Origin of the sequence: Desertihabitans brevis (assembly GCF_003327535.1) — a bacterium.
GTDB lineage: Bacteria > Actinomycetota > Actinomycetes > Propionibacteriales > Propionibacteriaceae > Desertihabitans > Desertihabitans brevis.
Genome location: NZ_QOUI01000008.1, coordinates 115,061 through 172,731 on the forward strand (window position 1 = coordinate 115,061; position 57,671 = coordinate 172,731).

A 57,671-nucleotide genomic window follows, 5' to 3' on the forward strand; every position below is an offset into this window, starting at 1 on the left:
CGCCGCGGCGCAGCGCGTCGTCGGCCAGCAGCGCGCCGAGCTCGTCCCCGCGCAGCATCCGCCACCCGCCGGGCGCCTCACCGCCGGCGTCGGGGACGGCCACCGCGCACCGGTCGGCGTCGGGGTCGTTGGCCACCACCAGCTCCGCGCCCTCCTGGTGCGCCGCGGCCAGCGCCAGGTCGATCGCGCCGGGCTCCTCGGGGTTGGGGAAGGCGACGGTGGGGAAGTCGGGGTCGGGCTCCACCTGCTGGGCCACCGGCCGGCCGGGGGTGAAGCCGATGGCGCCGACCACCGCGTCCACCACCGCCGCGCCGACGCCGTGCAGCGGGGTGTAGACCCACGACACCTCCCGGGGCGCACCGGCCGGGACGAGGGTGGCCGCCCGGGCCACGTAGGCCGCGAGCAGGGAGTCGTCGGCGGTGCGGTACCCCGCCGAGCGGACGACGTCGGCCAGCGGGGCGGCCGCCGCGGTGCGGATGTGGGCGGCGATCTCGGCGTCGGTCGGTGGCACGATCTGGGAACCGTCGCCGAGGTAGACCTTGTAGCCGTTGTCCTGCGGCGGGTTGTGCGAGGCGGTGACCACCACCCCGGCCACGCAGCCGAGGTGACGCAGACCGAAGGCGATCACCGGCGTCGGGGTCGGGACGTCCACCAGCACGGCGTCGAAACCGGCCCCGGCCAGCACCTCGACGGTGTCGCGGGCGAAGACGTCGGAGTTGTAGCGGGCGTCGTGGCCGACCAGCACCGTCCCCCCGGGCGCGCCCGGCTGCTCTCCCAGCCAGGCCGCGAGCCCTGCGGCGGCCTGGGTGACCACCACCCGGTTCATCCGCGCCGGTCCGGGCCCGAGCGGGCCGCGCAGCCCGGCCGTCCCGAACTGCAGCGGACCGGCGAAGGCGGCGGCGAGCTCGGCGGCCGCGGCCTCCTCGCCCTCCCCGGCCCGGGCCAGCAGCAGGTCGAGGGCGGCGACGGTGGCCGGGTCGGGGTCCTCGGCCCGCCAGCGCGCGGCGGCCTCGGCCAGCTCCTCGGGCAGGGCGCTCACAGCACCGCCACCAGACCGGTGAGCAGCTCGGCCAGCCGCGGGGCCGCGTCCCGGCCGGCCTCGATGACCTCGGAGTGGTCCAGCGTCGCGTCGGTGGTCCCGGCGGCGGCGTTGGTGACCAGCGAGATGCCCAGCACCTCCAGCCCGGCCTCGCGGGCCGCGAGCGTCTCCAGGGTGGTCGACATGCCGACCAGGTCGCCGCCGAGCACGCGGGCCATCTGCACCTCCGCCGGCGTCTCGTACTGCGGGCCGCCGAACTGCACGTAGACGCCCTCGTCGAGCTCGGGGGCGACGCCGCGGGCCAGCTCGCGGAGCCGGCGCGCGTACGCCTCGGTCATGTCGATGAAGGTGGCCCCCCGCAGCGGGGTGGTGCCGGTGAGGTTGATGTGGTCGCGGATCAGCACCGGCGTCCCCGGCGGCCAGGCCGGGTTCAGCCCGCCGCAGCCGTTGGTCAGCACCAGCGTGGACGCCCCGGCGGCCGCGGCGGTCCGCACCCCGTGCACCACCGCGTCGACGTCGCGCCGCTCGTAGAAGTGGTGCCGGCCGGTGAAGACGGCGGCCACCTTGGCGTTCGGCGTGCGGACCACCCGCAGCTGCCCCCCGTGGCCGGCGACGGTGGGGGCGGTGAACCCGGGCAGGTCGGCCAGCGGCACCGTGGACAGCTCCTCACCCAGCCGGTCGGCGGCCGCCGACCAGCCCGAGCCCAGCACCAGGGCCAGGTCGACCGACTCCAGCGAGGCGGCGGTGAGCAGGGCGCGGGCGGCGTCGGCGGCGAGCGCCTTCGGGTCGTCGGTCACCCGCGCAGTCTCTCACCGTGCACCCCCGGGCGTCGTCGGTGTAGGCTGCCGCTCGTGTTCGCACGATGGTTCGGCTATCTGACGTCGGCTCCGGAGGGGCCTGCGGCCGGGTAGACGCGCCACCACGAACCTTCCAGAGCCGACGGGGCAGGGACGACGTCCCTGCCCTTCGCCGTTCCCGGCGGGCTCTGGACGAGGGCCCGCCCCCGATCCCAGGAGCCCTCCCGTGACCACCACGACCGCCCCCGGCGCCACCGCCGGGCCGCCGACCGCCGACGTCCGCGTCGTCGGGACCGAACCACTGCCGAGCCCGGCCACGCTGTTCGAGGAGGCGCCGGGCGACCCCGTCGCCGACTCCGTCCGACGCTCCCGCGACGCGGTCCGGGCGGTCCTCGACGGTGTCGACGACCGCCTGCTCGTCGTCGTCGGACCCTGCTCGATCCACGACCCCGACGCCGGGCTGGAGTACGCCGGGCGGCTGGCCGCCGAGGCCCGCCGGCTGGAGCCGGACCTGCTGGTGGTGATGCGCACCTACTTCGAGAAGCCGCGCACCACCGTGGGCTGGAAGGGCCTGGTCAACGACCCGCACCTCGACGGCAGCCACGACATCGGCACCGGGCTGCGGACCGCCCGCCGGTTCCTGCTCGACGTCAACGCGCTCGGGCTGGCCTGCGCGACGGAGTTCCTCGAGCCGATCACCCCGCAGTACCTGGCCGACCTGGTGACCTGGGGGGCCATCGGGGCGCGCACCGCCGAGAGCCAGATCCACCGCCAGCTGGTGTCCGGGCTGTCGATGCCGGTGGGCATCAAGAACGGCACCGACGGCGGGCTGCAGGTGGCGGTGGACGGCTGCCGCGCGGCCGCGGCGGCCCAGACCTTCCTCGGCATCGACGCCGAGGGGCGGGCGGCGCTGGTCCGCACCACCGGCAACACCGACACGCACCTGGTGCTGCGCGGCGGGGCGAGCGGGCCCAACCACTCCCGCGAGCACGTGCAGGCCGCCTCGGACGGGATGGCCGCCGCCGGGCTGAACCCGCGGGTGCTGGTGGACGCCAGCCACGCCAACAGCGGCAAGGACCACCGCCGGCAGCCGGGAGTGGCCGCCGACGTGGCCGAGCAGGTGGCCGCCGGGGGACCGGTGGCCGGGGTGATGCTGGAGAGCTTCCTGGTGGAGGGACGCCAGCCGCTGGACGTCGCCGTCGGCCCGTCCGCCCTGGTCCGGGGGCAGAGCGTGACCGACGCCTGCCTGGGCTGGGAGCAGACGGTGGAGGTGCTCGACGCGCTGGCCGCGGCGGTCGGGCGGGCCCGCCGGACGGACGGCCGGGGATGGTCGGCGTGACAGGATGGGCGGCGTGACTCGTGTGGTGATCATCGGCGGCGGACCGGCTGGGTACGAGGCGGCCCTGGTGGGCAGCCAGCTCGGCGGGGAGGTGACCCTGATCGAGGACGCGGGCGTCGGGGGCGCGGCCGTCCTCACCGACTGCGTCCCGTCCAAGACGCTGATCGCCACCGCCGAGGTGATGACGATCATCCAGGGCTCGGAGGAGCTCGGCCTCCGGGTGGGCGGCGCCGACGGCGACCCGGCCACCATCGACTCCCTCGTCTCGGTCGACCTCGCGGCGGTGAACTCCCGGGTGCTGGGGCTGGCGGCCAAGCAGTCCAGCGACATCACCGAGCGCCTCGCGCGCGAGCACGTGGACGTCGTCCGCGGCCGGGGACGCCTGGACGGCACCCGCCGGGTGGTCGCCGAGACCTCCGACGGCGAGCGCAGCTTCGAGGCCGACGCCATCCTCGTCGCCACCGGGACGCACCCGCGCCGGCTGCCCGACGCCCAGCCCGACGGCGAGCGGATCCTCACCTGGCAGCAGCTCTACCACCTGGAGGAGCTGCCCGAGCGGCTGGTCGTGGTCGGCTCGGGGGTCACCGGGGCCGAGTTCGCCAGCGCCTACCACGCCCTCGGCGTCGACGTCGTGCTGGTCAGCTCCCGCGACCAGGTGCTGCCCGGCGAGGACCCCGACGCGGCCCGCGTCCTGCAGGAGGTGCTGGAGCGCCGCGGGATGACGATCATGGCCCGCTCCCGGGCGGCCGCCGCCCGGCGGGTCGGCGACGGGGTCGAGGTGGAGCTCACCGACGGCCGCGTCATCGAGGCCTCGCACGTGCTGATGGCGGTCGGCTCCATCCCCAACACCACCGACATGGGGCTGGAGGAGGCCGGGGTGGCGCTGACCGACTCCGGCCACATCACCGTCGACAAGGTGTCCCGCACCTCCGCGCGCGGCGTCTACGCCGCCGGGGACTGCACCGGGGTGCTGCCGCTGGCCTCGGTGGCGGCCATGCAGGGCCGGATCGCGATGTGGCACACCCTCGGTGACGCCGTCGCCCCGCTCGACCTCAACACCGTCGCCGCCAACGTCTTCACCGCCCCCGAGATCGCCACGGTCGGGGTCTCCCAGCAGGACGTCGACGGCGGCGTCCTCGACGCGAAGGCGGTCACCCTGCCGCTGCGCGGGAACGCCCGGGCCAAGATGCAGGGCATCGAGGACGGCTTCGTCAAGATCTTCTGCCTGCCCCGCACCGGCATCATCGTCGGCGGGGTGGTGGTGGCGCCGTCGGCCAGCGAGCTGATCCACCCGCTCTCGCTCGCCGTCGCCGAACGGATCACCGTGGACGAGTTCGCCGGCGACTTCACCGTCTACCCCTCGCTGTCGGGGTCGCTGGCCGAGGCCGCGCGCCGGCTGCACCGCGGAGCGATCACCCCCGTCGTCGACTGAGACACCCGCGCGCGGGGACGCGTCAGGTGCCGGCGGCGCCCAGCAGCCGGGTGGTCTCGGTCGCCGCGCGCCGGACGCCGCCGCGCTCGTCCACCCAGCCACCGGCCAGCCCGACCACCGGGACCTTCGCGATCGCGCGGGCCAGGAACGGGCCCCGCGGGCGCTCGTCGAACAGGCTCTGCAGCTCCCACAGCGTCCGGGCCAGCCGCCACACCGTGCCGGCGGCCCGACGCGCCCCGCGGCCCAGGCGCCGGGCCAGGCCCGCGTCCTCGTCCACGGCGTCGGGACCGAGGCGCTGCTCGGACTCGGCGGTGTCCGGCACCTCGGTCCGGTCGGCGGTGAGGTCGCGGTCGAAGAGCACCCGCCCGAGCAGCGGCACCCACTCCGCTGGGTCGGTCCGGCCGTGCTCGCGGGCGGTGGCGCAGACCGCCAGACCGGACGCGGCGGCCCCGAGCGCGGCCTGCAGCGGCACCCGGTCGGCGAGCGCCCCGGCCACCCGGGGTGCCGCGGCCGCCAGCCCGGCGCTGACGCCGATCCGGATCACCCACCACCGCACCCGTCGCTCGACCGGCAGCTCGGACCACCGCGGTGAGGCCGGGGTGACGTCGCCGAGGGTGCGGTCGCGCAGGGCGTCCAGCACCCGGGCCGGGAACCCGGCGGTCGGCGGCGGGTCCTCGTCGAGACCGAGCCACCGCGACGGGTCGCTGACCACCCGGTCGACCATTCCGCAGTAGACCGCAAGGGCCTGCGCCAGACGCTCGTCGGACACCAGCCGGTCGTCGGGCCCGGGCCGGTCGTCGGGTACCGGGGAGTCGTCGCGCATCACGGACCTTCCTCCTGGGACCAGCCGTCCGGCCGCAGGCGTACCCGATTCTGGTGCAGCCCACCTTCGGCCGTGCCGACCGGGTCGGGACCGGGCACGGCGGCGGTCGGAGGGAGGCTGGCAGGATGGACGGGTGGTACGGGCGACGACGAGACGGCGGGTCCGGCGGCTGAGCCTGGACGGCACGGACCGCTCCGGCCCGGACACCCTGGCCGGCGAGCAGCCGCTGGAGATCGCGCTGTCGGGGGAGCCGTGGGTGGTGACCATGCGCACCCCGGGCCACGACTTCGACCTCGTGCTCGGGCTGCTGCACGCCGAGGGGATCGTCGTGGACGCCGCCGAGGTGGCGACGATGAGCTACCGCGGCGGCGTGGACCCCGACGGCAGCCGCAGCTTCAACCACCTGGACGCCCGGCTGGCACCCGGCGTGCGGCGTCCGGCATCGACCGAGCGGGCGGTGTACACGTCGAGCTCCTGCGGGGCCTGCGGGACGGCGTCGATGGAGGCCGTCACGAAGCTGTCCCGTTTCGACGTCGCCGCCGACCCCGTGCGCGTGCCGCTGGCGGAGGTGCTCGGCTGGACCGACCGGCTGCGGGAGGCCCAGCAGATGTTCGACCGCACCGGTGGGGTGCACGCGGCCGGGCTGTTCCGGATCGGGCCGGACAGGTCGTCGGAGCTGCTCTGCGTGCGCGAGGACGTCGGCCGGCACAACGCGGTGGACAAGATCATCGGCTGGGCGCTGCGGGAGGGGATGCTGCCGCTCAGCGGGTGCGCGCTGCAGCTGTCGGGCCGGGTGTCCTTCGAGCTGGTGCAGAAGGCGCACCTCGCCGGGATCCCGCTGGTGGCCGCCGTCTCCGCGCCGTCCTCGCTGGCGGTCGAGCACGCCGCAGAGTCGGGGGTGACGGTGGTCGGCTTCTCGCGCGGGCGCTCCTGCAACGTCTACAGCCGCCCCGAGCGGATCACCACCGGCTGAGCGCGCCGCCGGTCACCGGCGACGGCGGCTGCTCCGTCCCGGGCTGCGACCGCCGGGAGGATCAGTCGAAGAGGTCGCCGAACATCTCGCCGATGCCGTCGCCGATGCCCTCGAAGCCCTCGCCGACGCCCTCGAACATCTCACCCATGCCCTCGCCCATGCCGGCCATCCCGGCGCCGATGCCGCCGAAGATGTTGCCGGCGCCGCCGAAGAGCAGCGAGCCGATCAGCACACCCGACAGCAGGTCGCTGCCGCGCCAGGAGCTGTAGTAGCCCTGCGCCCACGGCGCGTAGGCCGGGCCGCCCTCCCAGTAGGGCACCCGCTGGGCGCCGCGCTGGACGGTGCGGATGTAGGGGTCGGCGCCGGCGAGCACACGCTCCGCGTCGGCCGGGCAGGCGGGCACCTCACGGGCGGTGCCACCGGCGGGGGCCCACTCCACGTTCTGCGAGGACGGGCCGTGGGCGGGGTTGAAAAAGCACGGCGGACGCTTCTGCGGCAGCGGCTCACCGGCCAGCCGGGCCTTCACGCAGGCGATCGCGTAGCGCCCGTCCTCGAGGATCTCGGTGACGTGGCGGATCTCGTCGGGCCGGGTCACCGCGTCCAGGGACGTCTTGGAGTCGTCGTAGGCGTCGAGGGCGCGGGCGTAGTCCTGCTGCATCGGCTCGTCCAGCGCGTGCCCGGCGACGTCGGAGTCGAGTCGCTGCAGCTCCTCGCCGAACTTGGTCACATCCTCCTCGGCGGCGCGCTTGGAGACCGAGAGCTGGTTCTCCAGCTCGGCCTGCTCGGCGCGCTCGCGCTGACGTGCCGAGTGGCGGGCGGCGAACAGCCCTCCGCCGATCAGCACGCCGAAGACGAGCATCAGGACCAGGTATTCCATGCGCTCCATCCTCCCCGACGACCCAAGCAGCAGGTCACGGACCGGGCGATTCTCAGCAGATCATCAGTCACGGCCGTTGACTCGGCCACCACGGAGGGTCAGTCGGCGTCCCGGATCTCGCAGATCACCGAGCCGTTGGTCACCGTGGCCCCCAGCTCGGCGCTCAACCCGTGCACCACGCCGGGCCGGTGGGCCAGCAGCGGCTGCTCCATCTTCATCGCCTCCAGCACCACCACGGTGTCACCCTCGGCCACGGTGTCGCCGTCGGCCACCGCCACCTTGACGATGGTGCCCTGCATCGGCGCGGTGAGCGCCTCGGTCGGGGCGGCCTGCGTGGACGAGGCGGTGCGGGCCCGACGCGCGGGCTTGGGCTGCCGGGCAGGGGCGGTCGCCGCGCCCAGGCTCGCCGGCACCTTGACCTCGACCCGCTTGCCGTTGACCTCGACGACCACGGTGGTGGTCTCCGGCGCCTCCGGCTGCTCGCCCGCCGTGCCCGACCAGGGCTCGATGGTGTTGGCGAACTCGGTCTCGATCCAGCGGGTGTGGACGGCGAAGACGCCCTCGGCGGCGGTGAAGGCCGGGTCCTCGAGCACGGCGCGGTGGAACGGCAGCACGCTCGGCATGCCCTCCAGCCGCATCTCGGCCAGCGCGCGCCGCGACCGGGCCAGCGCCTGCTCCCGGTCGCTCCCGGTGACGACCACCTTGGCCACCAGCGAGTCGAAGCTGCCCGGCACGGTCATCCCGGTGCGGTAGCCCTCGTCCACCCGGACGCCCGGACCCGACGGCGGCAACCACTCGGTCAGCGTCCCCGGCGCCGGCATGAACCCGCGGCCGGCGTCCTCGGCGTTGAGCCGGAACTCGATGGAGTGCCCGCGGGCCACCGGGTCGTCGTAGCCCAGCGCCTCACCGTCGGCGATCCGGAACTGCTCGCGCACCAGGTCCAGCCCGGTGACCTCCTCCGAGACCGGGTGCTCGACCTGCAGCCGGGTGTTGACCTCGAGGAAGGAGATGGTGCCGTCGGTGCCGACGAGGAACTCGCAGGTACCCGCACCCACGTAGCCCGCCTCGCGCAGGATCGCCTTGGACGAGGTGTACAGCCGCTCGACCTGCTCCTCGCTGAGGAACGGCGCCGGGGCCTCCTCGACCAGCTTCTGGTGCCGCCGCTGCAGGGAGCAGTCCCGGGTGGAGACGACGACCACGTTGCCGTGGGCGTCGGCCAGGCACTGGGTCTCGACGTGGCGCGGCTGGTCCAGGTAGCGCTCGACGAAGCACTCGCCGCGGCCGAAGGCGGTGACGGCCTCCCGGACCGCGGAGTCGAACAGGTCGGCGACCTCGGAGCGCTTACGGGCCACCTTCAGCCCGCGTCCGCCACCGCCGTAGGCCGCCTTGATGGCGATCGGCAGCCCGTGGGTGTCGACGAAGGCGAGCACCTCGTCGGCGTCGGCGACCGGGTCGGGGGTGCCGGGCACCAGCGGCGCACCCACCTTCTCGGCGATGTGGCGGGCCTTGACCTTGTCGCCGAGGGCGTCGATCGCCGCCGGCGGAGGACCGATCCAGACCAGCCCGGCCTCGATCACGGCCGAGGCGAACGCGGCGTTCTCGGCGAGGAAGCCGTAGCCCGGGTGGACGGCGTCGGCGCCGGAGCGCTCGGCGACCGAGAGCAGCTTGGCGATGTCGAGGTAGGACTCGGCCGGCGTGCTGCCGTCGAGGGCGTAGGCCTCGTCGGCCAGCTGCACGAACAGGGCGTCGGCGTCGGCGTCGGCGTAGACGGCCACGCTGCGCAGCCCGGCGTCCGCAGCCGCCCGGATGATCCGCACCGCGATCTCGCCGCGGTTCGCGACGAGCACCTTGCTGATCGGCACCTGGGACTCCTCACCTCGGTTCACCCGCACCGGCTCCGCGCGGGGCGACCGGCAGTCTAAGGGGTGCGGCTCCCCGGTTGACCAGCAGCAGTAGTTGAGGCTTCAACTAGTGGCGTACGCTGGGCGCATGACCACCAGCCCGATGCCGGTCCTCTACCTCAGCCACGGTGCGCCGCCGCTGGCCGACGACACCCGCTGGACCGCCGAGCTCGCCGCCTGGTCGCGCGAGCTGCCCCGGCCGCGGCAGGTGCTGATCGTCTCCGCGCACTGGGAGCAGGCGCCGCTGACGATGTCCTCCACCCGCGGGGCCGAGCTCACCTACGACTTCTGGGGCTTCCCGCGGCGCTACTACGAGGTGCGCTACGACGCGCCCACCGCCCCCGGGCTGGCCGCGGAGGTGTCGGCGCTGCTGGGTGGCGTCGACGTCCACGTCGACCAGGAGCGCGGGCTCGACCACGGCGCCTACGTCCCGCTCAAGGAGATGTTCCCCGACGCCGACATCCCGGTGCAGCAGCTGTCGATGCCCACCCTCGACCCGGCCGCGCTGTTCGAGCTCGGCCGGGCTCTGGCCCCGCTGCGCGACCAGGGCACGCTGGTCGTCGGGTCCGGGTTCACCACCCACAACCTGTCCTGGTTCGACCCCCGCCAGCCCGCCTCTGCGCCGCCGCCGTCGGTGTCGGCGGAGTTCGACGACTGGGCCCGCGAGGCCGTCGAGGGCGGCGACGTCGACACGCTGCTCGACTTCGCCCACCGGGCGCCCGCCCCCGGGCTGGCCCACCCGACCACCGAGCACCTGGCCCCGCTGTTCGTCGCGATGGGCGCGGCCAGCAGCACCGGGACGCCGGCGGGCCGGACCGCGGTCGACGGGTTCTGGTACGGCATGTCCAAGCGCTCCTGGACGTTCTGAGCCTCCCGCCCGACCTCCGCCCAATCGACGGGGGAGGTCGGCTAGCGTGAACTGCGCCACGTCGCGGTCCGGCGCCATCCCTGCCGGGGGCCGCGGCCGGCACCAGGTCCGGCCCACCGGCCGGGCGCGATCGACGACGATCGGAGCGACGTGGACGAGCTCGACTGGATGACCGAGGACCACCGTGAGCTGCGCCGGGTGGTGGCCGACTTCGCGGCCCGGGAGGTCGGCCCGCACGCCGCCCGCTGGGACGCCGAGCACCGCATCCCCGCCGCGGTGCTCACCGCGCTGGGCGACCTCGGCGTGTTCGCCCTGGGCGGTCCGGAGGAGTTCGGCGGGATCGGCGACTTCACCAGCCTGTGCATCGCGATCGAGGAGCTGGGGCGCCACGACCAGTCGCTCGGCATCACCGTCGAGGCGGCGGTGGGGCTCGGCATCAACCCGGTCGCCACCTTCGGCACCCGCGACCAGCAGGAGCGCTGGCTACCCGACCTGATGGCCGGACGCGCCCTGGCCGCGTTCGGCCTGACCGAGCCCGAGGCGGGCTCCGACGCCGCCGCCACCCGCACCCGGGCCGACCTCGTCGACGGCCGGTGGGTGCTCAACGGGAGCAAGCAGTTCATCACCAACTCCGGGCACGAGCTGACCCGGCTGGTCACCGTGACCGCCCGGACCGGCGTCCGCGACGACGGGCGTCCTGAGGTGTCGACCATCCTGGTGCCCGCCGGCACCCCGGGGCTGACCGTCGAGCCCGCCTACGCCAAGCTGGGCTGGCACGCCAGCGACACCCATCCGGTCACCCTGGTCGACGTGTCGGTGCCGGCGGAGAACCTGCTGGGGGAGCGGGGCCGCGGGTTCGCCCAGTTCCTCGCCGTCCTCGACGACGGCAGGGTGGCGATCGCGGCGCTCGCGCTGGGCTGCCTGCGGGCCTGCCGCGACCTCGCCGCCGGTTACGCCCGCGAGCGCACCAGCTTCGGCGCACCGATCGGCAGCCGGCAGGGGATCGCCTTCCAGGTCGCCGACCTCGACGCGTGGTGCCGGGCCGCGCACCTGCTGGTCTACTCCGCCGCCGCGATGAAGGACGCCGCCGCCCACGGCGAGCGCGTCCCGGCCGACGCCTACGCCCGGGCCGCTGCGGTTGCCAAGCTGCAGGTGACCGAGTGGGCGGTTGCCGCCACCCGGGTCGCCACCCAGGTGTTCGGCGGCTACGGCTTCATGGAGGAGTACCCGGTGGCCCGCCTCTACCGCGACGCCAAGGTGCTGGAGATCGGGGAGGGGACCTCGGAGGTGCAACGCATGGTGCTGGCCCGGGGCCTGGGGCTGCTGCAGCGATGACAAGCAGCGACCGACCCGTTCCAGGAGATGAGTCAGCGCGGGAGCGGGTGCGGGCGGCGGACGAGGCCGCCCGGGTGCCGACCGAGCAGGCGGCGGTGAAGCTGGCCGCCCAGCACAAGCTGTCGGCACGGGAGCGGGTCGACCTGCTGCTCGACGAGGACAGCTTCGTCGAGGACGGCCGGCTGGCGCACGCGTTGGAGCCCGGCTACCCCGCCGACGGGGTGGTCACCGGCCGCGGGCTGGTGGACGGGCGTCCGGTGCTGGTGGTGGCCAACGACCCCTCGGTGAAGGCCGGCTCCTGGGGTGCGCGCACGGCGGAGAAGATGGTGCGGGTCACCGAGGTGGCGCTGCGCGACGAGCTGCCGGTGTTCTGGCTGATCGACTCCGCCGGCGCCCGGATCACCGAGCAGGTCGACATCTTCCCCGGACGCCGCGGCGCGGGCCGGATCTTCCGCAACCAGGTCGCGCTGTCCGGGCGCGTCCCCCAGGTGTGCTGCCTCTTCGGGCCCTCGGCCGCCGGCGGGGCCTACATCCCGTCCTTCTGCGACGTCGTCATCATGGTCGAGCAGAACGCCTCGATGTACCTCGGATCGCCCCGGATGGCCGAGATGGTGGTGGGGGAGCGGGTCAGCCTGGCCGAGATGGGCGGGGCGCGGATGCACGCCGAGGTGTCGGGCTGCGGCGACCAGCTGGCCGTCGACGACGCCGACGCGATCGCCCAGGCCCGGGAGTGGTTCTCCTACTTCCCCCGCTGCTGGCGGGAGGACCCGCCGGTGCAGGAGCCGGCGCCGCCGGCCCGCCGGCTCACCGACGACACGGTGCCGGTGGAGGAGTCGCGGGGCTACGACATCCGCACCGTCGTCGACGGCGTCCTCGACGCCGACTCCTTCCTCGAGGTGAAACGGCTGTTCGCCCCCGAGCTGGTGGTCGGGCTCGGACTGCTCGACGGGCACCCGGTCGGGGTGGTGGCCAACCAGCCGGCGGTCAAGGGCGGGGTGCTGTTCGTCGACTCTGCCGACAAGGCGGCCCGCTTCATCTGGCTGTGCGACGCCTTCAACATCCCGCTGCTGTTCCTCGCCGACGTGCCGGGTTTCATGATCGGCTCGGCGGTGGAGCGGCAGGGGATCATCCGGCACGGCGCCAAGATGGTCACCGCGGTGGCCGAGGCGACGGTGCCGAAGATCTCGGTGGTCGTCCGCAAGGCCTACGGGGCCGGCCTGTACGCGATGTGCGGCCCCGGCTTCGACCCCGACGCATGCCTGGCGCTGCCCACCGCCCGGATCGCGGTGATGGGGCCCGAGGCGGCGGTCAACGCCGTCTACGCCAACCGGATCAACGCGCTGACCGACGAGACCGAGCGGACGGCGCTGGTCGCCGACCTGCGTGCGGCCTACGAGGCCGACATCGACGTGCTGCGGCTGGCGGCCGACCTCGTCATCGACGCCGTGGTCGAACCGGCCGACCTGCGCACCGAGCTGGTCGCCCGGTTCGCCGCGGCCGCCACCCGCGGGCGCCGCTTCACCGAGCGCCGGCACGGGGTGCCGCCGGTCTGACCGGGATCCTGCTCCAGGGTGGGGATGCGGACGGTCGCGTGCCCGCGTGCTGCCTGGGCGCACGTCGGGTGGACGGGTGACGGTGGAGCGAGATCCTGGTGGCTTGTCGCGGGGCGCTCGCCTTCGACAGGCTCAGGCGCTGGGGTGGGACTGGCTCAGGGGGCTGGGTCGGGGCGCCAGGAGTGGGGTCCGGCGGCGTCGGTAGCGTCGGGGCATGACCGAGATCGAGCTGGTCGAGGGCGACCTCACGCGGTTCCGCGCCGACGCGCTGGTCAACGCCGCCAACCACTCCCTGCTGGGTGGCGGTGGCGTGGACGGCGCCATCCACCGGGCCGGCGGGCCGAGCATCCTGGCCGAGTGCCGGCGGCTGCGGGGAACGACGCTGCCCGACGGGCTGCCCACCGGGCAGGCGGTCGCCACCACCGCCGGTGATCTGCCGGCGCGCTGGGTCATCCACACCGTCGGGCCGGTGTGGGCGAGGACGATCGACCACAGCGACCAGCTGGCCTCCTGCTACCGCGAGTCGTTGCGGGTGGCCGACGAGCTCGGCGCGCGGACCGTCGCGTTCCCCGCGATCAGCGCCGGCATCTACGGCTGGCCGATGGACGACGCCGCCCGGATCGCGGTCGGCACCGTCGCCGCGGCGAGCACCGACGTCACCACGGTCACCTTCGTGCTCCGCGGGGCGCCGGCGCTGGCGGCCTTCGAGGCGGCCCTCAGTGCTGTCTCTGGTTCGAGATGAACCGTCACTGCCTTGAACCCGGACGTCCACCCCGGCTGACCGGGGGTCGACGACGGCTGGTGCCTCAGGTGTCGAAGGCGGCGCGGAAGCGGCGTGCCGACGCCTCGAGATGTTGACGCATGGCGAACGCTGCTGCATCCGGGGCGCGCGAGGCGATGGCCTCGATCACGGCTTCATGCTCGTCGATCGCCTCGCTGGTGATCGACGTCTGGTGCGCCAACCGGAACAGGTGCACGTGTGTGTGCAGACGGGTGAGCGACTCTCGTACGAACTGGTTGCCGCCTCCACGAGCCACCGCCTCGTGGAACTGGGCGTCCAGCTGGGAGAAGCGAGCGTAGGCGTGCTCGCCGGTCGAGCGGTGCGCTTCGGTTGACATCTCCGCGCTGAGCGCCCGCAACTCGCCAAGCTCTTCCACTGACATGCGCTCGGCGGCCCGTCGAGCCGCGGCTGGCTCGAGCAGCAGGCGGAGCTCCACGAGGTCCTCGAACTGCTCGCGGGTCAGCATGGGGGCGACCCGATAGCCCGCGAGGTGGTGACGCACGACGATGCCATCGGCTTGAAGTCGGTGCAGCGCCTCTCGGACAGGCGTCTGGGAGACGTTGTACTCACGGGCCACCGCGTCGATGGTGATGCGGTCACCTGCCTGCACCCGCGAGAACAGAACGCTGGAGAGGATCTCGTTGTAGACCTCGTCGGCGATCGGTAGACCGCGACGGCGCTCCTCGCCTCGGCCCCTGTCACGTGACGTCATGGACCCTCCTCCTGGCAAAGATGCGATCGTATTGGAGCGTCCATCGTCTCAGCAACTCCGGTCCAGGCTTGACGCTACCGCCTCCAACTATCAAACTGCGATCAGATCGTATCGTATAGGAGACGTCGTGATGGAACGCCCACTGACCGCCTGGCTCGATCTGGTTTCCAGGCGGAACTCCTGATGTTGGCGGTGCTGCGGTCCCCGGCCGAGATCGTCTTCGGGCCTGGCCAGCGCAGGTCGTTGGGCCGGGTCGTCGCTTCGCTGGGGGGCCGTGCTCTGGTGCTGGCCGATCCCTTCGTCGCCGCGTCCGACCACGGTGCGGAGATGCAGGACTGCCTACGCGCCGCTGGCGTGCAGGTCGAGCTCTACTCCGAGGTGGTACCTGAGCTGCCTCTCGCTTCGGTTGACGAGGCCGTCTCGCGCGCGGACGTGGCCCGTGCGGACGTCGTCGTGGCCATCGGCGGAGGGAGTTGCATCGACCTGGCCAAGGTGGTGGCTGCTGTGCTGGCCCACGGCGTCAGTGCTTCCGAGCTGTATGGCGAATTCGTCGTGCCGGGTCCGACATTGCCGGTTGTCGCCGTACCGACGACGGCAGGTACCGGGTCGGAGGTGACCCCGGTCGCTGTGCTGACGGATCCGTCTCTGACGTCGAAGGTGGGGATCTCCAGCCCCCACCTCATCCCGACGACGGCGCTGTGCGACCCCGAGCTGACGCTCAGCTGTCCTCCCGGGCTCACTGCCGCAGTCGGTGCGGACGCCCTCACGCACGCCGTCGAGGCCCTGACCGCAGTACGTCGTTCCGGTGTGCCGGGCATCTCGCTCGACCGTGTCTTCATCGGGTCCGGCGCTCTCACCGACCTGCTGGCGCGGGAGGCTGTCGGCCACCTCGTCGCCGGTCTGCCCCAGGCCGTCGCCCACGGAGATGACCTGGAGGCGCGGTCCCAGGTGATGTACGGGTCCCTGCTCGCCGGGCTCGCCTTCGGCACGGCAGGGACCTCTGCCGCGCATGCGCTGCAGTACCCGGTCGGAGCCCTCACCCAGACCCCGCACGGGGTCGGCGTTGGCCTGCTGCTGCCCTACGTCATGCAGCTGAACCTGCCCGCACGGCCGGCGGAGATGGCCTTGGTCGCTGCGGCTCTGGCCGGGCCAGGGGAGCGGCCGTCGGCCGATCGGGCGCCCGCGATGGTGCAGACGTTCCTCCGGGATATCGGGTTGCCGACGCGTCTGCCGGACATCGGCTTCCCGGAGAACCGCATCGCCTGGGCCGCCGCACGTGGCGTGGAGGCGAAGCGGCTCAGTCAGAACAACCCGGTCGCGCTGACCGCCGAGACGGCCGAGCACGTGCTCCGTGCCGCCTGGGCCGGCGAGCTGTCCGAGGCTGCCCCGGCAGCGATGGTGGGAGAGGTGTCATGACGACGCTGGCGCGGCAGACGATGGCGGTCCGCAATCCAGCGACTGGAGCGCTGGTGGGCGAGGTGCCGGATCTGGGCAGAGAGGGCGCCTTGGAGGCGTTGGAGCGGGCGGACGGAGCCGCTCCTGCCTGGGCGGCCGCGTCGGCGCGGGCGCGCAGCGATGTCCTGATGGGTGCTTTCGAGCTGATGCGCCAGCGCCGCGCCGAGTTGGCCGGCTTGATCGTCAGCGAGAACGGCAAGTCGGAGGCGGACGCGCTGGCAGAGGTGAGCTACGCCGCCGAGTACTTCCGCTGGTACGCCGAGGAAGGTGTGCGTGTTCGGGGGCAGGTCTTCGCCAGCCCCACCGGCTCCAACCAGGCGCTCGTCAGCCACGAGCCCGTCGGTACCTGCCTGCTCGTCACTCCCTGGAACTTCCCGGCGGCGATGGCCACGAGGAAGATCGGTCCCGCACTCGCGGCCGGCTGCACCGCGCTGCTGAAACCCGCCCCGGACACACCGTTGACCGCGCTGGCGGTGGCCGACCTGCTGCAGGAGGCCGGGCTGCCGGACGGAGTGCTGGCCGTCCTGCCCACCACGCGAGCCGCCGAGGTGGTTGCGGCCCTGCTTGAGGACGAGCGGGTGCGCATGCTGTCCTTCACCGGCTCGACGGCGGTCGGCCGCCAGCTGCTCGCCCAGTGCGCGGACCGGGTGGTTCGCACCGCCATGGAGCTCGGTGGCAACGCTCCCTTCCTGGTGTTCGACGACGCCGATCCCGACGCGGCGCTCGAAGGCCTCCTGCTGGCCAAGCTGCGCAACACCGGTCAGGCCTGCACCGCCGCGAACCGTTGCTACCTCCAACGCGGCGTCCCTGCCGAGTGGGTGGACCGCGTGGTCGCCCAGATGGCCTCGTTGCGTGTGGGGGACCCGTCCCGTCCCGGCGTCGATCTGGGGCCGCTCATCAACGACGCCGCGGTGGCCAAGGTGCAGGCGCTGGTCGACGACGCCAAGGCCGTGGGCGCCCGGGTCGTGCTGGGCGGCGCCGCCCTCGAGGGCCCGGGCAGCTTCTACCCACCGACCGTGCTGCTCGACGTGCCGCCGCAGGCGAGGATCATGCACGAGGAGGTGTTCGGCCCGGTGCTGCCCATCGCACGGTTCGACGACGAGGACGAGGCCGTCGCGCTGGCGAATGCGACCGAGCACGGTCTGGTGTCCTACGTCTTCACCGAGGACCTGGCCCGCGGCCTGCGGGTGTCGCGCCGGCTCCAGGCCGGAATGGTCGGTCTCAACCGTGGACTGGTCTCCGACCCGGCCGCGCCCTTCGGTGGTGTCAAGCAGAGCGGGCTCGGACGTGAGGGCTCGCACGAGGGCATCCACGAGTACCTGGAGACCAAGTACGTCGCCGCCCGGTGGTGAGTACCGGACGTGCCACCCTGCCCGACACGATGAGAGGAAGACATGGACTCCCGTGCGCTCAGCGGAGTACGAGTGCTGGACCTCACCCAGGTGATGGCCGGCCCCTTCTGCACGATGCTGCTTGGCGACCTCGGTGCCGACGTCATCAAGGTGGAGCCGCCCGGCGGTGGTGACCAGACCCGGCACTCGTGGGGGCGTTCGGGGAAGGGCGACGACGGACCGGCCTTCTTCGCGCTGAACAGGAACAAGCGCTCGGTGGTGCTCGACCTACGCTCGGAGGACGATCACGCACGGTTCTGCGAGCTGGCCGGTGGTGCCGACGTGCTGGTCGAGAACTTCCGGCCAGGGGTGACGCGGCGTCTGGGCATCGACTACGAGTCGCTGAGCCCGTCCAACCCTGGGCTCATCTACGCCAGCATCTCCGGTTTCGGCCAGACCGGCCCGTACTCGCAACGACCTGGCTACGACCTCATCGCCCAGGGGATGGCGGGCGTGATGGGGGTGACCGGACATCCTTCGTCTCCGCCGGCCAAGGCGGGTGTGCCGGTGGCCGACCTCGGATCCGGGTTGTTCTGCGCGTACGGCATCCTCGCCGCCTACGCGCACAAGCAGCGGACGGGCGAGGGTCAGCGGCTCGAGACGTCCCTGTTCGAGGCCGCCCTGGGACTGACGGTGTGGGAGGCCACGGAGTTCTGGGCCAGCGGAGAGGTCCCGCAGCGCACCGGTTCGGCCCACCGAATGTCGGCCCCGTACCAGGCTTTCCGCACCGCGGACGGCTGGATGACCATCGGTGCCAACAATCAGCGCCTCTGGGGATTCCTCTGCCGCAGCCTGGGTCGCGACGACCTGCTGACCGACCCCCGCTTCGTCGACAACCCCGCCCGCATGGAGCACAGGGCCGAGCTGGCCGTTGAGATCGAGGGTGTGCTGTCCGGCGGGTCCACCGAGGACTGGGTGGAACGACTGCTGGCTGACGGTGTCCCCTGCGGTCCGATCCTGAGCTATGACGAGGTCCTCGCCGACCAGCACACAGCGTTCCGCGAGATGGTGCAGAGCATCCCGCACCCGGTCGAGGGCACGGTGCAGACGCTGGGTTTCCCGGTGAAGCTGAGCGGCACGCCTGCGGCGACCCGCCGACACCCGCCCCTCCTCGGTGAGCACCAGCCTGAGACCTGGGAGGAGCGTCGGTGACGGGCGAGGTGCTGGTCAGGCGGGATCAGGACGTGGTGACAGTGACGCTGTCGCACCCGGGCAAGCGCAACGCGATCACCTATGCCATGTATGAGGCGATGGAGCGCACCTGGGATGCGCTCGAGGCGGACGGGTCGGTGCGCGCCGTGGTGCTCCGGGGCGCCGACGGCGCCTTCGCCGGCGGCACCGACATCCGCCACCTCGCCGATATCGGCGACGGCGAGCGGGGGGTGGTGTACGAGGCCATGATCGCCCGGGGTCAGCGAGGTCTGCTGCGGCTGCGGGTCCCCGTGGTGGCGGTGGTCGACGGCGCGTGCGTCGGCGGGGGCCTGGTGCTCGCCGCGCTCAGCGACCTGGTCCTGTGCACACCCGGCTCACGGTTCGGTTCTCCCATCGCGCAGACCTTGGGGAACACGCTCTCGGCGACCTCGTTGGCTCGGCTGCACGCCCTCCTGGGCCGTCGACTGACGAGCGAGATCCTGATGACCGGACGTCTGCTGTCGGCGGAGGAGGCGCTCGCCGCGGGATTCGTGAACGCCGTGCTGCCGACCGAGCAGCTTGAGCAGCGGCTGCAGGAGCTGTTGGCCGCCGTCCGTCGCTGCGCTCCGCTGAGCTTGTGGTCGTTCAAGGAGCTCGAGCGCCGGGTGGATGAGGTGCACGCCGCCGTCGAGACCGCCGATGTCTACCGGCGGGTGTACGGCAGCCGTGACTTCAGCGAGGGGGTCGAGTCGTTCCTCGCCAAGCGACCTGCGCGGTTCCAGGGGCGGTGACGCCCGGCTGGTTCAGGACAGGATGCTGGCCGAGAGCTCGACGGTCCGCAGCCCGTCCTCGACGGTCGGGTGCTCCACCTGTTCGCCGCGGGCCAGGGCGAGGAAGGTCGTCGTCTCACCGGCGAACCCCATGTCGGCCGCCTCATCCTCAGCCAGCAGCTCGACCCGTTCCGTCGCTCCGGGCGCTGCCGTCGTCAGGCTGTCGGACCGCCACATGCCGCGACCGGACAGTACCGCCGTGCCCGCGTCACCGATGAGTGCGAGCGAGTTGTGCTCGACCGCGCTCATCCAGCTGGCTTGCCAGGAGCCGATCGTGCCGTCGGCGAAGCGGGCGGTGGCGAGGACCGTGTCGTCGAAGTCGCGCAGCTCCGGCCGCGAGCCGACGACGCGACCCTCGATCTCGACCACCTCCCCGACCAGCCAGCGCAGCAGGTCGAGGTCGTGGGAGAGCGACTCCACGGTCATCCCGACCGCCTGGCTCGGGTCGGTCCGCCAGTTCCCCTGAGACAGGGGCAGGTAGCCCAAGCGCTGCCGCTGGACCATCAGGAGACGACCGAGCTCGCCAGCGGCCACCAGGGTTCGTATCCGCTGGTACGGCGGGTGCCACCGACGCACGAACCCCACCATGAAGGGCGAGCCGGCCGCCCGCACCAGCTCGGCCAGTCGTCGGGCGGAGGGGACGTCGGCGGCCAGCGGCTTCTCGCAGAGGACCGGGATCCCTGCTGCGGTGAGGACGGCGACAGCGTGCTCCCGTACCCGGGGCGGGGTCAGCAGGTAGGCGGCATCGATCGCCGAGCAGGCCTGCTCCACGGTGGCGCATGCGGTGGCGCCACAAGCCCGAGCCAGCGCACGGGCGGCGTCAGCACGCACATCCACGACAGCGCTGATCTGGACTCCTGGTTGCTGCACGAGCTCCCGCAGGTGGGCATGGGCGATGTGGCCAGCGCCGATGATGCCGACCCGAAGCGTCCGACTTCCCATGACAGATCCGATCGTAAAAGTTGCGGGTTCAAGAAACGAACTCGCTCAACTTAGCCCATTGACAGCCTCTGACCGGTTTGCCACGCTACAGATACGATCGGATCTGCGAACGGTGAGATCCGGGATGGAAGCAAAGGGGCTCCTCATGTCATTGCCGATGAACCGACGACTCTTCCTCCATGCGGCCGGGGTGTCCCTGGCCGGCGCTACCCTCGCAGCGGCCGGATGCACCCCTCGTCCGACCAGCGGCGGCGCGGGCGGCGGTGCTGAGGGCGGAACCACCGTCCGAGCGGCCTGGTGGGGTGGTGACGTCCGCCACGCGAAGTTCAACGCGATCTACGACCTCTACAGCCAGCGCCACGAGGGCGTGAGCATCGCCCGCGAGTTCGCGGACTACGGCTCCTACTTCGAGCGGCTCCCGACCCAGTTCGCAGGGGGCAACGCGCCTGACCTTCTGCACGTCACCGAGCGTCAGGTCTCCGACTACGCCAGTCGTGGACAGCTCGCCGACCTCCGCAGCTTCGCCGACGGCGGCCCGCTCGACCTGTCGCTGTTCTCCGAGGCGTCCTTGGCAGCCGGGGAGTACCAGGGCACCCTCGTGATGCTGCTCGTCGGGGCCACGATCCCGGCCACGATGTACAACGCGGCGCTCTTCGCCCAGGCCGGAGTGGCCGAGCCCGGCCTCGACTGGACGTGGGACGCGTTTGCCAGTGCCTGTCTCGAGCTCGCCGCGAACCTGCCCGAGGGCTCCCTCGGCAGCACCTACCAGGCCATCTCGGCTCCGACGTTCGAGACCACGCTGGTCCAAGACGGCAAGAGCCTGTTCGCGCCGGACGCGTCGGCCCAGCTCAACTTCGACGCGGCCGACGGCGAGCGGTGGTTCCGCCTGTGGAAGGAGCTGCTCGACGCCGGTGGCTGCCAGACCGCCGAGCAGACCGCGGAGGACTCCTCCGCGCCGTTCGAGGACACCGCATTCGCACAGGGCAACACCGCCATGCACGTTCAGAACTCCAACCAGCTGGTCACCTTCCAGACGGCCGTAGGTGAAGCCGGGGAGCTCGCGCTCGCGCCGTTCCCCCAGGTCGGCGGGGCGCCTGCCTCGCTGGTGATCGGGAGCTACGTCTCGATCAACGCCAACGCCACGGACGAGGTTGCCGAAGAGGCGGCGTCGATCGTCGACTTCTTCGTCAACGATCCCGACGCCAACCGGATCTTCGGTCTGGAGCTGGGCGTGCCGGGCAACTCCAACTGGGTCGAGGCGGTGGAGGCGGAGCTGGAGCCCGTGGACCGGAAGGTGCTCGAGTTCGCGCAGGCCGTGGAGGCGCAGTCCGTCTTCGCCACCCCGCGTCCCTCGGGCTCCTCTCGGGCGGACTCGCTGATGAGCGAGCTCGGCCTGGCGGTCGGCTTCGGCGAGCTCGACCCGGCAGCCGCCGGCGCCCGGCTGGTCGACGAGCTCGCCGCGTCCATCGGTGCGAGCTGAGTCCGGACGGCGAGGCAGATGACCCAGACAACGCTCAGCCGGCGTACGGTCGCCGAGCCGCCGCTGGACCCGCCGGTCCGCCGTACCCGGTCGGCGTGGGCCAAGCAGGAGGAACGGGCGGCCTGGGTGATGCTGACCCCTTGGCTGCTGGGCCTCGTGGCTATCACCGCAGTGCCCATGGTGGCCTCTCTGGTCCTGTCGTTCACCGACTACCGGCTGCTCAGCAGCCCGAGCTGGGTGGGACTCGAGAACTACGTCAGGCTGCTGGACGACCCGCGGTTCACGAAGGCCATCGGGGTGACGTTCCGGTACGTCTTCGTCTCGGTGCCGCTGCAGCTGGCCTTCGCCCTGGCGCTAGCCCTGCTCCTGAACCGGGGTGTCCGCGGGCTCCGCTTCTACCGCTCCGCCTTCTACCTGCCCTCACTGCTGGGCGCCAGCGTCACCATCGCCATCCTGTGGCGACAGGTCTTCGGCAGCGAGGGGATCTTCAACGCCCTGCTGGGCTTGTTCGGGGTGAACGGCCCGAGCTGGATCGGCAACCCTGACCACGCGCTGGGCACGCTCGTGGTGCTCAACGTGTGGACCTTCGGTTCACCGATGGTGATCTTCCTGGCCGGCCTACGCCAGATCCCACGGGAGTACTACGAGGCGGCGGCGGTGGACGGGGCGGGACGGCTGAGCCAGTTCTTCCGAGTGACCCTGCCGTTGCTCACACCGGTCGTGTTCTTCAACGTGATCCTGCAGTTCATCCACGCTTTCCAGGCCTTCACCCCCTCCTACATCGTCAGCGGGGGCTCCGGTGGACCGGTGGACTCGACCCTCTTCTACACGCTCTACCTCTACCAGCGGGGGTTCACGCAGTTCGAGATGGGCTACGCCTCGGCCATGGCCTGGATCCTGCTGCTGATCATCGGGGTCTTCACAGCCGCCAACTTCGTGGCCTCGCGCTACTGGGTCTTCTACGGGGATGAGAAGTAGATGACGACAACGATTCGTGCGCCGCGCCTGCAGAGCGACCCCGATGCAGCGGGACCCGGCATGGCAGGTGATCATCGGGCCAGCCGGTTCCGCCGCCTGATGACCCACCTGGCTCTCCTCACGCTGAGCGTGGTGATGCTCTACCCAGTGATCTGGATGCTGTCCAGCTCGTTCAAGCCCCAGGAGGAGATCTTTCGCAACCAGGGCCTCATCCCCTGGGAGGTGACCCTCGACAACTACGTCGAGGGCTGGAACGCCCTCCAGTACGGCTTCGAGCTGTACTTCTTCAACTCACTGGTGGTGGCCGTCGCCGCGGTGGTGGGCAACATCTTCTCCTGCTCCCTCGCTGCCTACGCGCTGGCGCGGCTCAGGTTCCGTGCGCGGCGGGTCGTGCTGGCCATCGTGCTGATCACCATCATGCTGCCCTACCACGTGGTGGTGGTGCCGCAGTACATCATGTTCTCCTCCTTCGGCTGGGTGAACACGTTCTGGCCGCTGATCCTGCCGAAGTTCCTGGCCACCGACGCCTTCTTCATCTTCCTCATGGTGCAGTTCATCCGTGCCCTGCCACGCGAGCTGGACGAGGCGGCGACGATCGACGGGGCGGGGCCGTACCGGACCTACTGGAAGGTCATCCTGCCGTTGACCATGCCGGCGATGGCGACGACGGCGATCTTCACCTTCATCTGGACGTGGAACGACTTCTTCACCCCGCTCATCTACCTCAACGATCCCACCACCCACACGGTGCCGCTCGCACTGCGTTCCTTCCTCGACGCCACGGGCGAGTCCTCCTACGGATCGCTGTTCGCGATGTCGCTGCTGGGTCTGGGGCCCATCATCGGGTTCTTCATCGTCGCGCAGCGCTATCTCATCGAGGGGATCGCGACGACAGGGGTCAAGGGGTGAGGGCGGTCGGTTGTACGGTTCACGACCTGAGTTTCGAGATCCCCGTTGAGCACTTCCGCTGGAACCAGGAGCGCTCCCTCACCCAATGCCTCGACGCCGGTGACCCCTTCACCACCACGACCTTCACGATGTCGGCACACGGCTTCACCCACGCAGACGCTCCCGCCCATGTGGTGGCGAAGAGCCCCACCGTCGAGGCCCTGGACGCCTCGGCCTGGATCGGCTGGGCGACTGTGCTCGACGTCTCCGCAGTTCCGGCCGGTGCGCCGGTGGAGCCGGAGGACCTGGCGCAGGCGGCTGCAGGCGTGACGCTGCGGGACATCCTGCTCATCCGCACCGACTGGGAGCTGAGACGGGACGTCGGCACTGAGGCGTACTGGCTCGACTCACCCCACCTCAGCTCCGCCGCGGCGCGGTGGCTGGTCGATCGAGGACCGAGACTGGTCGGCTTCGACTTTCCCCAGGACCGGGCCATCGGTGACGCGATGCGCGGACACACAGTCCGGCCCACCGACTTCGTGACCCACGACCTCCTGCTCCGCCGCGGGGTCCTGCTGCTCGAGTACCTCCGCGGACTCTCCGCGCTGCCTCGAGAGGTCTTCCTGGTGGCGGCTCCGCTCAAGCTCGCCGCTGGCGACGGTGCACCATGCCGCGCCGTCGCTCTGTGCCCTGATCCCGACGACCCCGACGACCATCCAGACGAGAGGCATCGAACGTGATCTCCATCCATGAGGGCCGAACCTCGGCCGACCTGAACGGCACCTGGGCCTACGCCCTGGAGGCGGACACGCCGGGCGAGGAGCTCGGCTGGACCGACCCTGCGTTCGACGCGGCCACGTGGCGTCCGGTGGAGCTGCCGACGAACTGGTACCTCACCGAGATCGGCGACTTCTTCGGCAGCGTGTGGTTCCGCCGGTCCTTCACCGTGGACGACAGATTCGTGGGTCAACGGATCTTCCTGCGTTTCGGGGCGGTGGACTACTACGCCGACGTCTGGCTCAACGGCACCTACCTGGGTTCGCACGAGGGCATGTTCAACCCTTTCGAGTTCGACGTCACCGACCTCGTCGACCGTGACGGTGAGAACGTCCTCGTGGTCAAGGACGGAGCACCGCGTGACCCCACCGAGTACGTCCAGGCGACATTCCCGGAGAACCCGCTGTCGCCGGACCACCAGCGCCACCAGGCGCTGGCGATCTCCCAGGTCAAGGGGCACATGATCGACGCCATGCACCGTCCGGGGGCGATGACCAAGTACCGCCAGGACGGCAACAGCGGTGGCATCTGGGGGTCGGTCGACCTCATCGCACGTCCGGCGGTGCACGTCGCCCATGTCCGGATCTCGACCAGGATCGGGATCAAGAAGGACTGGCTGGGTGACGGCTTGGACAAGCCCGACGGCACGGGGCTGGTCGACGTCGACGTCCGGTTGGTGAACACCACCGGCGCGGTGGTCACGACCGATCTCGTCCTCGGCGTGGCGCCGGCCAACTTCGACGGGGACCCTGTGCCCGATCGCGTGCGCCGGGTGACGCTCACCCCCGGCGTCACCGTGCACAAGATGGTGGTGACCGTGCCGGAGGCCCGCTTCTGGTGGACCTGGGACCACGGCCACCCGTCGATGTACACCGCACGCGCCGCAGTTGGTGAGGACGTCGTCGAGCAGCGCTTCGCGATCAAAGAGATCCGCCACGACGACACGACCGGCCAGTGGTACCTCAACCACAAGCGGATCTTCCTCCGCGGGATGCGCTACATCTCGAGTCAGTGGCTCAGCGAGGCGAATCCCCAGATGTGGGAGGAGGACCTCACCAAGATGCTCGACATGCAGATCAACGCCATCCGGATCGGCAGCCACGTCGAGCCCGACGGCTTCTACACCATGTGCGACGAGCTCGGGCTGCTGGTCTGGCAGGTGTTCCCGCTGCACTACTGCGTCAGCGACAGCGACGACTTCATCGAGCGGGCGAGCGACATGATCCGCGACATGGGGGAGATGCTGACCAACCACGCCTCGATGGGGATGTGGTCAGTGTTCAAGGAGCCCGAGATCTACCTGCTGCCCGACAAGCCGAACAACTACCACCGGCTCTGTCCCGTCCTGAAGGAGACGCTCGCCACCGTCGACCCGGTCCGCTGGATCCACCTCGGCGACTACCGCGAGGGGGCGCAGAACCTCATGATCGGCGGTGTCCACGACGGGGACCGACCGATGGACGAGGTGGTGGTGCAACCGCAGATCGTGGAGTTCGGGGCGGCGTCGGTCCCGGTGCTGGAGACGCTGCGGACCTTCATCCCCGAGGACAAGCTGTGGCCTCCGGACTGGGACACCTGGGAATACCACGGCCTGTTCTACGAGCTGGCCTTCAAAGGTGCCAAGGTCGATCTGGGCAGCAGTGTGGAGGAGTTCATCGACAACTACCAGCGCTACGAAGCACTTGTGGTCAAGGAGCAGATCGAATTCATCCGACAGCGCAAGTACGCGCCGGTGGCTTCCATGTACCTGTACTACTGGAGCGATTCCTGCCCGATCATCGGGTCCGGTCTCCTGGACTACTACCGTCGCCCCTACCAGGTGTACGACTCGATGAAGGCCGTGTACACCCGGGTGCTCATCAGCCTTGAGCGGGAAGCCCGGCCCTACATCATCGGTCGGGAGAAGGTCTACCAGCGCGGGCAGACGTTCTCGGCCAAGCTCTGGATCACCAATGACCACGACCACGCGATCGAGGATGCCGTCGTCAGCTACGCGATCGTGCATCGCGAGAGCGGGGAGGTGCTGCACAAGAGCGAGTTCAGCACCCGTCTGGTCGCCGATTCGGTGGAGCGCGTGGACCAGATCGTCTGGCCGATCCCTGCGAATGCGCCGGGTGGTGAGTACCGGGTGGCGATGCGGGTGGCCGACGCCGCCGGTGCGGTGCTCTCGGACAACTACACCGACCTGGTGCTGCGGTGAGCGGTCAGCGAACCGTGATGGTCACCGGGGCTGGGAGCGGCATCGGTCGTGCGACTGCGCGGGCATACCTCGACGCCGGCGCCACCGTGCACGGCCTCGACCTGCGCCCCGGCGAGCTCGACCCGGGACCAGGACGGTGGGTGCCCCACGTCGTCGACGTGGCGGATGCCGAGGCGGTGCGCGCGGTCGCCGCCGACACCCTGGCCGCAGACGGCGCCGTCGATGTGCTGGTGACGAGCGCCGCCCTCGGCTACCCCGAACCCTTCACTGAGATGACGGTGGAGTCCTGGGACCGCGTCTGGCGCGTCAACGTGACCGGGACGATGCTGTGCCTGCAGGCGGTCCTGCCCGGGATGATCGAGCGCCGCACGGGGTCGATCGTCATCGTGTCCTCGATCGCCGGTCGGACCAGGAGCGTCTCCAACGGGGCCCACTACACGACCAGCAAGTACGGGGTGATCGGCCTCACGCGCCACCTCGCTGCCGAGTTGGCTGGCACGGGGGTGCGGATCAACTGTGTAGCTCCCGGGCCCACGAACTCCCCCATCCTCACCGCCCACGCCTCGACCGAGGAGCAGGAGGCGATCGCGGCGAGGACGCCGCTCCGCCGGATCGCCCAGCCCGAGGACGTCGCAGAGGTGATCACGTTCGTCGCCGGTGACGCGGCACGGCACGTCCACGGCGCGGTGCTGGACGTGAACGGCGGGCTCTACTGATGAGTGGCGTGGGCTTGGTGGACGGTCCTCCCGTCGCCTACGTCACCGGTGCCGGCAGCGGGATCGGGGCCGCGGTGGTCAGCGGTCTACGAGCACGGGGTCAGCGGGTAGTCGGCGTCGACTGCGGGCGGGTCGGCGAGCCCGCCGCTGACTTCCTGCCGCTCGAGGTGGAGCTCCGGTCACCGACTGCCCACCTCGAGGCGGTGGCCGCCGGGATGGAGCGCTATCGGCGGCTGGACACGGTCGTCACACACGCGTTCGTGGGATCCTCCACGCCGTTCGTGGATCTGACCGTGGACGAGTGGGAGGAGCTGATCGACACCAACCTGCGCGGCGCCGTGCTGGCGGTGCAGGCCGCTCTGCCGCACCTGAGGGCGGGTGCGAGCGTGGTCATCACCTCCTCGATCGCCGGGCGGCGGTACAGCAGTGTGATGGGCCCGCACTACACGGTGGCCCGCTACGGGTTGATCGGCCTGGGGCGTCATCTGGCCGCCGAGCTGGCCGGGACCGGCATCCGCGTGAACGTGGTGTGCCCGGGTCCGCCGGACACACCACAGATGTGGGCCGTGACGACGAAGGAGCAGCGCGAGCGGATCGCCGCGGGCACGCCGTGCCGGCGCCTCGCTGCGCCGGAGGACGTCGCGGCGACGGTGCTGTTCCTCGCCTCGCACCGGGCGCGGCACGTGCACGGAGCGGTTGTCGACGTCAACGGTGGTCTGGCGTGACCTGACCGGCATGCCGGAGCGCGAGCTGGACGTAGGTGTCGGCGTTGGCCAGTACCGCGGCTCGGTCGGCCCCGGTGAGCTCCCGTCGCACCCTCCCAGGGAGCCCGAGGACGAGCGTCCCGGAAGGAATGTGCGCGTCCTCGGGTACAAGCGTGCCGGCACCGATGATGACGTCCGAGCCGATGGTGGCGCCGTTCAGCACGACCGCCCCCATGCCGACGAGGACACGGTCCCCGACCGTGCAGTTGTGCAGAATCGCCCGGTGCCCCACGGTGACGTCGGTCCCGACGTGGACGCCGAGCCCCGGATCGGCGTGGACGACCGACAGGTCCTGCACGTTGCTGCGCTCACCGATGACGATGTCGTCCCCGTCACCTCGCAGCACGCAGCCGTACCAGACGGAGGCTCCGGCGGCCAGGGTGACCCGACCGATCACGGTGGCTCCGGGGGCGACCCAGGCCGCGGGATGGACGACTGGGTAGTGGCTCTCGAAAGGCAGAAGCGTCATGTCGACCACCATGGCAGGCCACGGCGCGACGACGGCCGCAGGATGGTCACCGGGAGCGGGAGGAGGCTGCACCGTGCCGCGCCACGACCTGCAACGCTGGACCGCCAGCGGTCGCGTCCGCCTGGCAGCCCAGGAGCAGCCGCTGCTTCCGAGCCGGGAGTGGGCCCTGCTGCCGGCGTCCACGGCAGCGGCCGACACCAGCTCGCGTTTTCGGCCCGCGGCCTCCTCGCGATCTGGCGGCTGGTCCCGCCGGTGGTCGGATCGCCGACCGGCCCCGGCGGCGTCGGTCGCGGCGACGCTCGAGCCCCGGCTCTCGCAGCGGCCCCCCGGGTGCCCCTCCGACCACCGAGCAGGGTCTGGCCTGGTCCCTGGTAGCCCCCCGGGGGTGCTAGACCGGGCCACCCGTCGCGAGCTCCGCCCCGCTGGAGGCGGGTCTGTGCGCGGTGCTCGACGACGACGGACGGGCCACGGCACGGGTCGTGCGGACCGCGGTCGCCCGGTACCGCCTACTCGCCACCCACCGAGCCGCCCCCGCGGACGGACGCGGCCGGCTGAACGTCAGCGTTCCGACGGCTCCAGCACGACCTCGACCTCGAACCCCTCCGAGCTCTCCAGGTAGAGCGCGGTGTGCTGCTCACCGCCCGCGTGCGGGTAGTGGTCGGGGAACAGCTCGTGCCAGCCGTGGGCCGAGGACTCGGCGCGGATGCGGTCCAGCAGCGCCCGGTCGTCGGTGGTGACGGCCAGGTGGTTGACGCCCGGGCGGAGCCGGTCGTGGGGGACGTCGCGCTGGTCGGGGGAGTGCTCGAGATAGAGGTAGGTGCCGTCAGGGTGCGTGAGTGTGGAGCCGTCGTGCTCCCAGTCGAGCAGCCCCAGCAGCCAGCCCCACTCGGCCTCGGCGCGCGGCAGGTCGGAGACCCACAGGTCGAGGTGGTGCAGCGCGCGGGTCATGGCCGCGACGCTACCGGCCGGCTCAGACGGCGGTGTAGCCGCCGTCGACGACCACCACCGAGCCGGTCATGAACGAGGACGCGTCGCTGGCCATCCACACCACGGTCGGGCCGAGCTCCTCCGGCTCGGCCGCCCGCTGCATCGGCGCGTCGTCGATCCAGCGCGGCTTGAAGGCGGGGTCGTCGACCGGGGCCATCGCGGTGCGCACGTAGCCCGGGGCCAGCGCGTTGACCCGGATCCCCAGCGGAGCCCACTCCACCGCCAGCGACTTCGTCAGCTGGTGCACCGCGGCCTTGGAGGCGTTGTAGCCCGGCTGCCACTGCGGCCGGTTGACGATGATCGAGGAGATCGAGCCGATGTTGACGATCGACCCGCCGCGGCGGCCGTCGGTGCGGTCGGCCATCGCCCGGCCGAACACCTGCGAGGTCCGCCACAGCCCGGTGAGGTTGGTGTCGACGACGGTGTCCCACTCCTCGTCGCTGACCTCGAAGGCGGCCCGGTGGATGCAGGTGCCGGCGTTGTTGACCAGCACGTCGGGCACCCCCAGCTCGGCGGTGATCGCGTCGCGGACGTCCTCCAGCCCGGCCCGGTCGGTGACGTCGGCGGTGTACACCCCGGCCCGGACGCCGAGGGCCGCGACCTGCTCGCGGACCGGCTCCGCAGCCGCCGCGTCGCGGACCAGCAGCGCCACGTCGGAGCCGGCCTCGGCCACCGCGACCGCCAGCGCGGCGCCGATGCCGCGGGCGGCGCCGGTCACCACGGTGACCTTCCCGGTGAGTGAGAACGAGTCGAGCACGGGCATGTCCATCTCCTTGGATCGGTGGGTGAGGGGTCGTGGGGGGAGGTCAGTCGGCACCGGGGTGGGGGACGGTGACCACCGTGGTCCCAGCCTGGCCGAAGGCGTCCAGCTCCGCCCGTCCGCCCGGGTCGGGCTCGTCGCTGATGAGGACGTCGACCCGTCCCGCCGGCAGCACGACGTGCGGGCCGTGCAGGCCGAGCTTGTGCCGGTCGACCAGCAGCACCCGGGTCTGGCAGCGCTCGGCGATCACCTGCTTGACCCGGGCGGAGTCCTCCAGCAGGTGCAGCACCTCCCCGCCGGCCACCCCGGGGGCGGAGATCAGCGCGACGTCGCCGCGCCACTCGGTGAACCCGGCCTCGGCGACCGGGCCGAACACCGCCCGCAGCTCCGGGGCGACCCGTCCGCCGACGAGGTGCACGGTGGCGTGCGGGTAGCGGCGCAGCTCCTCGGGCACGGCGAGGAAGTTCGTCACCACGGTGACGGGGACGCCGGTGCGGCAGCGGGCGTGCAGCGCCGGCAGGCAGCTGGTGGAGTCGTCGACGAGGACCGTCCGGGCCGCGGTCAGCCAGGGCAGCGCGGCCCGTCCCACCGCCTCCTTGACGTCGGTGCCGAACCGCAGCCGGAACGCGGCGCTGGTCTGGCGCTCGAGCTCGGTCGGGGCGACCGCGTGCCCGTGCTCCTTGCGCAGCAGCCGTTCGGCGGCCAGCGCGTCCAGGTCGCGGTGCACCGTCATCACGCTGGTGCCCAGCTCGCTGGCCAGGGCGCTGATCTCGATCCGGCGGGCCCGGATCACCCGGTCGAGCAGGTCGCCCCGGCGCCGCATCACGTCGGCGTTGCTGCTGCGTCCCACCCGGTCACTCCCCGGGGCGGACCACGGACTTGATCACGCCGGGCGTGCCGGTCGACTGCAGGGCCTCCTCGGCGCGGTCGAGCCCGAAGCGGCCGGTGACCAGGCCGTCCAGGTCGACCCGGCCGCTGGCGGCCAGGGCGATCGCGGTGGGGTAGGTGTTGGCGTAGCGGAAGGTGCCGGTGAGCACCAGCTCACGGTTCTGCAGCAGCCCGACCGGGATGGTCAGCTCGTCCGCGCCCATCCCGACCAGCACGATCCGCCCGGCGCCCCGGACGGTGGGGAACCCCGCCAGCACGGCCGGCTGGGCGCCGGAGCACTCGATGAAGGCGTCCATCCGCCCCGCACCGGCGGCCAGGTGGTCCAGGGTGCCGGTGCGGACGTCCACGGTCTCGGTGGCACCGTAGCGCTCGGCCACGGCCAGCCGTCCCGGGTCGACGTCGGTGACGACGATCTCCGACGCCCCCAGCGCGCGGGCCACCTGGACCGTCACCAGCCCGATCGGCCCCGCGCCGGTCACGAGCAGCTTCGTGCCGGCCCCGACCTCGGCCTTGCGGCAGGCCCACACCCCGACCGAGAGCGGCTCGATCAGCGCGGCGGCGTCGTCGGACAGCGTATCCGGCACGGGGTGGGCGAAGTCGGCGGCCAGGGTCACGTACTCGGCGAACGTGCCGTCCACCGGCGGGGTGGCGAAGAAGACCACGTCGGGGCACAGGTTGTACCGGCCGTGCTTGCACTGCTCGCAGTGCCGGCAGGGCACGCCCGGCTCCATCGCCACCCGCTGGCCGACCCGGGCCGGGTCGACGTGCGCGCCGACGGCGACCACGGTGCCGCTGGCCTCGTGGCCGAGCACCAGCGGCTCGCGGACCACGAAGTCGGCGATCCGGCCGTGCCGGTAGTAGTGGACGTCGGAGCCGCAGATGCCGACCGAGGCGACCCGGACGAGCACCTCGTCCGGACCGGGGGAGGGTACCGGTCGCTCGGCGGGGCCGATCTCGCCGGCGCGCTCGAGCAGGGAGACCCGCATGGTGGTGGGCAGGGACGGCGTCGTCGTGGTCACGGTGCTCATTCTCCCGTCACCGCGCCCAGCGACAGACCGGTGACCAGCCAGCGCTTCACCGCCAGCCCGAGCACCACCATCGGGACGACCACGATGGTGCCGATGGCGGTGAGCTGGCCCCAGTCCACGCCGGTCTGGGTGACCAGCTGGCTGGCCGCGATCGGCAGCGTCTGCGAGCTCGGCCCGGCGAAGACCGAGGCGAAGGCGTAGTCGTTCCAGGCGAACACCAGGCACAGGATGCCGGTGGTCACCAGGCCCGCCTTCGACAGCGGGAGGATGACGTTCCAGAACGCGCCCCACCGGGTGCACCCCGAGACCAGCGCCGCCTCCTCCAGCGAGGGCGGGATCTCGGCGAAGAAGGCCTGCATCAGCCAGGTGGCGAACGGCAGGTTGAACGTCATGTAGGCCAGGATCAGCCCCGGCAGGGTGTCGATCAGCCCGGCGAAGCGGAACATCAGGAACAGCGGCAGCACGACCGCGGCGATCGGGGCCATCCGGGTGGAGATGATCCAGAACGACAGGTCCGACTTGCGCTTCATCCGGGTCCGCGACAGCCCGTAGCCGGCCAGCGTCCCCAGCACCAGCGACAACCCGGCCGAGACCACCGCGGCCACGACGCTGTGCCAGATGTAGGGCAGCAGGTTGTTGGCGCCGGTGAACAGGCCGACGTAGTTCTCCAGGCTGGGGGTGAAGAACCACTTCGGGTCGGCGGCGGTGACGTCGTCGCCGCCCTTGAACGAGCCGAGCAGCATCCAGACCAGCGGGATCAGCGTCCAGAGCAGGAACACCCCGAGCACGACCCAGGTGACGACCGTGCCGCCCGGGGTCATCTTCTGGTCGAAGGAGAGCCCGGTCGACCGCTTCGGCGGGCGCGCGGCGGCCTCGGTGGAGGCGGTGGTGGTGGTGCTCACTGGGCCAGTCCCTTCCGGTCGAGGAGCCGGACGAACACCTTCGCCATGGCGATGGTGACGGCCAGCATCATCAGTCCGATGGCGGCGGCGTAGCCGAGGTCGAAGAACCGGAACGCCGTCTCGTACAGCCGCAGCGGCACGATCTTCGTCGCGTCGGCCGGGCCGCCGTTGGTGGTGATGGTGATGATGTCGAAGTAGCGGACGGCGTCCATCGAGCGGATGAGGAACGCCACCAGCAGCACGTTGGAGATCGAGGGGAAGATGATGTGGAACAGCGTCCGCGTCCGGCTCGCCCCGTCCAGGGCGGCCGCCTCCAGGATGGAGGGGTTCACCCCCGAGAGCCCGGCCAGCGTGATCAGCGTGATCAGCGGCGTCCACTCCCAGACGTCCATCAGCGCGACCGCGATGAAGGCGGTCACCGGGCTGCCCAGCGGGTCGATGTCGATGCCGACCGCCTGCAGCCAGTTGGTGTACAGCCCGAAGGTGGGGTCGACCAGGTAGCGGCCGAGCAGGCCGACGATGACCGGGGCCACGAACATCGGCAGCAGCACCAGCGAGAGCACCAGGCCGCGTCCGCGCAGCACCCGGTGCAGCGCCACGGCGACGCCGACGCCGATCAGCAGCTCCAGGCCGACGGTGACGACGAAGTAGAGCACCGTGCTGGCCCAGGACGTCCACAGGTTCGGGTCGGTCAGCGCGCGCGCCCAGTTGTCCAGGCCGCGCCACTCCAGCGCGGCGCCGCCGAGCAGGCGGACCCGGGAGAAGCTCATGCCGATGAGGGTGAGGAACGGGATGATCGACAGCCCGGCCATGAAGATCACGGCCGGCGCCATCAGCAGCCCGGGGAAGCCCAGCCCGCGACGCGGCCGCCGGGGGTCCTTCATCTGCTGCACCCGCTCCGGGGCCAGCTCCTGCCCCCCGGTCGGCTGTGCGGTCGTCTGCGTCATGCCTGCCACCCCCGCGCCACGATCTGGTCGATGCGACGGGCCAGCCCGTCCATGGTCGCCGCCGGCTGCTGCTGCCCGGCCAGCATCTTCGACAGCTCGGTGAAGACCGCGGTGTCGCACTCGTTCCACATCGGGATCTTGGGACGCAGCCCGATGACGTCGTCGCGCCAGGCCACCTCCATGGTCGGCCCGGTGAGCATGTTCGGCAGCTCGCTGGGACGCTGCTCGGCCGCCTGCACCTCGGGCAGCTCGTAGACCGAGGTGCGGGTCGGCGTCCCGCCGCCCGCGGCCGAGGCGAGGTTGGCCAGCTGGGTCTGCGGCGAGGTGGCCCAGTTGACGAACAGCCAGGCCGCTCCGCGCTCGGCGCCGCCGGTGTTGCCCGAGATGCCGATCCCGCAGCCGCCGAAGTGCGCCGACGAGCGGGCGGGTCCGTGCGGCAGCGGGGCGTAGGAGACCTGGCCGGGCAGCGACTCCTCGTTGCCGGAGGCGAACTCGTGCCAGTTGACGCACATGGCGATCTGGCCCTGCGCCATGGCGTTGCCGACGCCGTCCCAGTCCCAGGAGCGCGAGCCGGGGTGGGCGATGCCGACCAGCCGCTGGTAGAACGCGGCGGCCTCCTTGGCCTCGTCGCTGGCCAGCAGCGAGCGTCCCGGGTCGGTGGCGCCGCGCAGGCCGATCTCGGAGCCGCCCTCGAAGTACTCCCCGCCGTAGGACCACAGCACGTTGGAGAAGTCGCACATCAACGAGTCGTGCTGCTTGGACTGGGTGCCGACCCCGGCGACCACCTCGTCGACATGCGCGTTGAACCACTGCGCGATCTGGAAGAACTCCTCCCAGGTGCGCTCCATCCCCGGGGTGACGTCGAAGCCGAGGTCGTCGCGCATCCGGTCACCGTGGGCGTCGAAGAGGTCCTGGCGGTACTGCCAGATCATCGTCGGGCAGTCGTAGGGGAGGGCGAACACCTTGTCGGGGTCCTCGAAGGTGCCGGTGGCGGCGAGCTGGGTGGGGATGAAGTCCTCCAGCCCGCCCTCCAGCGGCGGGTAGCCGTCGGCGTCGATGAACTCGCGCAGGTCGGCCAGCCCGGCCGAGTAGGGGGCGAGCACCTGGTACGGGTCGGCGTAGATGACGTGGTACTGGCTCTGCCCCGAGGCCAGGTCGAGCGCGACCCGCTGCACCAGGGCGCTGAGCTCGAGGTTGACGATCCGGACGTTGATGCCGGTCAGCTCGGTGAACGGCTGCAGGTTGGCCGCGATGGCCGCAGTCGGGGCGGTGTTCTCGGAGATGAAGTTGATGGTGGTGCCGGCGAAGCGGCGCCACTCGTCGCCGCCGGTGAACTCCGGCACCGGTGCCGGCTGGCTGCCCGAGCCGCAGGCGCCGAGCAGGCCGCCGCCGGCCAGCGCCCCGGCGCCGAGCGCACCCGCGCGCAGCAGGCTGCGTCGGGAGAGGGTCATGGGGTGCTCCTCAGTCGTTGTGGTGATCTGCCGAGGAACTTCTCACAAAATACGAGAGATCGGCAAGAGGTGTCTCTCGATGGACGAATGCGTATCCTGCGGCAGGACGATCCGGAGGCGCCGGAGCGCCAGGAACGAAGGGCCCGACGATGAGTGACCTCGTACTCGGTGTGGACTCCTCCACCCAGTCCTGCAAGGCGATCCTGGTCGACAGCGCGACCGGCCGCGTGGTGGAGGAGCGGCAGGCGCCGCACCCCCGCGGCACCGAGGTGGACCCGCGGGAGTGGTGGAGCGCCTTCGAGACCGCGGGCGGGCCGCTGCTGGAGCGGGCTGCCGCGGTCGCGGTGGGCGGTCAGCAGCACGGCATGGTGGCCCTGGACGCCGACCAGCAGGTGGTCCGTCCGGCGCTGCTGTGGAACGACGTCCGCTCCGCCCCGCAGGCGGCCACCCTGGTCGAGGAGCTGGGCGGGCCCGAGGCAGCGGCGCGGCGCACCGGCAGCGTGCACGTCGCCTCGATCACCTCCACCAAGCTGCGCTGGCTGCGTGACGCCGAGCCCGAGAACGCCGCCCGCACCGAGGCGGTGCTGCTGCCGCACGACTACCTGACCTGGCGGCTGCGCGCCGACGCCGACCGCTACACCACCGACCGCGGGGACGCCTCGGGTACGGGCTACTTCTCCCCCGAGACCGACGACTGGGACGTCGAGCTGGCTGAGCACGCGCTGGGCCACCGGCCGCGGCTGCCCGAGATCGTGCCCGCGCACACCTCGGCGGGGCAGACCCGCAGCGGGGCGCTGCTCGGCGCCGGCACCGGCGACAACGCCGCCGCCGCGCTGGGGCTGGACCTGCAGCCGGGCCAGGTGCTGATCTCGCTGGGCACCTCCGGAGTGGCCTCCACCGTCGCCGCCGACCCGGTGCTCGACCCGTCCGGGGCGGTCAACGGGTTCGCCGACGCGACCGGGCGGTGGCTGCCGCTGGCCTGCACCATCAACTGCGCGCGGATCCTCGAGCTCGCCGCGGGGCTGCTGGGGGTGGGCTACGACGAGCTGGCCCGGCTCGCGCTGGCCGCCCCGGCCGGTGCGCACGGGCTGTCCTTCCTGCCCTACCTCGACGGCGAGCGCACCCCGAACCGGCCCGACGCCCGCGGCACCATGCACGGGCTGACCACCTCGACCACCCGCGAGGACGTCGCCCGGGCGGCGTTCGAGGCGCTGCTGTGCTCGGTGGCCGATGCCGTGCAGGCGCTGGACCAGGTGACCGGGGTGCGCACCACCGCGGTGTCGATGGTCGGCGGGGCGACCAAGTCGCCGGCGGTGCGGGCGCTGGCCCCGGCCGTCCTCGGCGTCCCGGTCACCCTGCCGCCGGACGGGGAGTACGTCGCCCGCGGTGCCGCGCGTCAGGCCGCCTGGGTGCTCTCGGGTGCGGAGCAGCCTCCGGCCTGGGAGCTCGAGGGCACCTCGGAGACCCTCGAGGCCGACGCCACCCCCGACGTCCTGGAGGCCTACCGCGAGCTTCGCGACCGCACCGCGGGCTGGTGAGGCCCTTCGACAGGCCGCGAGGGCCGTGGCCGCTCGGCCATCAGCGCCTCCAGGGTGGCTCGGGCGCCGTGCCCGTGCAGGGAGGACAGAGCCCACCGGTAGGCGGTGAGGAAGCGTTCCTGGCTGGCGAGGTCGCCGAAGAGCTGCTCGTTGCGCACGAACACGTCGGGGTCGTCGCCCTCGACCTGGGAGCGGGCGATCGGGACCAGCTGGTCGGCGAGCTGGTCGACCACCTCGATCGGCTCGCCCTGCTCATCGACCCCTTCGGCGTAGCGGGCCCAGGAGGCCACGATCGCCGCCGACAGCTCCACCGGGCCACCGCTGGCCAGGTTCTCCCGGATCACCGGCACCAGCCACTTGGGGATCCGGTCCGACGATTCAGCGCACAGCCGGGCCACGGTGTCGCGGACCTGGGCGTTGGAGAACCGCTCGATCAGCGTGGTCCGGTAGTCGGCGAGGTCGACCCCGGGCACCGGCGGCAGCGTCGGGGTGGCCTCCTCGGTCATGTAGGCGAGCAGGAAGTCGGCGAACAAGGGGTCGGAGCAGACGTCGTGCACCAGCCGGTAGCCGGCCAGGTAGCCGAAGTAGCACAGCCCCTGGTGGGAGGCGTTGAGCAGCCGCAGCTTCATCAGCTCGTACGGGGTGACGTCCTCCACCAGCTGGACGCCGACCCGGTCCAGCTCGGGTCGGCCCAGCGGGAAGTCGTCCTCGAGCACCCACTGGGTGAACGGTTCGGCCACCACCGGCCAGGGGTCCTCGATGCCCCAGCGCTCCCGCACCTCCGCGCGGTCGTCGTCGGTGGTCGCGGGGGTGATCCGGTCGACCATGCAGTTGGGGAAGGCGACGTGCTCGCCCATCCAGGCACCCAGCTCGGGATCCAGCGCGGTGGCGAACGCGCTGAACATCCGCCGGGCGACGTCGCCGTTGTGGGGGATGTTGTCGCAGCTCATCACCGTGAACGGCTCGATCCCGCGCTCGCGGCGCAGCTTCAACCCGGCCGCGACCAGCCCGAACACGGTGGTGGGCTGGTGGGCGCCGGTGAGGTCGGCGGCGACCGCGGCGTTGCCGAGGTCGAACTCGCCGGTGACCGGGTGCACGTTGTAGCCGCCCTCGGTGACGGTCAGGCTGACGATCCGGGTGCCGGGGTCGGCCAGCCGGTCGATCACCCGCTGCGGGTCGTCGGGGGCGTAGAGGTAGTCGACCACCGACCCGATGACCCGCGGCTCCAGGGTGCCGTCGGGGTGCTTGAGCACCAGCGTGTACAACCCGTCGGTGGCCTGCAGCGCGTCGCGCATCGCGGCGTCGCGGGGCATCAGCCCGACCCCGCAGATGCCCCACTCCTGCCCGCCGCCCTGCTCCAGCAGCTCGTCCACGTACATCGCCTGGTGGGCGCGGGAGAAGTTGCCGAGCCCGAAGTGCACGATCCCCGCCTGGACGGCGGTGCGGTCGTAGCCCGGTCGGCGGACCTCGGCGGGCAGGGCATCCAGGGTGGCAGGGCTGAGCGCGGTCATGCCCGTCACCCTAGGACGCCTCAGGCCGGTCGGATCGACAGGGACTCCACCACCGCGTCGGCCGGGGTGGCCAGCGCGTGGGCCACCGCCCGGGCCACCGTCTCGGGGCGCATGTGGTCCTCGGCCCGGTACTCCCGGCCGGCGCCGGCCTGGATCCGCTGCTGCATCTCGGTGTCGACCCGGCCCGGGTGCACCGAGATCACGCGGACGGTGCCGCGCTCCTCCTCCCGCAGCGCGTCGGTGAACGCGCGCAGGGCGAACTTGGAGGCCGCGTAGAGCCCGCCGCCGGCGCCGGCGGTGAATCCGGCGCCGGAGTTGATGGTCAGCACCTGCCCGCGGCGTCGGCGCAGCGCCGGCAGCAGGGCCCGGGTGAGGTCGGCGACGGTGACGACGTTGAGCTCCAGCACCCGGCGCCAGTCCTCGCGGGTCAGCTCGGCCACCGTGCCGGACGCCTCCACGCCGGCGTTGTGCACCAGGACGTCGAGCTCCTCGACCCCGGCGGCCGCCGCCGCGACGGCGTCGGCGTCGGCGAGGTCGACCGGCCAGGGCTCGGCCTGCGGCAGGTCGGCGCACACCTGCGCGAGCTGCTCGGCGTCGCGGCCGCCGACCAGCAGCCGGTGGGTGTCGGCGAGCTCGCGGCAGATCGCGAGGCCGATGCCGCGCGAGCCGCCGGTGACCAGGGCGAGGGGGCGGGTGTCCATGCCGAGGACGCTACTGCCCGCCCTGGGATCGTGTTCGCCGTCCCCGGTGGAGCCGGCGACACGCCGCGACACGTCGGTCGTCACCGCGACGACATACACGTGGTCAGGGATCGGCCCTAGCCTGGCGCCCATGGCGAAGACCGCAGCGGCGGAGGTGCAGGCCGGTGACCGGGTCGTGCGCATCTCCAGCCCGGACCGGGTCATCTACCCGGCCACCGACTCCACGCCCGACATCACCAAGCTGCAGGTGGCCGAGTACGTCGCCGCCGTGGGGGAGGGGCTGATGCGGGCGCTGCGTGACCGGCCCACCGCGCTGGAGCGCTGGCCCGCCGGCGTGCACCCCGGGATCAAGCTGTCCACGGGGCGTCCCGGCGACAAGTCCGACGCGTTCTACCAGAAGCGGGTGCCGCAGGGGGCGCCGGACTACCTGGAGTCGGTGGAGGTGACCTTCCCCTCCGGCCGCACCGCCGCGGAGGTGTGCCCCACCGAGATCGCGGTGCCGGTGTGGTGCGCCCAGATGGGCACTCTCACCTTCCACCCGTGGCCGGTGCGACGCTCCGACGTCGACCACCCCGACGAGCTGCGGATCGACCTCGACCCCCAGCCCGGGACCGGGTTCGCCGAGGCGGTGCAGGCGGCGCTGGTCGCCCGTGAGCTGCTCACCGAGGCCGGGCTGACCGGCTACGTCAAGACCTCGGGCAACCGCGGCGTGCACGTCTACGTGCGGATCGGGCCGCGCTGGGACTTCGTCGACGTCCGCCACGCCGCGATCGGCTTCGGCCGGCGGCTGGAGCAGCGCAGCGAGGGCGTCACCACCGCCTGGTGGAAGGAGGAACGCGGCGAGCGGATCTTCGTCGACTTCAACCAGAACTGCCGCGACCGCACCATCGCCTCGGCGTACTCGCTGCGCCCGCTGCCCGGTGCGCCGGTGTCGACCCCGCTGTCCTGGGAGGAGCTGGCCACCACCACCGACCCGCGCAGCCTCAACCTCTTCACCGTCCCCGAGCGGCTGGCCGACGGCGACCCGTGGGCCGGCATCGACGAGTCCGCCGGCTCGATCGAGCCGCTGCTGGAGTGGTACGAGGAGTCCGGGCTGGGGGAGATGCCCTACCCGCCCGACCATCCGAAGATGCCGGGCGAACCACCGCGGGTGCAGCCGTCGAAGAAGAACGCGGCGAACTGGGAGACCGACGAGACCGGTGCCGAGCGCCGTCGGGAGAAGGCGTGAGCAGCCCCGCCGAGGCCGGCGAGCCCCGTCCGGGGCTGGACGGGGGAGAGGCCGGGCACCTGGTCGCCTACCTGGCCTTCCTGCGCGGCCAGGTGGTGGAGGCGGTCGGGTCGCTGACCCCGCAGCAGCAGCGTACGGCGGTGCTGCCGTCGGGCTGGAGCCCGCTGGAGCTGCTGTCGCACCTGCTGCACATGGAGCGCCGCTGGATCCGCTGGAGGTTCCTCGGCGAGCCGGTGGACGAGCCGTGGGGCGACTGGGGCCGCACCGGCAGCGCCGACCCCTCCGAGCACGCAGGGGCCCGGTGGCGGGTGCCCGAGGACGTGGACGTCGCCGGGCTGACCACCCGGCTGGTGGAGCAGGCGCGCACCACCGAGGAGGTGCTCACCGGCACCCCGCTGGACACGCTCGCCCGTACCGGCGGCCGGTTCGCCGACGGCGCCACGGTGCCCACCACCCTGCGCTGGATCGCCTTCCACGTGCTGCACGAGTACTCCCGCCACGCCGGCCACCTGGACGCCGCGGTGGAGCTCCTCCGCGACCGCGGCCGGGCGTAGCCGTCGACCGTGACAGTCGTCATCCGGGAGTCGTGACGCTGCTCCCAGGCCCGTCCGGGCGGCGGCCGCGAGCCTGGTGCCATGACGACGACCACGGCACCACCCGGCACGGAGGCCCTCGAGCTGACCGGTCTGGTCAAGCGGTTCCGGGCCGAGGACGGCCGCCGGGTGCGCGCGGTCGACGGCATGGACCTGCGGATCGGGCGCGGCGAGGTGGTCGCCCTGCTCGGGCCCAACGGGGCCGGCAAGACCACCACCCTCGACGTCGTGCTCGGCCTGAGCGAACCCGACGCCGGCCGGGCCCGGGTGCTGGGGCGCCGGCCCCGTCAGGCGGTGGTCGAGGGCCGGGTCTCGGCGGTGCTGCAGACCGGTGGGCTGATGCGCGACCTCACCATCGCCGAGACGGTGCGGATGATCGCCTCCCTGCACCACGCCCCGCTGGCGGTCGACGAGGTGCTCGAGCGGGCGGGGCTGACCGCGCTGGCCGGGCGCCGGGTGGTCCGCTGCTCCGGCGGTGAGCAGCAGCGGCTGAAGTTCGCCCTCGCGCTGCTGCCCGACCCCGAGCTGCTCGTCCTCGACGAGCCGACCACCGGGCTGGACGTGGGCGCCCGACGCGCCTTCTGGACGGCCATGCGCGCCGAGGCCGCGGCCGGACGCACCGTGCTCTTCGCCACCCACCACCTGGAGGAGGCCGACGCCTTCGCCGACCGGCTGGTGCTGATGGCGGCCGGTCGGGTGGTCGCCGACGGTCCGACGCCGGAGATCCGCCGCTCGACCCTGCGCACGGTCGGCGTGACCTGGGACGACCCGCCCGCCGACGCCGTGCTGGCGCGGCTGCCGGGAGTCGCGGCCGTCTCGCGGCGAGGCGCCCGGCTCGTGCTGCGCGCCACGGAGCCCGACGTCCTGGCCCGCCACCTGCTCACCCGCACCCCGGCCCACGACCTGGAGATCGCCCCGGCCTCGCTGGAGGACGCCTTCCTCCGGCTCACCGACGCACTCGTCCCCACCGAGGAGCACCGATGAACCTCACCTACCCGCTGCTCGAGCTGCGGCGCACCCTGCGGATCTGGAGCAGCACCGTCTTCTCCGTCGCGCTGCCGATGCTGTTCTTCCTGGTCTTCGGCGCGATGGTGCCCTGGGGTTCGGTCCGGCTCGCCCACGGCGACGTGGCGGCCCAGACGATGATCTCGCTGGCCACCTACGGGGCGATCACCGCCGCCGCCGGGATGGCCGGGTCGGCGGCGCTGGAGCAGCACCAGGGCTGGGGCCGCCAGCTCGCCCTCACCCCGATGACCCGCGGCGGGTTCGTCCGGGTCAAGGTGTTCGTGGCGCTGGTGGTGGCGGCCCTGCCGGTGGCCGGCGTGTGCGGGCTGGGCGCGCTGACCGGCGCCGGTGCCGAGCCGCGGGTGTGGCTGCTGTCCCCGGTGCTGATCCTGCTCGGCTCGGTGGAGTTCGCCTGCTACGGCGTGGCGGTGGGCAAGCTGTTCCGCTCCGAGGCCGCGGTGGGGGCGGCGTCCGGGCTGCTGGTGGTGCTGGCCTTCCTCGGCGGCGCCTTCGTCCCACTCACCGGCTGGCTGCTCGACCTCGCCCGCTTCACCCCCGTCTACGGCGTGATGGCGCTGGCCCGCTACCCGCTCACCGACGGCGCCACCCCGACCCTCTCGGGCGAGCTCGTGCAGGACCCGCTGTGGCTGCCGGTCGTTAACGTGGGGGCATGGACGCTCGTGCTGGGCGCGCTGGCGGTGCTGGCGGCGCGCCGGGGGACCCGACGGGCGTGACCTCCTCCCCACCGCGCGGTCCCCGCCTCCCGGCCGACCCCGGCTGGGGGTTCGCCGCGGCCTGGCTGGTGCTGCTGGCCATCCCGCTGTTCTTCCTGGTCGTCGACGACGGTCCGCGGCTGCCGCGGGCGGTGGCGGGCGGGGCGCTGCTGGTCTTCGCGCTCGCCTACGTGCTGGCCCACCGCAACCCCGGACTGCTGCCGGTCCGCTCGCCGACGCTGCGCACCTGGCTGTGGATCGGCGTGCTCGTCGCGCTGCTGGCGCTGACCCTGCCCGCGCAGGGTGGCTACGTGCTCTACAGCCTGCCGTTCCCGATGGCGCTCGCGGTGTTCGGGCTGCCGCGACGGCACGCGGTGGCGGCAGTCGCCGCGCTGCTCGCGGCGGCGCTGCTGCTGGTCGCACTCGACCCGGCGCCGGACCTGGTCGGGGCGCTCAGCCTGCTCGGGGTGCTGAGCACGCTGGGGGTGCTGGTGGCGTTCCGCTGGTTCTCCGGGCGGGCCGGCCGGGAGGCGTCGCTGCGTCAGGAGCTGGCGCTGCTGGCCGAGCGGGAGCAGGTGGGGCGCGACGTCCACGACGTGCTCGGCCACAGCCTGACCGTGATCAGCCTCAAGGCCGAGCTGGCCGACCGGCTGCTGGTGGTCGACCCCGGCCGGGCCCGGGCGGAGGTGCAGGACGTCCTGCGGCTGTCGCGGGAGTCGCTGGCCGAGATCCGGCGCACCGTCGCCCGGCTGCGGACCTCCGACCTGGCCAGCGAGCTCGCCGCGGCACGGACCGCCCTGGACGCCGCCGGCGTCGCCCTGGAGCAGGACGGTGACCCCGACGACGTCCGGCCCGAGCTGCGGGCGCTGTTCGGCTGGGCGCTGCGGGAGGGCACCACGAACGTGGTCCGGCACGCCGGCGCGAGGCACGTCCGGCTGGCCTTCGCCGAGCAGGCGCTGCGGCTGCGCGACGACGGCGTCGGTGTCGGGGACCGGGTGCCCACGGGCAGCGGGCTGAGCGGGCTGCGGGAGCGGGTCGGCGAGGCCGGCGGCACCCTCGTGCTGCGCGCACCCGCCGACGGCGGCACCGAGCTGGAGGTGAGGATGCCATGACGATCCGGGTGCTGGTGGCCGACGACCAGGACCTCGTCCGGGGGGCGCTGGCCGCCCTGCTCGGGCTCGAGCGCGACCTCGAGGTGGTCGCCGAGGTGGGCACCGGCGACGCGGTGCTCCCGGCGGTCCGCGAGCACCGGGTCGACGTCGCCCTGCTCGACATCGAGATGCCCGGGATGGACGGCATCGCCGTGGCCGGGCAGCTGGCCGGCACCGGCTGCCGCTCGCTGGTCGTCACGACCTTCGGCCGGCCCGGCTACCTGCGTCGGGCGATGGACGCCGGCGCGTCCGGGTTCGTCGTCAAGGACACCCCCGCCGGACAGCTGGCCGAGGCCGTCCGCCGGGTGCACGCGGGCCTGCGGGTCGTCGACCCGATGCTGGCCGCGGAGTCGCTCACCAGCGGGCACAACCCGCTCACCGCGCGCGAGCGGGAGGTGCTGGGAGCGGCGCTGACCGGGGCCAGCGCCGCCGAGATCGCCACCCGGCTGCACCTGTCGGAGGGGACGGTCCGCAACCACCTCTCCGGGGCGATCGGCAAGACCGGCACGCGCAACCGCGCCGCCGCCGCGAGCGTCGCCCGCGAGAACGGGTGGCTCTAGCCTCAGCCGGTGGGCTTGAGCGGGTCGTGACCCAGGTCCATCAGCCCGTGGCGCCAGTCGTCGTCGCCGGCCTCGGGGTCGGGGTCCTCACCGCGCAGGGCGCGGACCGTGGCGACCACCTGCTCCATCACCGCGAGGTCCTCGGCGTCCAGGTCGGTGCGGCGCTTGGCCAGCACCCGCAGCACCCCGTGGGTGAGCGGGTTGCCGGCCTGGTCGGGCAGCTCCTCGGTGGTCATCGTCGAGTTCTGGGTGCGCAACCAGTCGTGCAGCTCGCGCGAGGTCATGTTGACCACGTCGTGGAAGTCCTGCCACAGCTGGTCGTCGACCGGGGTGTCGGCCACGCGGACCACTCCTCTCCTCGGCGTCGTCGACGCCGTCTCGGGGGTTGCCCTGGCTCATACCCCAACCCTCGCCACTCCACGCCGCGAGCCGTTCCCCGTGTCAGCGGGCCCACCTACGCTGGCCGGCATGGACCTCACGCGTGAGCTCACCGACCTCGTCCGCCGCCGTCCCAGCCTGCCGACCGTGCTGGAGCTCGACCTGAGCCGCGGGGTCCTCTCGACCCCGCCACGCTCGCCCGGGGACTTCCTGCGCGCGATGCACGTGCCCACCGTGCGCGGGATCCGCGACGGGCTGCGGGCCGGGGCGAAGGACCCGAAGGTGGTCGGGCTGGTGGTCCACGTCGGCGACTGCCCGCTGAGCGCCGCCCAGGTCGACGAGGTCGGCGCGCTGGTCGCCGCCTTCGGCGCGCAGAAGCCCACCGTCGCGTTCACCGAGAGCTTCGGCGAGCTGTCCAACGGGCTGCTCGGCTACCGGCTGGCCGCCCACGCCCAGCAGATCTGGCTGCAGCCCAGTGGCGCGGTCGGGCTGACCGGGGTCAGTCTGCAGGTCACCCTGCTCCGCGGCGCCCTGGACAAGGTGGGCGTGGAGCCGCAGTTCGGCCAGCGCCACGAGTACAAGACCGCGGCCAACCAGTTCGCCGCCGCCGAGGTGACCGAGGCCCAGCGCGAGATGATGCAGCGGCTGGCCGACAGCGTGCTGGAGGAGACGGTGGCCGTGGTCGCCGAGCGCCGTGAGCTGCCCAGCGACGAGGTCCGCGCTGCCGTGGACGCGGCCCCGCTGACGGCCGCCGACGCCCGCGAGCGAGGCCTGGTCGACCACCTCGGCTACCGCGACGAGGTCTACGCCTGGCTCCGCTCGGAGTGGGGTGCGGCGGCGACCGGGGAGGGCGAGGACGCCGCCGCCGGCCCCCAGGTCGACCTGCACTACGTGCACCGCTACGCCGCCGAGCGCGGCGGGCCGGCGATGCTGCGCAACCTCGTCGACAAGCGCCGAGACTCGGTCGCCGTGGTCGGCGTGCACGGGCCGATCGTCACCGGGCCCAGCACCCGCGGCAGCGTCCTGGGCGGCCCCACCGCCGGCTCGGACACCATCACCCAGCACCTGCGCGCCGCCGGTGACGACGAGCACGTCAAGGCCGTGGTGCTGCGGGTGGACAGCCCCGGCGGCTCCTACGTGGCCTCCGACGCCGTCCGCCGCGAGGTCCGCCGGCTGGTCGAGGGCGGACGTCCGGTGGTGGCCTCGATGGGCGACGTCGCCGCCTCCGGTGGCTACTTCATCAGCATGGGCGCCAGCGAGGTCGTCGCCGCCCCCAGCACGCTCACCGGCTCGATCGGGGTGCTGGCCGGCAAGTTCGTCACCACCGGCCTGACCGACAAGGTCGACCTGGTCCGTGAGGAGATGACCGCCGGCGAGCGAGCGGCCATGTTCAGCAGTCTGCGCGGGTTCACCGACGACGACTGGGCCGTCCTCGACCGCTGGCTGGACGAGGTGTACGCCGACTTCACCGGCAAGGCCGCCGCCGACCGCGGGATGGCCCTGGACGTCCTCGAGCCGCTGGCCCGCGGGCGGGTCTGGACCGGCGCGGACGCCGCTCGCCACGGCCTGGTCGACCACCTCGGCGGGATGGACGTCGCGGTCGAGCGGGCGTGCGAGCTGGCCGGGCTGGACCGGGAACGGGTCGGGCTGCGCAGCGTGCCGGCCTCGGCGGTGCTGTCCCAGCTGCGCCCGGCCCGCTCCAGCGAGAGCCCCCGCGGGGAGACCGGTTCCGGCTGGACCGACCCGGTCGGTGCGGGCGCGGTCCGGGTGACCCCGGGCGGGCCCGAGGCGCTGCTGCTGCGGGCCGCCACGGTGCTCGGGCTGCAGCTGCCGGGTGTCCTCTCCCTGCCCTGGCGGCTCTCCTTCAGCTGAGCCGGCACCTCTGCCCCCAGCACCTCGTTGTGGTACGAAACAGCCTGAGCCAGGGGGTGTCCGTGCCGCACGACGACTTCGATCCCTTCGCCGACCCCGGACGTCCGGGGTCGGCGGGGCGTCCGTCGAGCCCGGCACCCGACCCCTTCGGCCCGTCCCGCGGCGCCGCCTCGCCGCTGGCCGGCCGGCTGGACGACCTGCGCGCCACCATGGACCGGGAGCGCCGCGAGGGCCTGCCACGCCGCCGGCCGCTCGCCTCGCTGGTCGCGCTCGGGTTGACCCTGCTGGCCACCGCCGGGCTCGCCTTCGCCGGCTGGCACGGCCTGGCCGAGGCCGTCCCCACCCGGGGCGTCAGCGTGCGCACTGCGGCCCAGGTCGGCACGGTGTCCCTCCTCCTCGTGCTGGCCGCTGCGGTGCTCGCGGTCGTCGGGGTGGTGCGGGAGCGCCGTCGGGTGCTGGCCGGGGTGGTGCTGGCGCTGGCCCTGCTGGCACCCGGCGCGGTCTTCCTCGCCGCGGTCCAGCTCGCCGTGCCGCTGACCCGGGCGGACCTGGCCGCGGTGGGCGCGGGCTCGGTGGAGGCGTGGTGGCGCTCGCTCGGCGAGGGTGCTCCCTCCGACGCGGTGCTCGTGCGGCTGCTCGAGGTGCTGACGCGGTGAGCGCGGGGCGAGGAGGACGGCGATGAGCCTGTGGGACGACCCGGCGCGGCAGCGTCCCGGCGACCCCGGCACGGACTGGACCCAGGGCGCCCCGACGCGTCCGCCCGCACCGCCCGCACCGGTCGGCGGCGGCTCGGCCGGGGACGCCGTGGCGGTGGCCCGGCCGCCGGTCGGCTGGCTCGCGGCGGCGCTGGGGGTCGCGGTGGTGGCCGTGCTGCTGGTGCTCGGAGTGGCCCGTCCCGTGCCGGTGGTCCCGCTCGGCGGCTGGCTGCTGGCTGGGCCGGTCGCGGTCAGTCTGCTCGCGCTCTACACCCGTCGTGACGTGCTGGCCCGCACCCGTCCCGTCTACGCCGCTCCCGGCTGGGTGCGTCCGGCCTACGTCGTCGTCTCCGTGCTGGTGGTGCTCGCGGTGGCGGTGACGGCCTGGCGGCTGGCCGACTGGGTGGGACGCCTGTGAGCGCCGCGGCTCGTGCCCGCGCCCGGCTGCTGGCGGTGCTGGCCCTGCTGCCGGTGCTGCTCGGGCTCCCGCTGTCGGGGCTCGCCCCGCGGGCAGCGGCGGAGGGGCCGGAGCAGACCGCGGTCGGCGCCTACGGCGGCTGCCTGGTCGGGGCCGGCGCGGGCGACCTGCTGCTGCTCTTCGACGAGTCGGCCAGCCTCGTCGACACCGACCCCGACGACCAGCGCGTCCGCGCCGCCGACTACCTGGTCCGCCAGCTCGGCCGCTTCGCCGAGCAGCGCGAGGTCGCCCTCGACGTCGCCGTCGCCACCTTCGGCGTCGACCTGGTTGGTCCGGGCCGCTGGTCCGACCTCGCCGGTTCGGGCGACCGGGTCCGCGACGACGTCGCCGCCCTCGCCGGGGCCGACGACGGCTGGGAGACCGACTACTGGACCGCGCTCAACGGCGCCCGCCAGGCGCTGGCCGACAAGGCCGCCGGTGAGGAGCGCTGCCAGGCGGTGCTGTGGTTCTCCGACGGCTCGCTCGACCTCGACGACCGCACCGACCCGGCCGAGGCCGAACGCTACGGCGAGCGCAAGCCCTACGCCCCCGACGTCGACCTCACCCGCCCCGGCAGCGACGCCGAGGCCGAGCGGCTGGCCGCCGACGACCTGTGCCGCGACGGCGGGGTGGCCGACCAGCTCCGCCGGGCCCCGGTGACGGTCTTCGGCATCGGGCTCAGCGCCGGCGGCGGCGCCGACTTCGACCTGATGCGCGGCATCTCCACCGGCGAGGGCGGGTGCGGCGCCATCCAGGGACCGACCGTCGGCAGCTTCACCGAGGCCGACAGCATCGAGTCGCTGATCCGGGCCTTCGACCGGCTGCAGAACCCCGGCCAGGAGCCCACGACCACCGAGCGCCAGGTCTGCCAGGGCGAGGTCTGCCCCGAGGGTCGGCACCCCTTCGTCCTCGACGACAGCATCAGTGAGGCCCGCGCCCTGCTCAGCACCGACGCCGAGGTGCCGGTCGACGTCGTCCTCACAGCCCCCGACGGCAGCGAGGTCGTCTTCACCCCCGGCGCCGACCCGGTCTGGCGGTCCCTCGACGGGGTCACGCTGCGCCAGGAGTGGACCTCCGACCGCTCCACCGCGCTCACCCTCCAGCGGGGCGAGGTCGGCAGCGGCGGCTGGACCGGGGTCTGGTCGGTCACCGCGGTCGACCGCACCAGCAGCACCCAGGGCGCCCGCTCCACCCTGGACCTGCACCTCACCGGCGACCTCGTCCCGACCGTCACCAGCCCCGACCCGCTGGAGCTGCGAGCTGGCGAGACTCCCGAGCTGGTCTTCGGGCTGACCGACCTCGACGGCGAGGGGGTCGAGACCGACGCCCTGCTCGGCACCGCGACGTTCACCGCCGTCCTCCGACCGGCCGGGGCCGACCCGGTGGTGCTCGCCGACGGCGAGCCGCTCGACCGGATCGGCGACCCGCACCCGCTCGACCTCACCGCCGTCGCCCCGGGACCGGCTCCGCTCACCCTCACCCTGGCCGTCACGACCGCGCCCGCCACCGACGCCGACGGCACGGAGGTGCCCGGCACCGCGCTGGAGCCGCAGACCGTCACCGTGCCCACCAGGGTCCTCCCGCCGTTCGGCTACCCGATGCTGGGCCGCGAGGTCGCCTTCGGGACCCTCGACGCCACCACCACCGCCGACGCCGTGCTCCCGGTCACCGGGCCCGGCTGCGTCTGGCTGGCCGACGGCTCGAGCACCGTGCAGACCGGGCCCGCCGACGTCACCGGCGAGATCACCTCCGAGGTCGCCGGACCCGGGCAGCTGTGCCTGGCCGAGGGGGAGAGCGGGGAGCTGCCGCTGCGGCTGACCGCCTCCGACACCGGCAACGGCGCCCTGGGCGGGACGCTCGCCGTCGCCACCGCCCCGGTCGACGCCGCCGACGACCCCGGGCGCGTGCAGCAGGTCGAGCTGGGCTGGACCGCCGACATGCTGGCCCCGCTGCAGGTCGGGCTGGCCGTGGCGACCTTCCTCCTCGCGCTGGTGCTGGGGTTGGCGCTGCCGCTGCTGGTGCTCTGGCTGGTCAAGTACGCCCTGGCCACCATCCCGGGCGCGCCCGTGCTGGTGCGCAGCCTCCCGGTCCGTCTCGACGGCGACGTCGTCACCAGCCACGGGCGTCCGCTCTCGGCCGCGCACCTGGCCGGCCTGAAGGACCTGCTGCCGCTCGGTGCCCGCGGCTCCCGCCGGACCGCCGCCGCAGGGTTCGAGCTGCGCACCGCCGTCGGGGTCAACCCGTTCGGCGCCGGACACGTGGTGGTCCGCTCCGACGGGCCCGTCGCCACCTCGACCAGCCCCGCCCCGGCCACCGACGGCACCGGTCGGCTGCCGCTGGCCTGCCAGGACCAGTGGGCGGTCAGCCTGCGCCCCGACGGCGAGCACCGGCTGCTGCTGCTGGTCGGGCTGCACACCGGCGACGCCGGCCGCGAGGCGCTGCTCGACTCCGCCGCCCGGCGGCTGCCCGAGATCCTCCGGAGGCACGCGCCGACCCCGCCGCCGGCCCCGGCCGCGGGCGCGCCGGACGCGGACTGGATGCTCGACGGACCCGGCCCCCGGCAGGATGGCGCCGACGGGCCCGCCCCGGACGGGCGGCGTCCGGATCCCTACGACCCCTGGGCCGAGCCGCCCAGCCGGTGAGGACAGGACCGATCGTGCAGGACGAGCAGAGCGGAGGACGAGGGTGAAGCGGTTCCTGGTGGTGGGGTGCGGCGGCACCGGCGGCGCGACCCTGGCCTACATGATGGACCAGCTGCGCGCGGACCTCGCCGGGCTCGGCGTGACCGGTCTGGGCGAGCACGGGCTGCCCTCGGGCTGGCAGTTCCTCTGCGTCGACGTCCCCTCCTCACCCGACCGCGCCCCCGACGGGCTCCCGACCGTCCGCGAGGCCGGCGGGGCCTACCTCGGGCTGGGCCGGCAGGGGCTGGCCTACAGCCACTGCGACGAGAACGTCAGCGCCCGCGCCACCGGCGCGCTGGCGGAGCTCGGCACCTGGGCGCCGCGGCGCACCGCGACCGGCTGGCACCCGACCGCCCCGCCGCAGAGCGTCGCCAACGGCGCCGGCCAGCTGCGCGCGGTCGGCCGGATGGTGCTGCTCAACGGGGCCGAGCGGGTCCGCGACGAGCTGCGCGCCGCCTGGGAGCGGGTCAACGACGCCCGCGCCCACGCCGACCTGCAGCAGGTGAGCAGCCAGCTGGGAGAGAGCTACTCGCCCAACGACGCCGCCCTCGTCCTGGTGGTCGGCTCGATGGCCGGCGGGGCCGGCTCCTCGATGACGCTCGACCTGTGCCGGATGCTCGTCCAGCTCGGCATCCGCCAGGACGACGTGGCCACCTTCCTCGCCACCCCCGACACCTTCGACGCGCTGCCGGAGTCGGAGCGTCCCGGGGTGCGGGCCAACGGGCTCGGCATGGTCGGGGAGGTGGTCAGCGCCCAGGCCGGCGCGGCCCGCCGCCACGACAACGCCCTGCTCGGGGCCATCGGCATCACCGACGACTCCGGCCAGGACGTCCCCTTCAAGCGGGTCTTCCCCGTCGGGCTCAGCGGCCACGGCGGCGCCCGGTTCGGCACCGAGCCCAAGGACCTCTACCGGGCGCTGGGCCGCGGGCTGGCCGCGCTGGTGGCCAGCGGCACCGCGTCGGCGGAGTTCGCCGCCTTCGACCTCACCAACGCCTCCGCCCCGGTCGACACCTCGGTCTTCGGCTGGGGCTCCGACGGCCGGACGCTGGCCTGGGGCTCCTTCGGCTACGCCTCGCTCACCATGGGCCGGGAGCGCTACGCCGAGTACGCCGCCCAGCGGATCGCCCGGATGACGGTCGACCGGATGCTCGACGGGCACCTGCAGCCGGGCAATCCCGCCGGCGGCGACCAGCAGGCCCGCGACCTCGTCGGCTCGCAGTGGACGCACCTCGCGCCGCGGCTCGGCGTCCCGGAGTCGGGCTCGGAGCAGGTGGTCAAGCAGTGGCTGCTCAGCACCCTGCCGCAGGCCGAGGTCGGCCGCCGGGTGACCGGGGTGGTCGACGAGGTGCTGCGCCCGCAGCTGCCCGGCAGCCTCGGCCAGACCGCGGTGCACTGGGGCGGCGTGGTGGGGGAGGCGCTGCGGCGCACCGCCGCCGGCTACGGCGCCCGGCTGGACGCCGAGGCCTACCGCTGGGCGAACGAGTGGCTGCAGCAGCTGCACGGCGCCGTCCTCGACGTGGTCGCCGCCGAGGTGTCGCGGTTCGGGCTGGCCTACGGCACCACCCTGGTCGACGGCGTCCAGTCGGTGCTGGAGCAGTCGGTGGGCCACCTGCGCTCGATGTCGGCGGCCACCGTGCCGCCGGTGGCGGTGCCGCCGCGGGTGAGCGAGGCGCTGGCCCGGACGAAGGGTCAGATCACCGGCGGCACCGGCGGGGACACCCTGCTCGACAGCGTGCTGGAGTCCGCCACCGAGAGCGGGGTCCGCCAGCTCTACGTCTCCGCCGCCGGCTGGGCCGCCCGCGGCGCGGCCGCGCTGGCCCGCGACGTGCTGCCCCGGCTGCGGAGCGCTCTGGTCCGCGCCGCCGAGGAGCTGGCCGCCGCCCGGCGCACCGAGGCCGGGTCGGTCGGCGTGGCCGTCACCGCCACCGACGCCTACGCGGCCTGGCCGCAGAGCGAGGTCGTGCCGTCGCGGTTCGAGCCGGCCCGCAACGAGGTCACCCTCACCCCGACCGCGGTGTTCCGCTCGGCCTTCGAGGAGCACCTGCGCCGCGCCCTGGCCGGGGCCGAGGGCCACGAGGTGACCGCGGTGCCGCGGGCCGTCGCCAGCGGGCGGTGGCCGGTGGCCCAGGGCGAGGCACCCGGTGGGTTGCTTGACGTCCAGCGGGTGTGGGTGGCGCGGGAGTTCGTGGCCGACCCCGACGGCGGGGAGCCGCTGATGCCGACCCTGCCCGACTACCACGTCGGGCTGGCTCCGGCGGAGGTGCTGCAGCGGGCCCGGGCCTTCGTGGCCCGTCCCGACGAGAGCTTCGACAGCTACTGCCGGGTGTCGCTGCGCAGCCACGTCCAGGCCCAGCTCGAGCACGACCCGCGCAGCACCGTCTCCGAGCTGACCACCAAGCTGGGGCTGGCGCTGCGGGCGGCCCGTCCGCTGACCGGGATCGACGAGCACGTGGTCAACCGCACCGGCGGCAGCATCGACTTCGAGTACAAGTTCTCCGCGGTGCCGTTCGACCAGATGGCCGTGCTGGAGCCGCTGCGCCGGGTGCTGGCCGAGGACCGGACGGTGGCCGAGGGCAGCCTGCAGCGCTTCGACCGGGCGCTGGCCACCTCGTCGGCCGCCCGCCGGGTCGACATCTTCGGCTCCCACATGCCGGTCTCGCCGGTCGCCTTCGCCCCGGTGCTCAACGGCATCCGTGACGACTGGAACGCCGCCTCGTCCGGTGCCCGGCAGAGCTTCTGGCTGTGGCGGCGGGCCCGTCCGCTGACGGCCTCGGTGCCGATGACGGAGGTGGAGCGGCGGACGCTGGCCGAGGGCTGGCTGATCGGCCTGGTCACCGGCCGGCTGCAGCTGCCGCCACCGCCCTACACCGACCCGGTGCAGGTGGTCGACGGCGACGGCACCCGGCTGGCCTTCCCGCACCCGCTGCTCACCCCGCGGACCGCCTTCGTCGACGCCATCGACTGGTTCCCCGCGGTGCTGGAGTCCTCGCTGCTGGCGCTGGCCGGCAGCAGCCAGACGATGGAGTCGATGCGTCCCTACCGGGCGTTGCGGTCGCTGGCCGACGACTCGCCCCAGGGCCCGGTCGGACCGGCCGTCGAGGCCTCGGGGGTGCGGCTGCTGCGCTCCTGGCTGACCGACCCGGCGGCCACCTCCTCGGTGCGCTCGATCCGCGAGGCCGCCCCGGCCGAGCGGGCGGGCGCGGCCCGGCAGTGGCTGGTGGAGCACCCCCGGGGGCCCGGGGCGCTGGTCCGGGCGGAGTACCTCGCCCCCGGCGGTCGCTTCTTCCGCCCCGCCACCCGGACGGCCGCGGGCAGCCTGCCGCTGATGAGCGACCTGGCCCCCGAGTTCGTCGCCGCCGCCGAGCGGGTCGCGGCCATGGTGGAGGTGGCCGCCGGCGCCGCACCGGACGACCTGGTGGAGTTCTGATGGCGCTGGCCGTCCTGCTGTGCCCGCGCGGTCCCCTGGAGGGGGTCGGTGACGTGCTGCGGGACTGGAACGCGCTGGGGCTGGTCGAGGACTTCGTGCTCGTGGACGCCGGCGAGCCCGGAGGAGCCGCCGACCGCAGCCTGCTGGTCTCCGCGGGCCTGGCCCGGCCCGTCCGGGTGGACGAGGTGGTGGCCCGCACCGAGCCCGACCGGGTCCGGCTCGCGGTGCTGGTGCCCGCCCTGCCCGACCCGTGCGGGGACGACGGCGAGCACCTGGACGCCCGCGCCGAGGAGCTGCGCGGGTCCGTCGCGGGCCAGCGCGGGCCCGCCGTCGAGTTGCTGCGGGTGGTCCTGTGCCGCCCCGGCGGCGAGGACGCCCTGGCCGGGCAGGTGCGCGGGCAGTGGCACACCCTGGTCGTCTCACCCGAGGACTCCCGCGCCCCCGGCTCGCCCGCCCAGGAGCTGGACGAGCGCACCGACCCGGTCGGCCTCGGCCCGCACGCCGCCGCCGCGCTGTGCGCCCTGCTCGGGCTGTGGCGCGGCCAGCCCGGCGCCCCCTACGACGGCGCCAGCAGCTCCCCGGTGCCGCGGGCCCGGGTGGTGCGCACCTTCCACCGCCGGCTCGACCTCGGCGGCGCCGCCACCCAGGTGCGCGAGCGGGTGCTGCCCGGCGGCGGCTCCTTCCCGCTGCCCTGGGACGGCGACCAGGTCGCGGTGACCGTACCGGCGGACTCGGTGCGCCAGGTGACCGAGGAGACCGCCCGGCGCTGGGCGTCGGCACACCCGCTGTGGAGCGGGCGGGAGGAGGTGCCGGAGCCCCGGACCGAGCACGTCGGCCCGGTGGAGGCGCTGCGGCTGTTCCTCGGCTTCCTCGCCTCGGCGGTCCGTGGCGCCCCGGAGCGGTGGGCGCGGGCGGTGCGGCACCAGGTCGCCTCCCAGGTCGCGGCCCGGGTGCACGCGGCCGTCTTCGGCCAGGCCGACTCGGCCTACACCGTGGTGGTGCGCGGGGTGCGTCCCGACGGCAGCCCGGCCGGGCTGGAGGACCTCACCCGCGCGGCCGCCCAGCTCTCGGAGGTGCGGCTGCCCGACCAGCCGGTCAGCGTCCCCGCCCCGGTGCGGGTGCCGCAGCTGTGGCGGGACTTCCTCGGCGCGGCGATGACCCTGCTGGACGCGGGCGAGCGCCACCCCACCCTGAAGCCGGTCGCGGCCGGGCACCAGCGGGCCGTGCTGGCCCGGGTCGAGGACGTGGTGCCGCCGCTGGAGTCCGTCGAGGACCGGTTGCACCCCGCCGACCACCTCGGCGTCGAGATGCGGCTGCGCCAGCTCCGCAGCGTCGAGGGCGGGGCCCCGGTCGAGCGGATCCAGCAGCTCGAGCACTGGCGGGAGCGCTGGGCCGACAGCTTCGCCACCGCCTGCGGGCGCGAGCTCGGCGCGAAGGTGGTCGAGTCCAGTCGGGAGGTGCGCCAGATCCTCCTCGCGCTGGAGGAGGCCCGCGGTGAGGTGGAGGACGACCCGGCGGCCGGGCGCGGCCAGCGCAGCCTCGGACGCCGGCTGCTCGGGATGGCGGGGGTGACGGTGCTGCTGTCGGTGCTCGCGGTGGTGCTCGGGGCCTACGGCGTGCTCGACGTCGCCACCACCGTCATCGCCGTGCTCGTGCTGGTGGTCGGCTTCGCCGTCGGCGGGTCGGTCGTCTTCGTCCGCCACCAGCAGGAGCTGTTCCAGGCGCTGGCCCGGCAGCGCTCGCTGGTGCGGGCCGCCGACGTCCACCGCCAGAACCTGCCCCGGGCGGTGGAGGACCTGCGGGTGCGGACCGAGCTGTACGGCCAGCTGCGCCGCTGGGTGGACGTGCTGGCCCGCTTCCTCGCCCCGACCGGGCAGCCGGCGCCCGGCCCGGGGCAGGGGGCGGGCGACGGGGTGACCTTCCCGCTGTCGGTGCAGCTGGGCGCCTCCGCACCGGACGCCGACCAGGTCGACCTGGCCGCTCAGCGGGTGCAGCGGGCCACCTTCGGTCGCGGCTGGATGGACCGCGGGTTCGCCGCCTTCCTCGAGCACGGCGCCCGCACGTCCGGGGAGCTGCACCAGCGCACCGTCGACCCCGACTACCTGCTGTCGGAGGGCGCGGAGCCCGGCACCGCGCTGAGCCGCTGGGCCGCCGCCGACCCGGCCACCCTGCCCGGCGCCTGGGCCTGGGTGCACCGCACCGTCGACGCCGCCGTGCAGGAGGAGACCACCCGGCTCAGCGCGTCGGCCCCGGTCGTCAGCGGCGGCCGCACCCGCAGCCACGACGAGTTCGTCGGCGAGGCCGACCTGTCGGGTGCGGACCGGGCACTGGCCCAGCGCTGCTTCACCCCGGTGGCGGTCGGGGCCGGGGCCAACCTGGTCGAGCCGCCGGTGTGGTCGGTCTCGTTCGGGCTGGCCCGCACCGTGGTCGAGCACACCCGCTGGCTGACCCCCGACGAGCTGGCCGGCCGTCCGGTGGCGGGGTCGGCCCGTCCCGTGCCCGACGACGGCGTCGAGTTCTGAGGGGAGGAGGGGAGTGCCCGACCACGACAGCGTGCTGCAGGAGCTGGAGGCCTGGCGCCGCCACGGCACCAGCACCGGCCGGTTCACCTTCATCGACCTGCGCAAGAGCCTGCTGCAGCAGCTGGCCCGGGCGCGGAACCCGCAGGAGGTCAGCCGGCTGCTGCCGGCCCAGCTGCAGTGGCTGACCGACGAGGTGTGGCGGATCGTCGGCCCCCGCGCCGAGTCCGCCCCGCCACCGCCGGCGCCGCCGTCGACACCCGCACCGACGCCGGCCGTGCCGCCACCGAGGGCCCCCGGCGACGGGCTGGCCGACCTCGTGCTGGCCGACACCGAGTTCCCCGCGCGGAGCGCCACGGCGCTGATGCCGATCAAGGTCGAGCCGACCCCCGACGGTCTGCGCTACCGCTGGCCGACCGTCCCGCTCGGCCCGGACCCGAACGCGTCGGGGCCCGGCTTCTACCGCGTCGTCACCTCCGAGGCCGCGTTCCCGCTGCTGCCCGAGGACGGCACCCTGGTCGCGCTCACCCGCGAGTCGCAGGCGCTGGACGCCGTCCCGCTGACGTCGGGCCTGCGGTTCGTGCAGGTGTGGGTGCACACCGGCCCGAGCGCGGAGGCCGCCGGGTTCGCCCAGCCGGTCCGGCTCGCCCAGCGCGAGGTGGTGGCCAACGTCGCCGACGTCGCCTGGACCGTCGGCCCGCACCAGGTCAGCGCCGAGTGGACCGCGCCCGGACGGGCCGAGGCCGTCGAGGTGGTACGGCTGCCGGCCGACCACCCCGACCCGGCCACCGCCCTGGACGATCCGGCGTCCCTGCTGCAGCCCGAGCTCGACCACCGGCACGGCTTCGTCGACGACACCGTGGTGCCCGGGCAGAGCTACCTCTACGCCGTCCGCACCCGGATCGCCACCGGCCCCAGCTCCTCGGTGCTCAGCCCGCTGCTGCGCCACGCCCTGGTGGTGCCGGTGCGGCCCGAGCCGGTGACCGACCTGCGGGTCGAGCTGCGGCCCGACGACCTGGTCGACCTGCGCTGGAGCCCGCCGCCGACCGGGCACGTCGAGGTGTACGCCACCGCGACCCCGCCCCCGCAGTTCCTCTCCTCCCGCCAGCTGCCGGCGACCGAGCTGGCCCAGTACCTCGACCCCGCCTCGCGGGTGCCCGGGGCCGTCCAGCGGGGGGAGGGCGAGCACGCCAAACGGGGGGTGGCCTGGGCCGAGGGAGCCGAACGG

50 protein-coding genes (2 of these 50 running past the window's edge) are annotated in these 57,671 nt (G+C 73.4%); 32 read left to right on the forward strand and 18 right to left on the reverse strand.

Annotated elements, in window-relative coordinates; translation table 11 throughout:
- Positions 1-1,039, reverse strand: the 5' portion of a protein-coding gene (locus DT076_RS13600) for a phospho-sugar mutase (protein ID WP_233493960.1). The gene continues 641 nt to the left of window position 1, outside the view; only the first 1,039 of its 1,680 coding nucleotides appear in the window; its start codon is at positions 1,037-1,039; its stop codon lies off the left edge, out of view.
- Complete coding sequence (locus DT076_RS13605) at positions 1,036-1,836, reverse strand: purine-nucleoside phosphorylase (protein WP_114127230.1); 801 nt, start codon at positions 1,834-1,836, stop codon at positions 1,036-1,038. Before DT076_RS13605 ends, DT076_RS13600 begins: the two co-directional genes overlap by 4 nt.
- A 226-nt stretch (positions 1,837-2,062) precedes the next feature.
- Here DT076_RS13605 and DT076_RS13610 point away from each other — a divergent pair, with 226 nt between their 5' ends.
- Both DT076_RS13610 and DT076_RS13615 read left to right on the forward strand, forming a co-directional pair.
- Complete coding sequence (locus DT076_RS13610; RefSeq protein ID WP_114127231.1) at positions 2,063-3,175, forward strand: 3-deoxy-7-phosphoheptulonate synthase; 1,113 nt, start codon at positions 2,063-2,065, stop codon at positions 3,173-3,175.
- A 13-nt stretch (positions 3,176-3,188) separates the two neighbouring features.
- A complete protein-coding gene (locus DT076_RS13615) occupies positions 3,189-4,607 on the forward strand; it encodes an NAD(P)H-quinone dehydrogenase (protein WP_199539183.1) in 1,419 nt (472 codons plus the stop codon).
- Positions 4,608-4,629: 22 nt separating this feature from the next.
- On the opposite strand, the gene DT076_RS13620 is transcribed toward DT076_RS13615, so the two are convergent.
- Positions 4,630-5,430 carry a hypothetical protein gene (locus DT076_RS13620; RefSeq protein ID WP_147264148.1) on the reverse strand — a complete coding sequence of 267 codons (801 nt, stop codon included), beginning with the start codon at positions 5,428-5,430 and terminating at the stop codon, positions 4,630-4,632.
- Positions 5,431-5,563: 133 nt separating this feature from the next.
- Between DT076_RS13620 and fdhD the strand changes: the two genes are divergently transcribed.
- Positions 5,564-6,403 carry a formate dehydrogenase accessory sulfurtransferase FdhD gene (gene fdhD / locus DT076_RS13625; RefSeq protein ID WP_114127234.1) on the forward strand — a complete coding sequence of 280 codons (840 nt, stop codon included), beginning with the start codon at positions 5,564-5,566 and terminating at the stop codon, positions 6,401-6,403.
- Between the two features lie 61 nt (positions 6,404-6,464).
- On the opposite strand, the gene DT076_RS13630 is transcribed toward fdhD, so the two are convergent.
- Positions 6,465-7,280: a hypothetical protein gene (locus DT076_RS13630; RefSeq protein WP_114127235.1), complete on the reverse strand. Its 816-nt coding sequence runs from the start codon at positions 7,278-7,280 to the stop codon at positions 6,465-6,467.
- A 98-nt stretch (positions 7,281-7,378) separates the two neighbouring features.
- A complete protein-coding gene (locus DT076_RS13635; RefSeq protein WP_199539184.1) occupies positions 7,379-9,142 on the reverse strand; it encodes an acetyl/propionyl/methylcrotonyl-CoA carboxylase subunit alpha in 1,764 nt (587 codons plus the stop codon).
- Between the two features lie 127 nt (positions 9,143-9,269).
- Here DT076_RS13635 and DT076_RS13640 point away from each other — a divergent pair, with 127 nt between their 5' ends.
- The 4 genes from DT076_RS13640 (at position 9,270) to DT076_RS13655 (ending at position 13,679) form a co-directional block, all read left to right on the forward strand.
- Positions 9,270-10,049: a dioxygenase family protein gene (locus tag DT076_RS13640; protein ID WP_233493961.1), complete on the forward strand. Its 780-nt coding sequence runs from the start codon at positions 9,270-9,272 to the stop codon at positions 10,047-10,049.
- 150 nt (positions 10,050-10,199) lie between these two features.
- Positions 10,200-11,384 (forward strand): acyl-CoA dehydrogenase family protein, encoded by a 1,185-nt coding sequence (locus DT076_RS13645; RefSeq protein WP_325048372.1) that lies wholly within the window; start codon positions 10,200-10,202, stop codon positions 11,382-11,384.
- Positions 11,381-12,937, forward strand: coding sequence for an acyl-CoA carboxylase subunit beta (locus DT076_RS13650; RefSeq protein WP_114127236.1), 1,557 nt, complete (start codon positions 11,381-11,383; stop codon positions 12,935-12,937). Before DT076_RS13645 ends, DT076_RS13650 begins: the two co-directional genes overlap by 4 nt.
- Before the next feature lie 214 nt (positions 12,938-13,151).
- A complete protein-coding gene (locus DT076_RS13655; RefSeq protein WP_114127237.1) occupies positions 13,152-13,679 on the forward strand; it encodes an O-acetyl-ADP-ribose deacetylase in 528 nt (175 codons plus the stop codon).
- Between the two features lie 64 nt (positions 13,680-13,743).
- Here the strand turns inward: DT076_RS13655 and DT076_RS13660 are convergent, their stop codons facing one another.
- Complete coding sequence (locus DT076_RS13660) at positions 13,744-14,430, reverse strand: GntR family transcriptional regulator (protein WP_114127238.1); 687 nt, start codon at positions 14,428-14,430, stop codon at positions 13,744-13,746.
- A 183-nt stretch (positions 14,431-14,613) separates the two neighbouring features.
- Here DT076_RS13660 and DT076_RS13665 point away from each other — a divergent pair, with 183 nt between their 5' ends.
- Genes DT076_RS13665 through DT076_RS13680 form a run of 4 tightly spaced genes read left to right on the forward strand, consistent with a single transcriptional unit; the run spans position 14,614 to position 19,198 of the window.
- Entirely contained in the window at positions 14,614-15,846 is a 1,233-nt protein-coding gene (locus tag DT076_RS13665) for an iron-containing alcohol dehydrogenase (protein WP_114127239.1), read from the forward strand.
- 20 nt (positions 15,847-15,866) lie between these two features.
- The gene (locus tag DT076_RS13670; protein ID WP_233493968.1) at positions 15,867-17,237 is read left to right on the forward strand and encodes an NAD-dependent succinate-semialdehyde dehydrogenase; all 1,371 of its coding nucleotides are present in this window, start codon (positions 15,867-15,869) and stop codon (positions 17,235-17,237) included.
- A 42-nt stretch (positions 17,238-17,279) separates the two neighbouring features.
- Positions 17,280-18,428, forward strand: a complete 1,149-nt coding sequence (locus DT076_RS13675) for a CaiB/BaiF CoA transferase family protein (RefSeq protein WP_114127241.1) — start codon at positions 17,280-17,282, stop codon at positions 18,426-18,428.
- A complete protein-coding gene (locus DT076_RS13680; protein ID WP_114127242.1) occupies positions 18,425-19,198 on the forward strand; it encodes an enoyl-CoA hydratase-related protein in 774 nt (257 codons plus the stop codon). The genes DT076_RS13675 and DT076_RS13680 overlap by 4 nt, the downstream gene beginning before the upstream one ends.
- 12 nt (positions 19,199-19,210) lie before the next feature.
- On the opposite strand, the gene DT076_RS13685 is transcribed toward DT076_RS13680, so the two are convergent.
- On the reverse strand, positions 19,211-20,179 hold the full coding sequence (locus tag DT076_RS13685; protein ID WP_114127243.1) for a Gfo/Idh/MocA family protein: 969 nt from the start codon (positions 20,177-20,179) through the stop codon (positions 19,211-19,213).
- Positions 20,180-20,336: 157 nt separating this feature from the next.
- Between DT076_RS13685 and DT076_RS13690 the strand changes: the two genes are divergently transcribed.
- The 7 genes from DT076_RS13690 to DT076_RS13720 are packed head-to-tail and all read left to right on the forward strand — an operon-like array spanning position 20,337 to position 27,943.
- Entirely contained in the window at positions 20,337-21,659 is a 1,323-nt protein-coding gene (locus tag DT076_RS13690) for an ABC transporter substrate-binding protein (protein WP_158548138.1), read from the forward strand.
- Positions 21,660-21,677: 18 nt separating this feature from the next.
- Positions 21,678-22,637, forward strand: coding sequence for a carbohydrate ABC transporter permease (locus DT076_RS13695; RefSeq protein WP_114127245.1), 960 nt, complete (start codon positions 21,678-21,680; stop codon positions 22,635-22,637).
- A gap of 60 nt (positions 22,638-22,697) precedes the next feature.
- Complete coding sequence (locus DT076_RS13700) at positions 22,698-23,546, forward strand: carbohydrate ABC transporter permease (protein ID WP_114127246.1); 849 nt, start codon at positions 22,698-22,700, stop codon at positions 23,544-23,546.
- Positions 23,543-24,265 (forward strand): cyclase family protein, encoded by a 723-nt coding sequence (locus DT076_RS13705; RefSeq protein ID WP_158548139.1) that lies wholly within the window; start codon positions 23,543-23,545, stop codon positions 24,263-24,265. The genes DT076_RS13700 and DT076_RS13705 overlap by 4 nt, the downstream gene beginning before the upstream one ends.
- Positions 24,262-26,502 carry a glycoside hydrolase family 2 protein gene (locus DT076_RS13710; protein WP_114127248.1) on the forward strand — a complete coding sequence of 747 codons (2,241 nt, stop codon included), beginning with the start codon at positions 24,262-24,264 and terminating at the stop codon, positions 26,500-26,502. Before DT076_RS13705 ends, DT076_RS13710 begins: the two co-directional genes overlap by 4 nt.
- Positions 26,499-27,218 (forward strand): SDR family NAD(P)-dependent oxidoreductase, encoded by a 720-nt coding sequence (locus tag DT076_RS13715; RefSeq protein ID WP_114127249.1) that lies wholly within the window; start codon positions 26,499-26,501, stop codon positions 27,216-27,218. Before DT076_RS13710 ends, DT076_RS13715 begins: the two co-directional genes overlap by 4 nt.
- 17 nt (positions 27,219-27,235) lie before the next feature.
- Complete coding sequence (locus DT076_RS13720) at positions 27,236-27,943, forward strand: SDR family NAD(P)-dependent oxidoreductase (protein ID WP_158548140.1); 708 nt, start codon at positions 27,236-27,238, stop codon at positions 27,941-27,943.
- Here the strand turns inward: DT076_RS13720 and DT076_RS13725 are convergent.
- From DT076_RS13725 to DT076_RS13760, 8 genes are all read right to left on the reverse strand, one after another.
- Positions 27,924-28,463: a gamma carbonic anhydrase family protein gene (locus DT076_RS13725; RefSeq protein WP_158548141.1), complete on the reverse strand. Its 540-nt coding sequence runs from the start codon at positions 28,461-28,463 to the stop codon at positions 27,924-27,926. The genes DT076_RS13720 and DT076_RS13725 overlap by 20 nt on opposite strands.
- A 546-nt stretch (positions 28,464-29,009) precedes the next feature.
- Positions 29,010-29,399: a VOC family protein gene (locus tag DT076_RS13730; protein WP_114127251.1), complete on the reverse strand. Its 390-nt coding sequence runs from the start codon at positions 29,397-29,399 to the stop codon at positions 29,010-29,012.
- A 22-nt stretch (positions 29,400-29,421) separates the two neighbouring features.
- A complete protein-coding gene (locus DT076_RS13735; protein WP_114127252.1) occupies positions 29,422-30,201 on the reverse strand; it encodes an SDR family NAD(P)-dependent oxidoreductase in 780 nt (259 codons plus the stop codon).
- Between the two features lie 43 nt (positions 30,202-30,244).
- Positions 30,245-31,048 (reverse strand): DeoR/GlpR family DNA-binding transcription regulator, encoded by an 804-nt coding sequence (locus DT076_RS13740; protein WP_114127253.1) that lies wholly within the window; start codon positions 31,046-31,048, stop codon positions 30,245-30,247.
- 4 nt (positions 31,049-31,052) lie between these two features.
- The gene (locus tag DT076_RS13745; RefSeq protein ID WP_114127254.1) at positions 31,053-32,114 is read right to left on the reverse strand and encodes an NAD(P)-dependent alcohol dehydrogenase; all 1,062 of its coding nucleotides are present in this window, start codon (positions 32,112-32,114) and stop codon (positions 31,053-31,055) included.
- Positions 32,111-33,016 carry a carbohydrate ABC transporter permease gene (locus tag DT076_RS13750; RefSeq protein WP_199539185.1) on the reverse strand — a complete coding sequence of 302 codons (906 nt, stop codon included), beginning with the start codon at positions 33,014-33,016 and terminating at the stop codon, positions 32,111-32,113. The genes DT076_RS13745 and DT076_RS13750 overlap by 4 nt, the downstream gene beginning before the upstream one ends.
- Positions 33,013-33,963, reverse strand: a complete 951-nt coding sequence (locus DT076_RS13755; protein ID WP_199539186.1) for a carbohydrate ABC transporter permease — start codon at positions 33,961-33,963, stop codon at positions 33,013-33,015. Before DT076_RS13755 ends, DT076_RS13750 begins: the two co-directional genes overlap by 4 nt.
- Positions 33,960-35,414, reverse strand: a complete 1,455-nt coding sequence (locus DT076_RS13760) for an extracellular solute-binding protein (protein ID WP_114127255.1) — start codon at positions 35,412-35,414, stop codon at positions 33,960-33,962. The genes DT076_RS13755 and DT076_RS13760 overlap by 4 nt, the downstream gene beginning before the upstream one ends.
- 149 nt (positions 35,415-35,563) lie before the next feature.
- Between DT076_RS13760 and xylB the strand changes: the two genes are divergently transcribed.
- Positions 35,564-36,952, forward strand: a complete 1,389-nt coding sequence (xylB, locus tag DT076_RS13765) for a xylulokinase (RefSeq protein ID WP_114127256.1) — start codon at positions 35,564-35,566, stop codon at positions 36,950-36,952.
- Here xylB and DT076_RS13770 read toward each other — a convergent pair.
- Positions 36,916-38,463: a mannitol dehydrogenase family protein gene (locus DT076_RS13770; protein ID WP_114127257.1), complete on the reverse strand. Its 1,548-nt coding sequence runs from the start codon at positions 38,461-38,463 to the stop codon at positions 36,916-36,918. The two genes, xylB and DT076_RS13770, sit on opposite strands and share 37 nt — an antisense overlap.
- Before the next feature lie 20 nt (positions 38,464-38,483).
- A complete protein-coding gene (locus DT076_RS13775; protein WP_114127258.1) occupies positions 38,484-39,164 on the reverse strand; it encodes an SDR family oxidoreductase in 681 nt (226 codons plus the stop codon).
- Between the two features lie 130 nt (positions 39,165-39,294).
- Here DT076_RS13775 and DT076_RS13780 point away from each other — a divergent pair, with 130 nt between their 5' ends.
- The 6 genes from DT076_RS13780 to DT076_RS13805 all read left to right on the forward strand — a co-directional run bounded on the left by DT076_RS13780 (position 39,295) and on the right by DT076_RS13805 (position 44,414).
- The gene (locus DT076_RS13780) at positions 39,295-40,392 is read left to right on the forward strand and encodes a DNA polymerase domain-containing protein (protein ID WP_114127259.1); all 1,098 of its coding nucleotides are present in this window, start codon (positions 39,295-39,297) and stop codon (positions 40,390-40,392) included.
- Complete coding sequence (locus DT076_RS13785; RefSeq protein WP_233493963.1) at positions 40,389-40,946, forward strand: mycothiol transferase; 558 nt, start codon at positions 40,389-40,391, stop codon at positions 40,944-40,946. Before DT076_RS13780 ends, DT076_RS13785 begins: the two co-directional genes overlap by 4 nt.
- An 81-nt stretch (positions 40,947-41,027) precedes the next feature.
- Positions 41,028-41,969: an ABC transporter ATP-binding protein gene (locus tag DT076_RS13790; RefSeq protein ID WP_114127260.1), complete on the forward strand. Its 942-nt coding sequence runs from the start codon at positions 41,028-41,030 to the stop codon at positions 41,967-41,969.
- Positions 41,966-42,724, forward strand: coding sequence for an ABC transporter permease (locus DT076_RS13795; protein ID WP_114127261.1), 759 nt, complete (start codon positions 41,966-41,968; stop codon positions 42,722-42,724). Before DT076_RS13790 ends, DT076_RS13795 begins: the two co-directional genes overlap by 4 nt.
- Complete coding sequence (locus tag DT076_RS13800; protein WP_114127262.1) at positions 42,721-43,815, forward strand: sensor histidine kinase; 1,095 nt, start codon at positions 42,721-42,723, stop codon at positions 43,813-43,815. Before DT076_RS13795 ends, DT076_RS13800 begins: the two co-directional genes overlap by 4 nt.
- Positions 43,812-44,414, forward strand: a complete 603-nt coding sequence (locus DT076_RS13805) for a response regulator transcription factor (RefSeq protein ID WP_114127263.1) — start codon at positions 43,812-43,814, stop codon at positions 44,412-44,414. The genes DT076_RS13800 and DT076_RS13805 overlap by 4 nt, the downstream gene beginning before the upstream one ends.
- A gap of 2 nt (positions 44,415-44,416) precedes the next feature.
- Here the strand turns inward: DT076_RS13805 and DT076_RS13810 are convergent, their stop codons facing one another.
- Complete coding sequence (locus DT076_RS13810) at positions 44,417-44,755, reverse strand: DUF3140 domain-containing protein (protein ID WP_114127317.1); 339 nt, start codon at positions 44,753-44,755, stop codon at positions 44,417-44,419.
- Between the two features lie 127 nt (positions 44,756-44,882).
- On the opposite strand from DT076_RS13810, the gene sppA reads away from it, so the two are divergent.
- The 7 genes from sppA to DT076_RS13845 form a co-directional block, all read left to right on the forward strand.
- Positions 44,883-46,664 (forward strand): signal peptide peptidase SppA, encoded by a 1,782-nt coding sequence (gene sppA, locus DT076_RS13815; RefSeq protein ID WP_114127264.1) that lies wholly within the window; start codon positions 44,883-44,885, stop codon positions 46,662-46,664.
- A 62-nt stretch (positions 46,665-46,726) separates the two neighbouring features.
- The gene (locus DT076_RS13820; RefSeq protein ID WP_147264149.1) at positions 46,727-47,320 is read left to right on the forward strand and encodes a DUF389 domain-containing protein; all 594 of its coding nucleotides are present in this window, start codon (positions 46,727-46,729) and stop codon (positions 47,318-47,320) included.
- A gap of 22 nt (positions 47,321-47,342) precedes the next feature.
- Positions 47,343-47,777 carry a hypothetical protein gene (locus DT076_RS13825; protein WP_114127266.1) on the forward strand — a complete coding sequence of 145 codons (435 nt, stop codon included), beginning with the start codon at positions 47,343-47,345 and terminating at the stop codon, positions 47,775-47,777.
- A complete protein-coding gene (locus DT076_RS13830) occupies positions 47,774-50,458 on the forward strand; it encodes a hypothetical protein (RefSeq protein ID WP_114127267.1) in 2,685 nt (894 codons plus the stop codon). Before DT076_RS13825 ends, DT076_RS13830 begins: the two co-directional genes overlap by 4 nt.
- Positions 50,459-50,501: 43 nt before the next feature.
- Positions 50,502-53,924 (forward strand): tubulin-like doman-containing protein, encoded by a 3,423-nt coding sequence (locus DT076_RS13835; RefSeq protein WP_158548142.1) that lies wholly within the window; start codon positions 50,502-50,504, stop codon positions 53,922-53,924.
- Complete coding sequence (locus tag DT076_RS19425; protein WP_158548143.1) at positions 53,924-56,446, forward strand: hypothetical protein; 2,523 nt, start codon at positions 53,924-53,926, stop codon at positions 56,444-56,446. The genes DT076_RS13835 and DT076_RS19425 overlap by 1 nt, the downstream gene beginning before the upstream one ends.
- A 13-nt stretch (positions 56,447-56,459) precedes the next feature.
- Positions 56,460-57,671: the 5' portion of a hypothetical protein gene (locus tag DT076_RS13845; protein WP_114127269.1), read on the forward strand. It continues 759 nt past the right edge of the window; the window shows 1,212 of its 1,971 coding nt (coding positions 1-1,212); the start codon lies at positions 56,460-56,462; its stop codon lies beyond the right edge, outside the window.

Bases quoted from the DNA above. Each gene is read 5' to 3' on its own strand.
- DT076_RS13620 (WP_147264148.1), bottom strand. From the start codon at position 5,430: ATGCGCGACGACTCCCCGGTACCCGACGACCGGCCCGGGCCCGACGAC.
- DT076_RS13630 (WP_114127235.1), bottom strand. From the start codon at position 7,280: ATGGAATACCTGGTCCTGATGCTCGTCTTCGGCGTGCTGATCGGCGGA.
- DT076_RS13640 (WP_233493961.1), top strand. From the start codon at position 9,270: ATGACCACCAGCCCGATGCCGGTCCTCTACCTCAGCCACGGTGCGCCG.
- DT076_RS13650 (WP_114127236.1), top strand. From the start codon at position 11,381: ATGACAAGCAGCGACCGACCCGTTCCAGGAGATGAGTCAGCGCGGGAG.
- DT076_RS13655 (WP_114127237.1), top strand. From the start codon at position 13,152: ATGACCGAGATCGAGCTGGTCGAGGGCGACCTCACGCGGTTCCGCGCC.
- DT076_RS13660 (WP_114127238.1), bottom strand. From the start codon at position 14,430: ATGACGTCACGTGACAGGGGCCGAGGCGAGGAGCGCCGTCGCGGTCTA.
- DT076_RS13665 (WP_114127239.1), top strand. From the start codon at position 14,614: ATGTTGGCGGTGCTGCGGTCCCCGGCCGAGATCGTCTTCGGGCCTGGC.
- DT076_RS13670 (WP_233493968.1), top strand. From the start codon at position 15,867: ATGGCGGTCCGCAATCCAGCGACTGGAGCGCTGGTGGGCGAGGTGCCG.
- DT076_RS13675 (WP_114127241.1), top strand. From the start codon at position 17,280: ATGGACTCCCGTGCGCTCAGCGGAGTACGAGTGCTGGACCTCACCCAG.
- DT076_RS13685 (WP_114127243.1), bottom strand. From the start codon at position 20,179: ATGGGAAGTCGGACGCTTCGGGTCGGCATCATCGGCGCTGGCCACATC.
- DT076_RS13690 (WP_158548138.1), top strand. From the start codon at position 20,337: ATGAACCGACGACTCTTCCTCCATGCGGCCGGGGTGTCCCTGGCCGGC.
- DT076_RS13695 (WP_114127245.1), top strand. From the start codon at position 21,678: ATGACCCAGACAACGCTCAGCCGGCGTACGGTCGCCGAGCCGCCGCTG.
- DT076_RS13700 (WP_114127246.1), top strand. From the start codon at position 22,698: ATGGCAGGTGATCATCGGGCCAGCCGGTTCCGCCGCCTGATGACCCAC.
- DT076_RS13725 (WP_158548141.1), bottom strand. From the start codon at position 28,463: ATGGTGGTCGACATGACGCTTCTGCCTTTCGAGAGCCACTACCCAGTC.
- DT076_RS13730 (WP_114127251.1), bottom strand. From the start codon at position 29,399: ATGACCCGCGCGCTGCACCACCTCGACCTGTGGGTCTCCGACCTGCCG.
- DT076_RS13735 (WP_114127252.1), bottom strand. From the start codon at position 30,201: ATGCCCGTGCTCGACTCGTTCTCACTCACCGGGAAGGTCACCGTGGTG.
- DT076_RS13745 (WP_114127254.1), bottom strand. From the start codon at position 32,114: ATGAGCACCGTGACCACGACGACGCCGTCCCTGCCCACCACCATGCGG.
- DT076_RS13755 (WP_199539186.1), bottom strand. From the start codon at position 33,963: ATGACGCAGACGACCGCACAGCCGACCGGGGGGCAGGAGCTGGCCCCG.
- DT076_RS13760 (WP_114127255.1), bottom strand. From the start codon at position 35,414: ATGACCCTCTCCCGACGCAGCCTGCTGCGCGCGGGTGCGCTCGGCGCC.
- xylB (WP_114127256.1), top strand. From the start codon at position 35,564: ATGAGTGACCTCGTACTCGGTGTGGACTCCTCCACCCAGTCCTGCAAG.
- DT076_RS13770 (WP_114127257.1), bottom strand. From the start codon at position 38,463: ATGACCGCGCTCAGCCCTGCCACCCTGGATGCCCTGCCCGCCGAGGTC.
- DT076_RS13775 (WP_114127258.1), bottom strand. From the start codon at position 39,164: ATGGACACCCGCCCCCTCGCCCTGGTCACCGGCGGCTCGCGCGGCATC.
- DT076_RS13780 (WP_114127259.1), top strand. From the start codon at position 39,295: ATGGCGAAGACCGCAGCGGCGGAGGTGCAGGCCGGTGACCGGGTCGTG.
- DT076_RS13790 (WP_114127260.1), top strand. From the start codon at position 41,028: ATGACGACGACCACGGCACCACCCGGCACGGAGGCCCTCGAGCTGACC.
- DT076_RS13795 (WP_114127261.1), top strand. From the start codon at position 41,966: ATGAACCTCACCTACCCGCTGCTCGAGCTGCGGCGCACCCTGCGGATC.
- DT076_RS13805 (WP_114127263.1), top strand. From the start codon at position 43,812: ATGACGATCCGGGTGCTGGTGGCCGACGACCAGGACCTCGTCCGGGGG.
- sppA (WP_114127264.1), top strand. From the start codon at position 44,883: ATGGACCTCACGCGTGAGCTCACCGACCTCGTCCGCCGCCGTCCCAGC.
- DT076_RS13825 (WP_114127266.1), top strand. From the start codon at position 47,343: ATGAGCCTGTGGGACGACCCGGCGCGGCAGCGTCCCGGCGACCCCGGC.
- DT076_RS19425 (WP_158548143.1), top strand. From the start codon at position 53,924: ATGGCGCTGGCCGTCCTGCTGTGCCCGCGCGGTCCCCTGGAGGGGGTC.